Origin of the sequence: Streptomyces dysideae (assembly GCF_001514305.1) — a bacterium.
Taxonomy (GTDB): Bacteria; Actinomycetota; Actinomycetes; order Streptomycetales; family Streptomycetaceae; genus Streptomyces; species Streptomyces dysideae.
In genome coordinates, this window is the sequence record NZ_KQ949082.1 from 252,122 (window position 1) to 294,239 (window position 42,118).

The following is a 42,118-nucleotide window of genomic DNA, read 5'->3' on the forward strand; positions in this document are numbered from 1 at the left end:
GGCTGAGCATGAGTCCTGGCAACAGGACTCACTCCCGCTCAGTCCCTAGGAACGGTCGGAGAGCACCGGGAGCAGGGGCAGCCCGCCGCCGGAGTCCGGCCGGTCGCCGAACCCGGGGTCGTAGACGGCGGCGCTGACGGTGTAGGCGTCCTCGACCAGCCAGCTGTGAAAGGACCACTCCTGCCCGGTGCCCGGCGTGCCGTCGGGGCGCAGCATGCGGACCCGCTCGTCGCGCGGTCCGAAGCCGAACTCGGTGAACCGGAACCGCAGTCCCTGGCCGATCGCCTTGCTGTACGCCTCCTTGAGCGTCCACAGCCGCACCAGCTCGCGGTTGCGCCGCCGCAGGGGCACGCGCTCGAGCGCCTCGAGCTCGTGCGGGGTGCACACCCTGAGCTCGGTGCCCAGTTCCAGCATCCGGCGGTCGGCCTGCTCGGTGTCCACGCCGATCCGGCCGAACCGGGTCAGGCCCACCACCAGCAGCCCGTCGGTGTGGCTGAGGCTGACGTCCAGCTGGTCGATACCGCGCAGATACGGCCGCCCGCCCGGCTTGTACGCCAGCTCCAGCTCCCGGGGCAGGGTGCCGAGCACGGCACTCGCCGCGGACTTCAGCAGCAGCCGGGAGGCGACGAACCGGTCCCGGTTCCGGGACACGGGCATCCGCTCCAGCCGCCCGTGGTCCGGCCCGAGATCGGCGGCCAGCCGGACCGCGTCCAGGTCCGGCGGCAGCCAGTCGTCGACGTCCGCGTAGACCACGCAGGTCCCCCGCGCGGCCACCGCACGACGCACCGGCTGCCAGGAATGCCGGGGTCCGCGCTGCCGCAGCGGCCGCATTTCTGAGGTGTACATGCGGCGTCATACCTCCTTGTGAGCGCCCCGTAGGGGCGCGGGGCTGTATCAATCTGCGGCTCCGCCGCGTGGGCGCGACAAGCCCCCACCGGCCCGCGGTCGAAAACCTGCCCGCCTAGCGTCCAATCGCCGTCGCGTACAGGTCATAGCTCCGGGCATCATCAAACCGATGCAACAACTCGGCGAGCAGCCGATCCGCACCGGACGGATGGGAGCGAACCGCCGACTTGTCGAGCCGCCCGGCGATCCGGGTGAGCACCGTCGCCGCCCAGGCCGGGTCGGCCAGGAAGCCGCCGGGCGGACGGTGCAGCCAGACGCCGAGGCAGGCGGCCCCGGCGACGAGCAGGGCGTAGCGGTCGGCCAGTGCGTAGGCGCGGGGGCTCACGGGGCGGCCGGCGGGCCGTGCGGCGAGGTCGGCGCAGCTCTCACGCAGGGCACGCAGCTGTTCCACGAGGACCGCGCCCGCCTCCGTCAGCGGGCCTCGGAACTCGCCGGCCGCCTCGCCGTCGAGGCGCCGCGCCGACTCCTCGAGGGAGCCGAGCAGCGAGTCGCGGTCGGCGGCGAGCGTGTCGTCCGGGAGCCGGCCGGGCGGCAGTCCGGCGTCGAACGGCCGGAACAGCGGGTTGTGCTCTCCGCGTGCCCCGCGTTCCGCGCCGGCGTCGTGGGAGGCGAGCGCGGGCAGCCGCAGCAGCTGGGCGACGATCACGGCCCGGCTGGCCGAGGCGCCCGCGCTGCCGAGGCCGATCATCGGCAGGTCGCGGGCGGTCTTCTGGAAGATGCCGTAGCTGCCGCTGGTGGCGTACGCCTCGGCGCCGAGCACGATCGACAGGTCGTCCATCGTCTCGTTGAGGACGGTCGGCAGCAGGTACTTCGCGACGGCGCCCAGCGTCCGGCTCTCCCGGGGCAGCAGATGCGCCGCCCGGGTGGCGACCAGCGACAGGCAGTCGCACACCAGCAGGTCGGCGAAGGCGTTCACCAGCGCGGTACGGGTACGGGCGGAGTGCAGCGAGGCCGGGCTGCGGGAACGGTGCGAGCGGGCGAAGGCGATGGTGGTGCGCAGCGCGGTGTCGGCGCAGCCCAGCGCCATCGACAGGCCGACGCCGCGGGTGAGCGGGAAGACGTGCTCGGCGAGGCGCGCGCCGCCGCCCGCCGGTCCGATCAGCCGCCCGGCGTCCAGCCGGTGGCCGTCGAACACCAGGCCCTGGATGGTGCAGCCGCGCACGCCGACGGTCCGGCGCCGGGGCAGCAGCCCCAGGCCCCGGCCGTCGGGGTGCGCCGGTCCCGGCGCGAGGAAGGCGCTCAGGCCGTCCGGTGTCTCCGCGAACACCACCAGCGCACCGGCGCGGGCGGCGTTGTTGAGCGCCTCCTTGCTGCCGCTGAGCAGATGGACGTCGCCGTCCGGGACCGCGGTGAGCCGGTTGCGCAGGAAGTCGTTGCCCTGCGGCGGCTCGGGATAGACGCAGGCCATCCGGCCGCCGGCGAGCAGCAGTTCGGCGGTCTCCCGCTGCTGCCCCGGGGTGCCGTGCGCCCAGACGACGACGGCCGCCAGGTACGAGGTCAGTCCGTAGCCGAGGCCGAGTGCCGCGTCGCGTCGGAACACGGCGCGCAGCACTCGGCCGAGCGCGTCCAGGCGGTCGAGCCGGCCACCGAGTTCCCTGGGCACGAACTCGGCGTTCAGCCCGAAGGCGTCCAGCAGCCGCTCGGCGGCCGGCAGCAGCCGCTGCTGTGCGTCGGCGGCGAGAAACTGCTGTGCGCCCAGCGGGTTGCCCGGATCGTCGAGGTCTCCGAAGTCGTGCTCGAGCCGGGCGATGCGTTCCTGTACGGCGGCTTCCGAGGAGTCCACCGCGTTCGCCGCCGCGTTCGCGCCCATGGTCACGGCGTCCCTCCGTCCTCGTCCCGACCCCTGCGAGCGCCGGCTCGACCGGCACGGCTCAAGACGCGCTCAAGGTCTTGCGGCCAGAATCGGTCACGTCGCTTCCACCGGCTGCGCACGCCGGTCCGGCCGGGCGTGGATCGGGTGCGGTGTCGTACCGGTACTGGGCCCAGAGCGGGTTCTGGTCGGCGGGCAGCCACATGGCTCCGTAGGCCACCAGTGCGTTCCATACCGGCCGCAGCAGACGCTCGAGTACGACTCGGGCGACGGTGCTGCCGCTGCTTTCTGTTGCGGGCATGTCGTGCCGTCCCTTCTGACATCGGGAGAGGCCACGATCGCGGCAGGGGCTCGGTGGAGCCTCGAGGAACTCTCGCGCGTACGGCGCCGTGTCCGGCCTCGAGCGGGACTCGAGCGCGCTGTGGTCGGATGCGGGGAGGCGTGCACGCCGAGGACCAGGAGGAGGGCCGGCCGGTGTCCCAGCCCTATCGGAACCGAGAGCTGAGCGTTCTCGAGCGCTTCACGACCACGTCCGCGCCGGCGGTGTTCGAACGCGAACTCCTCGGGTACGCCCGCCACCGGGAGTCCCGCAAGGGCTTCGTCTCCCGGGTGACGGCGGCCCTGACCGACCGCCCCGGCGCGTACGTCCACCTGGACCGCTGGACGGGCCTGGACGACCTCCTGCGAGTGGTCCACCACAACCCGCCGCCCCCCGCGGCCCTCCCCTCCCCAACGGCCGAACTCCTGGTCAGCGTGGGCCGAATGCCCTTGCGCAACACTCCGTCCGACGCCGCCCGACTGATCTTCATCCGCGCGGCGGTGACGGGCGAACCCGAGCGCTTCGAGCTGGACTTCGGCTCCCTGGTGGGCCAGTGCGTGAGCGAGGAGGGCTTCGGCGGCAGCGACCTGCTGCGCTCGGTGGCCGACCCGTACGCCTACACGGGCCTCCTGTGGTGGCGGGACGCGACGACCTGCGACCGGGTACGCCAGAGCGAGGCCTACCAGGACCGCCGCACAAAACTGGCAGCCACGGCCCACATCACCGAGGACCCGGCCCGCCCCATCGGCTAGAAAACTGCTGAGATTCTCGGGTTCTGGCCCCGGCTCTGTGGGTGGGGCATGGGAATGCCCCACCCGTGCGCCACAGGGGCGTGCGCACGGACGGGGCAGCCGACACAGGGACGCCTGACACCCGGCCCGCGCCCGGCCTGGCATCGAGCGCCTCTCTGGCCCGAGGTCCTGGCCTCCCCGGCGCCCCCACACCCGGCACCGACCAGGACCCACCACCCCGCCCAACCCCCGCTCCAGCGCCAGTTGAGCGGTGACCGAGGCCCTGCGGTGACGCTCGGATCGCGCATCTGACCGAAAAGGTGCGACAGGAAGGGGGGATCCGGGTGCAGCGCTCTCTCGCGGTCCGGCCGTCGACCCGCGGAAACGGGATCCGGCTGTTCTGCTTCCACCACGCCGGCGGAGGCGCCATGACCTACGCCGGATGGCAGCAACGCGTCGGTCCGGACGTGGCCGTCCTGCCGGTGCGGCTGCCCGGCCGGGAGTCCCGGCGCAAGGAGGCCCGGATCACCGACGGGGCCGAGCTGGTGGCGGAGCTGGAGAGCGATCTCGGCCCGCTGCTGGACGAGCCGTACGCGTTCTACGGGCACAGCCTGGGGGCGCTGGCCGCCTACCGGTTCGCCCAGCACCGCGTCAGCGCCGGGCAGCGGCCGCCGGAGCTGCTGGCGGTCGGCGCGTGTTCCGCGCCGCAGCTTCCCGCACCGCTGCTGGACGCCCTGCTCAGACCCGAACTGCCCGACGAGGAGCTGATCCTGTCCCTCGGCGGCCTGGACAGCATTCCCGCACCGCTGCGCAGTCGGCTCGGCCGGCTCCGCGACATCCTCGCCACCCTGCGGGCCGACCTGACCCTCGCGCAGAGCCTGCGCGCCACGCCCGTGACCGCGCTGCCCTGCTCCCTCGACGCGTACGGGGGAGAGGCCGACCCGCTGGTCTCCGCCACCGAGGTCCGCGCCTGGGAGCACTGCACCACCGGCCGTTTCCGGTTCCGGCCCGTCCTCGGCACGCACTTCTTCGTCCGCGGCCGGGACCTGCCCCGCGCGGTGGGGGAGTCGCTGCGATCCGGGGCGGCGCGGCCCGACGCGGCGTCGTACCAGGCCGGCTGACCCACGTATCCCTAAGGAGATCCCGCGCATGGACATCAGCGTGCTCGGCCCGTTCCGGGCCACCCTGTCCGGGGTGCCCGTGCACCTCACCGCCGTCAAACCGCGCAAGGTCTTCGCGCTGCTCGCCCTGCAGGCGGGCCAGGTCGTCTCGGTGGCCTCGCTGGTCGAGGAGGTCTGGGGCGAGAGCCCACCGCGCAGTGTGCAGACCACGCTGCAGACGTACATCCTGCAGATCCGCAACGCCATCGCGGCCGCGTTCGGCGAGGACGGCGCCGGCGAAGGCGCCTGCCTGCCGAACGGCGCCAAGAGCGTGCTCGTCACCGAACCCGGCGGCTACCGGCTCGACGTCCACGGCGGGCTGCTGGACGCCCACGAGTTCGACGCGCTGTCCTCGGCCGGGCACCGGGCGCTGGACCGGGGCGACTGGGCCGGCGCCTCCTCGTACTTCGGCCGGGCGCTGTCCCTGTGGCACGGGCGTGCGCTCGCCGACGTCCAGTGCGGGCCGCTGCTCGAGGTGGAGGCGACCCGGCTCGACGAGTCGCGGATGAGCGTCCTTCAGCGGCGGATCGAGGCAGACCTGAGGCTGGGCCGCCACCATGAGCTCATCGGTGAGCTCTCCGGGCTCGCCGCCCGGCATCCCCTGCACGAGGCGATGCACGAGCAGCTGATGCTCGCGCTGTACCGGGTCGGGCGCCGCAGCGACGCGCTGGCCGTCTACCGGCAGTTGCGCCACTGCCTGAACCAGAGCCTCGGACTCGATCCCTCCCCCAGCGTCGAGCATCTGCACCGGGCGGTGCTCGACTCCTCGCCGCAGCTCGAACTGGACACCGCGGCGCGCTCCGCCGGCCCGCTGCTGGCGAGGGCCAACTGACCCAAGGAAGTGAGAGGAAGCATCGTGAGCGACATGACCCTGTCCGAACTCGGCGAGCTGCTGCTCGAATGCGTCGGTGCCCCGGAGGAGGGCATGGCCCTCGAAGGCGAGGAGGCCCTCGACACGCCGTTCCTGGAGTTCGGCTACGACTCACTGGCCCTGCTCCAGGTGACGAGCGTGATCAACCGGAAGTACGGCATCGTGCTGGACGACGACGCCGTCGCGGAGGCCGAGACCCCGCGGATGCTGCTGCAGATGATCAGCGTCGCGCCGCGCGCCGGGGCGGTCCGGTGACGGCTTCGGCCGTGCGGCAGCGCGTGGTGGTGACCGGCGGGACCAAGGGCATCGGCCGGGCGACGGCACTCGCCTTCGCCCGGGCCGGCGCCCGGCTCGTCGTCTCCTACGGCCATGACGGCGAGGCGGCGAAGAGCCTGGCGGCCGAGCTGGACGCGCTGGGCGCCGAGGCCGAGACCGTGCAGGCCGACCTGACCACCCGGCAGGGTGCCGAGACGCTCGCGCGGGCGGTCGTCGACCGGTTCGGCGCGGGCGGTCTGGACGTCCTGGTCAACAACCTCGGCGTCGACGGGCACATGCCGTTCGCCGAGCTGACCGACACCGAGTGGCGCCGGGTGACCGACCACAACACCACGTCCGCCTATCTGGTGACCCAGTCGCTGCTCGGGGCGCTGGCCGACGGGGCGTCGGTGGTCAACGTCGGCGCGTCCGTGGCGCTGCGGGGGCGGCCGTTCGGCGTGCACTACAGCGCGTCCAAGGCCGCGTTGATCGGGTTCACCCGGGCGTTGGCCAAGGAACTCGGACCGCGTGGCGTCCGGGTCAACCTGGTCGCTCCCGGCGTGACCGAGACCGAGCCGGGGGGCGGGCCGCCGCCCCCGGTGGCGGCGAAGCTCGCCGCGCTCACCGCGCTGGGCCGGCTGGGCCGGCCGGAGGACGTGGCGGGGGCGGTGCTGTTCCTCTCGGGGGAGTCGGCCGCGTACGTCACCGGGACAACCATCGAAGTCGACGGAGGAATCTGATGCCCTACGCAGCGATCACCTACCGGGTCAAGCCCGGTCACGAGGACGAGATAGCCCAGATCTTCGCTGACTTCCAGCGGGTCGACACCCCGGACTTCGCGGGCGAGGGCGGGGCGTCGGCCGGGCGGCTGCTCGGTACGGCGGTGTTCGTCAAGGACGACGTCGTGGTGCGGGTCATCCACTACGAGGGTGACTTCGCGGCGATCGGGCGGCACATGGCGGCGCAGCAGGGCGTGCACAGTGCGGAGGCCCGGCTGGCTCCGTTCCTCGCCGAGCCGCGGGACACCAGTTCGCCGCAGGCGTTCGCCGCGTACTTCCGCAACGCCACCATGCGCCGGGTCGCGCAGCTGACCGTGGACACCCACCCCGCGGAGGCCGCGGCGTCATGACCGAGGTGCTGGGTGCCGCGGCCCTGGTCGGCAGCGGCGTCACCGCCGGAGTGCTGTTCGCCGTCGCGCTGAGCGTGCTGCCCGCGCTCTTCGCGATGGAGACCGGTACGTATGTGTACGCGCATCAGCTGCTCGGCCGGAACTGGGACCCCACGATGCCGGTCATCGTGCTGAGCAGCACACTGCTGGACGTCGCGCTGGCGGTGGCCGTCCCCGGCACGGGACGCGTGCTCTTCGCCACGGCCGCAGTGCTGCTGCTGGCCGTGTCCGGCGTGTCCCACCTGTGCAACGTCCCGATCAACCGCCGGGTCAAGGCGATCACCGACCCGGCGGTCATCCCCACGGACTGGCAGGACCCCCGCCCCCTGTGGCGCCGCTTCCACTACCTCCGCACGGCCCTGGCCGTACTGGCCCTGGCGGTCAACGCGACGGCGGTAACGACGATGTGACCATCCATTTCCCCGACCCGAGGCCGCACGCCCTGACCTGCTCCGGGCTGCGGCCTCGGCACGTGGGGTCACCCCTCACCCGGTGAGGCCGCCGGGCGTGGGCCCGTTCGTTCCCGGACCAAGCCCGGGTGGTGTCCCGCGACGCCGTGAGCGGAGCCCCGTGTGGTGCGGTTGGGCAGGCGTAGGGCGCGGGTACGGGGGGATGGCCGTACCCGCGCCCTTGGGGTGGGTCATGCCGGGGTCGGGAGGTCCCGGGCCGAGATCTGGGCGATCGTGGTGAGCAGGCTGCGACGGAACGTGGCCGTGAAGCCCTCCACCGTGTCCGTGTCGCGCGGCTTCGTCAGGTACGGCTTCAGTTTCTGTTCCACCTCGCGTACGCCCGGCTGCATCGCCATGTGCCGGGCCACCGCCTCCAGATCGCCGGTGTACTCGATGACCCGGACCAGCGTGTCGCCGCGCAGGAACACCGCGGTGGACAGGATCGTGCCGGCCTGTTCACCCGTGTCGTCCGCCACGCGGCTGCTCTTCACGCGCCTGAAGTTGCCGAAGATCTCGGTGAGTTCCCTCTCGTAGCCAGGCTTGATGTCGTACGTGACCGCTGCGAACGGCATGTCGGTGGCCTCCAGTGCTCCGGGGTCGTGACGGTCGTCCGGGGCAGCACAGCCGTCCCGGCTCGGGGCCCGCTCGAAGTCCGCTCGCTGGAGGGGAGTTCGAGCGGGTCTCCAGACCGCGGTGCGACGTTCCCTCGCGACCACCGAACCGTTGGGAGGGACCACGTGCACCGCACCCTGATCGTCGCCAAGCTCCGGCCGGACAAGACCGACGACATCGCGAGGATCTTCGAGGAGTCCGACTCGAGCGACCTGCCGCACATGATCGGCGTCAGCCGCCGCACGCTCTTCACGTTCCACGGCCTGTACTTCCACCTCGTGGAGGCCGACGAGGACATCAACGCGAACCTCTACCGCGCCCGCAGCCACCCCCTCTACGACGACATCAACACCCGGCTCGCCCAGTGCGTGGAGCCCTACGACCCGGACTGGAAAGAGCCCAAGGACGCGATGGCCGACCCCTTCTACATCTGGACCAAGGACGGAGGGCGGATCCAGTGACCACCGCCATCACCCGCACCGTGAAGGTGGCCGCCGACGAGGTCGAGGCCAACACCAAGCGCGGCGGCGACATCCGCGTCACCCTCAGCCCCAAGACGGTCGGCTGCGCCTCGGGCTTCGGCGGCGTCATGACCCTGGAGCCGGGCGACTGGGTGACCGAGCACTACCACCCGTACTCCGAGGAGTTCATCCACGTCATCGACGGCACGCTGGAGATGACGCTGGACGGGCGGGACGTCGTGACGCTGGGCGCCGGCGACTCGCTGCTGGTGCCGATCGGGGTGCGGCACCGGCTCGTCAACACCGGTGACATCACCGCCCGTTGCGCCTTCCACCTGTCGCCGCTCGCGCCGCGCCCCGAGCTCGGCCACGTCGACACCGAGCAGGCGCAGCGTCCCGAGCAGGCCAACCCGGACGTCGGCGGTGCCCGGTGACCCGACGTGCCGTCATCACCGGTATCGGCGCCGTCGTACCGGGCGGCGTCGGCCGGGAGGCCTTCTGGCGGACGCTGTCCGAGGGCCGTACGGCGACCCGGCGGATCTCGCTGTTCGACCCGGCGGCGTTCCGCTCGCAGGTCGCCGCCGAGGTCGACTTCGATCCGGCCGCCAGTGGATTGACACCTCGCCAGGTCCGGCGGATGGACCGAGCCGCCCAGTTCGCCGTGGTCTCCGCCCGGGAGGCGGTGGCGGACAGCGGCCTCGACACCGCCGCCCTCGCCCCCGAGCGGATCGCCGTCTCCCTCGGCAGCGCCGTCGGCTGCACCATGGGCCTGGAGGAGGAGTACGTCACCCTCTCCGACAGCGGCCGGAAGTGGCTGGTCGACCACGAGTACGGCGTACCGCACCTGTACGGCTACATGGTGCCGTCCACCCTGGCCGTCGAGGTGGCCTGGGAGACCGGCGCCGAGGGACCGGTCGCGCTGGTCTCCACGGGCTGCACCTCGGGCCTGGACTCCGTCGGACACGCCGTGCAGCTCATCGAGGAGGGCTCGGCCGACGTGGTGATCACGGGTGCCACCGACGCACCCATCTCACCCATCACCTCCGCCTGTTTCGACGCGATCAAGGCGACCACCCCGAACAACGCCGACCCGGAGCACGCCTCGCGGCCCTTCGACGGGCAGCGCGACGGCTTCGTGCTCGGTGAGGGCGCCGCCGTGATGGTCGTGGAGGAGAGGGAAGCGGCGCTTGCCCGGGGGGCCCGGATCTACGCCGAGATCGCCGGGTTCGCCGGGCGCAGCAACGCGTACCACATGACCGGGCTGAAGCCGGACGGGCGGGAGATGGCCCAGGCCATCGGCGTCGCGCTGGACCAGGCCAGGCTCGACCCGACCGCCCTCGACTACATCAACGCGCACGGCTCCGGCACCAAGCAGAACGACCGCCACGAGACGGCCGCGTTCAAGCGCAGCCTGGGGCAGCACGCCTACGACATCCCGGTCAGCTCCATCAAGTCGATGATCGGGCACTCGCTGGGCGCGATCGGCTCCATCGAGGTGGCCGCCTGCGCCCTGGCCCTGGACCGCCAGGTCGTGCCGCCCACCGCGAACCTGAAGACCAAGGACCCGCTCTGCGACCTGGACTACGTACCGGTCACCGCCCGGGAGCACGCCATGGACGCGGTGCTCTCCGTCGGCAGCGGCTTCGGCGGTTTCCAGAGCGCGATGGTGCTCGCCCGGCCCGGCACCGCCGCGGCCGCCGCGGGAAGGGGGGACTGACCATGAGCGCACCGACCGCTCCCGTCATCACCGGACTGGGGATCTGCGCGCCCACCGGCATCGGTGTCGAGGCCCACTGGTCCTCGGTGCTGGCCGGAAAGTCGGGCATCGCCCGCATCGAGCGCTTCGACCCGGCCACGTACCCGGTGCGGCACGCCGGCCAGGTGCCCGGCTTCACCGCCGCCGAGAACGTGCCGAGCCGGCTGATCGCGCAGACCGACCACTGGACGCACCTCGCGCTGGCCGCCGGCGAGGCCGCGCTGGCCGACTCCGGCGCCGACCTCACCGCCGTACCCGAGTACGAGATGGCCGTCGTGACCTCCTCGTCCTCCGGCGGCACCGAGTTCGGGCAGAAGGAGATGACCGCGCTCTACCGGAACGAGCCCAGCTGGGTGGGCGCCTACCAGTCCATCGCCTGGTTCTACGCGGCCACCACCGGCCAGCTCTCCATCCGGCACAAGATGCGCGGCCCGTGCGGGGTGCTGGCCTGCGAGCAGGCCGGCGGACTCGACGCCATCGGCCAGGCCAGGCGGCTGGTCCGGCGCGGCTCCCGGCTGGTCGTCACCGGCGGCACCGACGCCTCGCTGTGCCCGTACGGCCTGACCGCCCAGCTCAGCACGGGCAGGCTGTCCACCGTCCAGGACCCGGAGCGGGCCTACCTGCCCTTCGACGCCGAGGCGTCCGGCCATCTGCCCGGCGAGGGCGGGGCGATCCTCGTCCTGGAGAGCGCCGAGGCGGCCGGGGAGCGCGGCGCCGGCACCGGCTACGGCCGGGTGCTGGGCTACGCCGCCGGCTTCGACCCGGCACCCGGCTCCGGCCGGCCGCGCGCCCTGCGCCGCACCGCGGAGCAGGCCCTCGCCGACGCCGGACTCGCACCCTCCGACATCGACGTCGTCTTCGCCGACGGCTCCGGCGTGCCGACCGACGACCGCGACGAGGCCGACGCCATCACCGCCGTCTTCGGGCCGGGCGGCGTCCCGGTCACCGCGCCGAAGACACTCACCGGGCGGCTCTACGGCGGCGGCGCCCCGCTCGACGTGGCCACCGCGCTGCTCGCCCTGCGCGAGGGCGTCATCCCGCACACCGCCCACATCCGCGACCTCGCCCCGGGCCTTGGCATCGACCTGGTCACCGGCGCCCCGCGGGAACTGCCGCTGCGCCACGCCCTGGTGCTGGCGCGCGGTCACGGCGGCTTCACGTCGGCCCTGGTGATGGGCCGCTGACCCCCAGTCCGTACGGCTATCGAGGAGTTCCCATGGCTGGACACACCGACAACCACATCGTCATCGACGCGCCCATGGACGTGGTCTGGGAGATCACCAACGACGTCCCCAACTGGCCCCACCTGTTCAGCGAGTACGCCTCGGCCGAGGTGCTGGAGCGGGACGGCGACACGGTCGTCTTCCGCCTCACCATGCACCCCGACGAGGACGGCAACGTCTGGAGCTGGGTCTCGAAGCGGACCGGCGACGCCACCACCCGCACGGTGCGCGCCGAGCGCGTGGAGACCGGCCCCTTCGAGTTCATGAACATCTACTGGGAGTACACCGAGGAGCCCGGCGGCGGAGTGCGCATGCGCTGGGTCCAGGACTTCCACATGAAGCCCCAGGCCCCCGCGACCGACGACGCGATGACCGAGCACCTCAACGTCAACACCAAGGTGCAGATGGCGCTCATCAAGGAGCGCGTCGAGGCCGCGGCCCGGGCCCTCGTCCGCTGAGGAGCACCGGTGCTGAACTATCTCGCCCCCCTGCTCCTGCTGTGCAACGGCCTGGCCGCCGGGGTCCTCTTCGGCACCCAGCTGGGCGGCTTCCCCTATCTCGCCTCGCTGCCCACCGACCGCTACGTGCACGCCCACGCGTTCTTCGGACAGCGCTACGACCCGGCGATGCCGATCTGTCTGGTCGGCACCGTCGCCCTGGACGCGGTGCTCGCGGTGGGCGCGTCCGAGCCCGCGGCCCGGACGCTGTTCGCGGTGGCCGGGGTGCTCGCCGCGGCCACCGCGCTGATCTCGGTCACCAAGAACGCCCCGGTCAACCGGTGGATGCGGACCATCGACCCGGACAACCTGCCGGACGACTTCCGGGACCCCCGACACACGTGGGGCACCTGGAACCGCCGGCGCAGCCTGCTCACCGTCGCGGCGCTCGTCGCCAACTGCGCCGCGCTCGGCTTCCTGCTCTGACCCGCCTCTTTCACGACTCACGGAGGAACCCCATGGATCTCGGCCTCAAGGGCAAGAAGGCCCTGGTCACCGGCGGCACCCGAGGTGTCGGCCGGGGCGTCGTGCTGGCGCTCGCCCGCGCCGGTGTCGACGTCGTCACCTGCTACCAGCGCGACAGCGAGTACGTCGCCTCCCTGGAGCGGGAGCTGAAGGAGACCGGCGGCGACCACCATGTGCTGCGCGCCGACCTCTCCCAGCCCGAGGAGATCGCCGCGCTGCTCGCCAAGGTGCGCGAACTGCACGGCGACCGCCTCGACCTGCTGGTCAACAACGCCGGCGCGATCAGCCACATCCCGTACGCCGAGCTGCCGCTGGAGGAGTGGCAGCGCATCCTCGCCACCAACGTCACCGGCGCCCACCTCGTCATCCAGCACGCCCTGCCGCTGCTCGGCGCGGGCTCCTCGGTGGTGTCCATCGGCTCCCGCGCCGTCGACGCCGGCATCCCGCTGCGCGCCCACTACACCACCACCAAGGCCGCGCTGGTCGGCCTGAACCGGTCGCTCGCCAAGGAGTTCGGCCCCCAGGGCATCCGCTTCAACGTCGTCGCGCTCGGCGTCATCGAGACCGAGAACTTCCACGCCATGCCCGAGGAGCAGCGAAAGCTGATGTCCGAGCGCTACGGCGCCAAGACCGCCCTCGGCCGGCTCGGCACCCCCGACGAGGTGGCCGGCGCCATCCTCTGGCTGGCCAGCGACCTGTCCCGCTATGTCACCGGCAACACCATCGGCGTCGACGGGGGGATCTCCTGATGGGCTTCCGCGTGCTGCTGCGCATGGAGATCGAGCCGGGCCGGGAGGCCGACTTCGAGAAGGCGTGGCTGGCAGGGACCGACGCGGTCACCGGGCACCCGGCCAACCTGGGCCAGTCGCTGGCCCGGGAGCAGGGGCCCGGCAGCACCTACGTCATCGTCAGCGACTGGGTGGACGAGCCGCGGTTCCGCGAGTTCGAGGAGAGCCCGGCCCACCTCGAACACCGGGCCACCCTCCACCCGTTCCGCAAGGGCGGCACCTTCCACGTCATGGAGGTGCTGCACCGCATCGAGGGCAGGGCGGCCGACGGTGCCCGGTGAGGGCGGCGGCGAGGTCCGGGTCGTGGTGTACCAGGCCGCGTACGACGAGGAGCAGCTCGCCGCGGTCCGGGACGCCTACCACCGGGTGAGCGAGCGGCTCGCGGGGGTGCCCGGCATGCTCGGCAACGAGCTGCTGCGCAGCCCCCACGACCCGACCGCGCTCGCCGTGATGAGCCGCTGGGTGTCGCTGGACGCCTTCCGGGTCTGGGAGGCCGGCGCGGACCACCGCGCGGACACGGCCCCGCTCCGGCCCTTCCGCGACACCCGCACCCCGGCCGCGTTCGCCGTCTACGAAGTGGACGCCGCGTACTGAGTCCTGACTCCTGAGTACTTGGTTCACCGCACGCCCCGAGAAGCACGCCCTGAGATCACAGAGAAGAGAACTCACCATGGCAAAGCGCCAGTTGGCGTTCATCGGCCTCGGCAACATGGGCGGCGGCATGGCCCGGCGGCTGCTGGACACCGGGCACACGCTGACCGTCTACAACCGGACCGCACGCAAGGCCGCCCCCTTCGTCGAGGCGGGCGCCCGGCTCGCCGACGCCCCGGAGCGCGCGGCGGCGGGCCATCAGATCGTCCTGCTCAGCCTCAGCGACGAGCAGGCCGTCGAGGAGATCCTGTTCGGCCGGGTGGTCCCGGTGCTGGCACCCGGCGCCGTCGTCGTGGACACCTCCACCGTGTCCCCGGGCTACGCCCGCGAGGCCGCCGCCCGGCTGGCGGACAAGGGCCTGCGCCGGGTCGAGGCCTGCGTCGTCGGCAACCCGCTCCAGGCCCGCAAGGGCGAGCTGCGGGTGTTCGTCTCCGGCGACCCGGAGGACCTCTACGAGACCCGCCCGGTCCTCGAGGCCATCGGCAGCGAGGTCGTCCACGTGGGCGCCCCCGGCACCGCCGCCGCCATGAAGCTGATCCTCAACCTGCTGCTCGGCGCCCAGGTCGCCGCGCTCGCCGAGTCCGTCGCCTACGGCACCGCGGCCGGCCTGGACCGCGACCAGCTGATCGGCGTGGTCTCGGCGAGCGGCTTCAGCTCCATGGTGATGCGGTTCCGCGCCGACCTGATGCTCAAGCGCACCTACGAACCGGCGTTCTTCCGCTCCGAACTGATGGAGAAGGACATCCGGATCGCGATGGCGGCGGCCGCCGAACACCACACCCCGATGCCCGTCCTGGGCGCGGTGCGGGAGCGGTTCGCCGAGGTGCTGGCCGCCGGCGACGGGGACAAGGACGCGTCCGTGCTCGTCGAGCACCAACCGCGGCAACAACACCGGCAGGGAGGCTGACACTGTGCTGAGTACCACCCGGAGCACGCTCCGGAACACCGATGTCCTGGTGGTCGGCGGGGGGCTCGCAGGACTGTCCACCGCCGTCTTCCTCGCCCAGCAGGGCGTGGACTGCCTGCTGATCGAGCGGCGGACCGAACTCTCCGGACACCCGCGCTCCCGCGGGGTCCATCCGCGGGCCATGGAGCTGATGCGGTCCGCCGGCGTCGAGGACGAGCTGCGCTCCATGCCCTCGGCCCGGCTGCTCGCGGACAACTCCGGAGTGATCGCCGCGCAGTCGCTGGCCGGCCCCGAACTGGGAGTGCTCGACGAGAAGTACGTCATGGACGTCACCGCCGACGTGGGCCCGCTGTCGCCGACCGGCTGGTGTCTGTGCCACCAGGGTGAGCTGGAGGACGTACTGCGGGGCCGCGCCGAACGGCTCGGTGTCGCCCTGCGGTTCAGTACCGAGCTGCTCTCCTTCGAGCAGGACGGTCCGGCCGGCGAGGAGGTCACCGCGCACGTCAGGGACGGCGTCACCGGCACCGAGCGCACTCTCAAGGCCCGTTACCTGGTCGCGGCCGACGGCGCGCACAGCGGGATCCGCCAGGCGCTCGGCGTCCCCTTCGCCGGAGAGGTGCTCGGCCACTACGCCAACGTGCACTTCGCCGCCGACCTCACCGAACAGCTCGCCGGCCGCCGGTTCCTGCTCTGTTACACGTTCAACGAGCAGGTGCGCGGCGCCCTGATGCCGCTGGACAACGCCTCCGACTGGTTGCTGCACGTCGCGTACGACCCGGCCGAGACGGACCTGGAGTCGTTCACCGAGGAACGGTGCGCCGAACTGGTGCGGGCCGCCACCGGGGTGGCCGGCCTCAGCCCCCGGATCCGGTCCGTCTCCCCCTGGGAAGGCGCGGCCCGGACCGCGGCACGGTTCCGCGACGGACGGGTGTTCCTGGTCGGCGACGCCGCGCACGTGATGCCGCCCAGCGGCGGCTTCGGCTCCAGCACCGGCATCCAGGACGCGCACAACCTGGCCTGGAAACTCTCCGCCGTCCTCGACGGCTGGGCCGGTGAGACGCTGCTCGACAGCTACGACGAGGAGCGCCGGCCGATCTGCGAGGCCACCGTCGAGCAGGCCGCGCTCCGCTCCGGGGACCGGCCCCGGCTCCTCGACGAACCGGGGGAGCGGCCGCCCGTCCACCCGGGCATCGTCGAGGACGCCCTGGTGTGGCTGTCCTGGCGGTACCGCTCCTCGGCGGTGGCCTCCTGGGACGAGGGAGTACTGCCCGGGTACGGCGTCTGGTCCGCCGAGAACGACGGGCGGCCGGGCAGCAGGGCCCCGCATCTGCGACTGCGCAAGGGCGGCGCCGAACTGTCCGCGCTGGACCTGTTCGGCACCCGGCCGGTGCTGCTCACCGGCCCCGACAACCGCGCCTGGCGGGAGGCGGCCCGGGCGCTCTCGCACGAACTGGGGGTGCCGCTCGCGCTGTACGGCGTCGGCGCGGAGCTGACCGACGTCGACGACCGGTGGCCGGAGCTGTACGGGGTGACGGCGCAGGGAGCGGTGCTGGTACGGCCGGACGGCGTGGTCGCCTGGCGGTGCGCCGAGGCGCCGGTGTTCGCCCGCAACACGCTGCGGGCGGTGCTGACGCGGCTGTTCGGACGGGACGGAGCGGGAAGGGACGGGGAACGGTGACGTACAGGGTGATCCTTCGGATGGAGATCTTCCCGGAGCTGGCCGGGGACTTCGAGCGGACCTGGCGGGAGGTGGGCGAGGCCATCTCCCGGGAGCCGGACAACCTCGGCCAGACCCTGGTCCGGGACACCGAGGAGGAAGGCGTGTACTGGGTCCTGACCGACTGGACGGACGAACCCCGCTTCCGCGCCTTCGAGGTGAGCGCACGGCACGTGGTCCACCGCCTGAAGCTCAAGCCGTACCGCAGGGGCGGGGCGATGCACGTCACGGAAGTGGTCCACCGGATAGCCCCGGCGACCGAGCCCGCGGTCCCCGTCACCTGACGCCGGGGGCCGCGCCGGAGGGCGCCGGCCGCGAGGGGGGTTCCCTCCGCGGCCGGCGCCCTTTCGCGTGGCCGGGCGTCAGTGCGGCAGGCGCTCCCGGACCACCGTGCGGCGGCGGCCGGGGTGTGCGGCACCGGCGGCGCGGCCGGGGCGGGGGAGGACGAAGCGGAGCAGGGCCAGCGCCAGCAGGTACATGGCGAGTTGGCAGGCGAGGGCCCAGGCGACGGCCGTGACGGAACCGGCCGCGCCGTTCGCGACGCCGTAGAACACCGTGCCCACAAGGGCCACACCGAAGGCGTTGCCGATCTGGCCGAACGTGGAGAACACCCCGCTCGCCGACCCGATGCCGCCCCGGGACATCGCGGACAGGGTGATGTTGTACAGCGGTGGACTCAGCAGGCCCATGCCGACGCCGCACAGCACGAGGCCGGGCAGGACGTGCAGCGGACGCAGCCCGCCCCCCTGCGCGACCGTCAGCCACAGCAGCACACCCGTGCCGGTGGCCATCAGCAGCGCACCGTACTCCAGCATGGGACGCCCCAGCCGCCCGGTCAGCGGCACCGACGCCCCCGAAGCGAGCGCCGCGGACACGGCGAACGGCAGCAGCGTGAACCCCGTCTCCCGCGCGGTGAACCCGAGCCCGTCCTGGAGATGGACGACGTACACCAGGAAGAAGGAGGCGACCCCGCCCAGCACCAGGAAGTTCACCGCGGCCCCCGCCGGGAAGGCACGGTCGCGGAACAGGTCCGGCGCGAGCAGCGGGACGCGTCCGGTGCGCTCCGCCCGGCGCTGCAGCGGGGCGAGCAGGGCGAGCACGGCGACGCCGGCGAGCGCGAGCGGCATCAGCAGCAGCGGGCGGCCCGTCTCGCGGCCCTGCACCAGTGGGACCAGGAGCAGCAGCAGACCGGAGGTGGCCACGGCGACGCCGGCGAGGTCGAGGCGTGGCGCCCGCGCGGACCGCTCGGCGGGCAGCCAGCACACGGCCATCAGCAGGGCGAGCGCGCCGACGGGCAGATTGACCAGGAACACCGCCCGCCAGCCGAGGCCGAACAGGTCGGCGTGGGCGAGCAGTCCGCCGAGCACGGGGCCGCTGCAGGTGGCCGCGGCGATCACGGCCGCCTGCACACCGAACGCCGCGCCGCGCCGTTGCTCGGGGAACAACAGGATGATCACCGGGGCGATCTGCGGGGCGAGCAGGGCCGCCGACAGGCCCTGGAGCACCCGGGCGGCGACCAGCACACCGGTGCTCGGGGCGGCGGCGCACAGCGCCGAGGCCAGAGTGAACGCCACGATGCCCGCCAGCACCAGGGGCCGCCGTCCGTAGGCGTCGCCCAGCCGGCCCGCGGTGACCAGCAGCAGCGCGAAGGCCAGGCTGTAGCCGGCCAGCAGCCACTGCACGGCCGCGTCGGACGCGCCGAGCCCGTCCTGGATCGACGGTGCCGCGATGCTCACCACGGTCACGTCGAAGGTGTGCAGGAATCCCGCGAGCAGGACCGCCCCCAGCGCGAGCCAGGAGCTCCGCGGCACGGTCGGTTGAGTGGTCACGTACGCCTCCTCATAGGTCCACAACGACGCGGCCACTGTCCGCAGGAACCACGGAGGACAACTCGAGGATCGTTCGCGTCACCCACCGGCCGGCAGAGCCGTGGCGAGAAGTCCACCGACGCTCAAGCGGCCGGACGGATCCTGCCGGTGACCTTCAGACGTAGTCAGACGTAGGACGAGAGGTGACGCCGTGTCCGGGCTCGTTGGCTGGATCGACTTCGATAGGGACCTGCGCAGGCATCGGCCGGTCGTCACGGCGATGGCGGCCACCCTGGCGCAGCGCGGACCGGACGGGGAGGCGGTGTGGACCGGCGAGCACGCCGCGCTCGGGGTCCGGCTGCTGCGTGTCGACGGGGTGACGGAGGAGCAGCCGTACGTGCTGCCGGCCGGCGGGCACGACATCGTCGCCTGTGTCACCGGCTGGCCCACCGGCACCGAGGCGGTGCGCGCCGATCTCGCCGCGGCCGGCACCAGGGTGAGCGCGGCCGAGGGGCCGGCCGCCCTGGTGGCGTACGCCTACCGGGAGTGGGGCGCCGACTTCCTGCCGCGGCTCAACGGCGCCTGGGCGGTGGCGATCTGGGACGGCCGCGCCGAGGAGATGGTCCTCGCCCGCGACCATCTCGGGGGCCAGCCGCTGTACTGGACCCGTACCTCCACCGGCATGGTGTTCGGCTCCGAGCGCAAGGTGCTGCTCGCCCACCCCGAGGTGGACCCGGTCGTCGACGCGGCCGGGCTGCGCGAGGCGGTCTCCCAGGCGCTGCCGCACGGCGGCGTCTTCTCCGGCTTCGACCGGGTCGGCGCCGCCGAGATCGCCCGCTGGGGACGCGACGGCCGCCTCAGGCGCACCAAGTACTGGGGCATCAGCACCCAGCCGCACACCGACGACTACGACACGACCGTCGCGAAGGTCCGCGAGATCCTGGCGCGCAGCGTCGAGGAGAACCTCACCGAGGACCCCTCTCAGCTGCTGGTGATGCTCTCCGGCGGCGCCGACTCGTCCGCCGTGGCGGGCCTGGCGGCCGACTCGATGGCCCGCTCGCAGAGCGGCAGCCTGCGCGCCTTCACCATCGAGTTCCGCAGCAGCGAGTTCCAGGCAGACGTCATGCGCAGCACGCACGACACCCCGTTCGCCAACGAGGTCGCCGCCCACATCGGCGCCGACCACACCGTGGTCGAGCTGGAGACCGAGGACATCCTCGACCCGATCGTGCGGATCGGGATGCTCAAGTCGAAGGACTTCCCCACCCGCCAGTACGACATGGACACCGCCCAGTACCTGACGGTGCAGCGCGCGGCGCAGGAGGGCTGCCGGGTGGTGTTCGCCGGGTACGGCGGCGACAAGTACTTCCAGGGCGCCACCTGGTTCACGCACAGGGACCTGGTGCTGTCCGGCACCTTCCCCTGGGTCGCGCTCGCCCAGAAGCACGGCGCGGCCAACGGCTTCGGCACCGGCCTGTTCAGCGCCGACGCGCTCGCGGCGCTCGACTTCCAGACCTACTACCGGGACGTGTACGCGACCGGGGTCGCCGAGGTCGAGTACCTGCCCGAGGAGGACGAGTGGCAGCGCCACATGCGGCGCGTCGCCTACCTCATGAACACGCGCTTCGGCATCGACGCGGGCTCCTACTCCGCGGCCGGCCTCCAGCTGCGTACCCCGATCAACCACCCCGAGCTGGTGCAGTACGCGTACAACATCCCGAACGAGATGCACAACCGGCGCGGCATCGAGAAGGGCGTCCTGCGCGCGGCCGTCGCCGACCTGCTGCCCGAGTCGGTGCTGAACCGGCACCGCAGTGCCTCCCCGGTCTCCCACCACCCCGACTACCCGGCCGGCCTGCAGCGGGCGATGAAGGCGGTGCTCGCCGACCCGGCCGCGCCGGTGCGGCAGATCATGGACCTGGAGGCGGCCGGCGCGGTCGCGGCGAGCCCGGAGCGGCTCGCCAAGGACCGGATGGCCCGCGCCGACGTCGAGCTGATGCTCCAGCTGAACCTGTGGCTGGACCACTACCGCGTGCGGCTCGCGCTGTGACCGGCACGGTGTCGCGCGACCGGCGCCTGGCCCGGCATCTGGACGAGGCCGGCCTCGACGCGCTGGTCGCCACCTCGGCGGAGAACGTCCTCTGGCTGACCGGGATCGCCAGCGTCGGCGGGCAGAACCACCCGTACAGCAGCCGCGCCCTGGCCGTGGTGACCCGGGACCGTCCCGACGCCCCTTACTTCGCGAGCTCGCGCGGCGACGTGGACCAGTTCCTGGACGCCACCACCGCGCTCAGCGGCGTCGTCGGCTACGGCACCTTCCACCGGGAGCTGCCCGAGGGCCTCGAACTCACCGCGCGCGAGGAGCGGTTCAAGCAGATCGGGGTGGACGACCCGCCCGCGCCGGACGCCCTGGGCGCCCTGGTGCGGATCCTCACCGGCGCCGGCCTGGCGAACGCCCGGATCGGCGTCGACGAGACCGCCGCGCCGCCCGGCTTCCTGGAACGCCTCGGCGAGGCCCTGCCCGGCTGCGCGGTACGCCCGGCCGCCGCCCTGCTCCAGCAGGTGCGCAAGGTCAAGACCGAGGCGGAGGTACGCCGGATCGCCGAGGCCGCCGCCATCGCGGAGTCCGGGGTCCGGGCCGCGCTGGGTATCGCCGCCGAGGGCGTCACCGAGCGGGACATGGTGCGGGAGTTCGAGACCGCCGTCGCCCGGGCCGGCGGGCGCCCCCGCTTCACCCTGATCAAGTTCGGCCGCGAAGGCGTGCTCGGCCAGACCCGCCCGTCCGACACCCCGCTGCGCCGCGGCGACTCCATCTGGTTCGACGCCGGCTGCACCCACCGGGGCTACTGGTCCGACATCGCGCGCACCGCCAGCTTCGGCCAGCCCGCGCCCCGGCTGGCCGCGGTGTACGCCGCGATGCTGGCCGGCGAGCAGGCCGCCCTGGACGCCGCCAAACCCGGCATGACGGGCGGCGAGCTGTTCGACCGCACCGTCGAGGCGGTCCGGGGCGCCGGCGTGCCGCACTACCGCAGGCACCACGTCGGCCACGGCATCGGCGCGGAGATCTACGAACCCGTCCTGATCACACCCGGCAACCCGGACGTCATCGAGGACGGAACCGTCGTCAATTCCGAAACCCCGTACTACGAGTTCGGCCTGGGCGGCGTCCATGTGGAGGACCCCTTTGTCGTCGCGTCCGGCGGCAACCGGCTCCTGACCACACTGGACCGCTCACTCATCGTCATCGACTAGGAAGGCACATGACTCTTTCGCGACGCCGCTTCCTCGGCACCGCCGTCACCGTCACCTCCACCGGCCTGCTGTTACCCCTCGCGACCGGCTGCGACAGCGGCGGCGGCAGCGACGAGGGGCTCATACAGTCCGGAGACGTGCCGCTGCCGGCCCGCTTCAGCCTCGCCTTCAAACGGCCGCCGGTCATCAAGCCGGCCTCGTCGGACGGCACCACGGACTACTTCGACGTACGGGCGTACACCACCAGGGCGGAGATCCTGCCCGGTGTGCAGACCGAGATCTTCAGCTACAACGGCACCTTCCCCGGCCCCACCTTCAGCGTCCGCAAGGGCCGCACGGCGGTCGTCCGGACCCGCAACGACCTGCCCGTGCCCCTCGTCACGCATCTGCACGGCGGCAAGACGCCCGAGGCGAGCGACGGTTACCCCACCGACCTGCTGCTGCCCACCTCGGGCTGGACGGCGGCGGCGCACCAGCACGGCTCCGGCCTGACGATGGAGGGCGTGACCGCCGAGGGCACCAGGAGCTACACGTATCCGAACGCGCAGCGGGCCGCCACGCTCTGGTACCACGACCACCGGATGGACTTCACCGGCCCGCAGGTCTGGCGCGGGCTGGCCGGCCTCTACCTGGTGCACGACGACGAGGAGGACGCGCTGCCGCTGCCCAAGGGCGACCGCGACGTCCCCGTGATGATCATGGACCGGGCCTTCAACTCGGACGGTTCGCTGGCCTATCCGTCCATCGACCCGACCCTGAAGACCACCCCCGGCGTCACCGGCGACGCGCACAACGGCATGACCGGTGACGTCATCCTGGTCAACGGGGTGCCCTGGCCGAAGCTGGAGGTGCAGGGCGCCCGTTACCGGCTGCGGCTGGTCAACGGCTCCAACGCCCGCCGCTACCGCGTCAAGCTGGACCCGGAGCCGGACGCCGGCGAGCCCTTCACCCTGATCGGCAGCGACGGCGGACTGCTCGCCCGGCCGCAGCTGATGGACTCCCTCTACATGGTGCCGGGCGAACGCTTCGACGTGGTCGTCGACTTCGGCGCGTACGCCCCCGGGACGAAGGTCACCCTGAAGAACAGCCTGGGCGACGGATCGACCGCCGAACTCATGCAGTTCGTCGTCGGCGCCAAGGCCGCCGACGACACGAGCATCCCGTCGACCCTCTCCACGGTCGAACGGCTCGACCCGGCCAAGGCCGTGCGCACCCGCTCCTTCACCCTGGCGCGGGCCCGGGAGGACGGGCACTACGTCTACAAGATCAACGGCAACCCGTTCAGCACCGACCGGATCTGGGCCGACGTGAAACGCGGCGAGACCGAGATCTGGGAGTTCACCTCCACCACCCACCACCCCATCCACCTGCACCTGTCGCCCTTCCAGGTGTACAAGCGCGGCGGTTCCACCACGGTCAACCCCGAGGACGTCGGCTGGAAGGACACGGCGCGGATGATGCCCAACGAGAAGCTCAGCCTGCTCGTCCGCTTCGACGACCACACCGGCAAGTTCGTCTTCCACTGCCACAACCTCGAGCACGAGGACATGGCGATGATGGCCAACTTCCGAGTGTCGTAAGGGATTCCGCGAGGGTTTCCGCTCCAACGCAAGGGGCCGCCGTTCCCCGGAACGGCGGCCCCTTCCCGCGCTGTCAGACCACCTCAGACCACCAGCGTGCGGCGCAGGGCCTCCCGCAGGGCGGCGGCACCGTCCGCCGGGACACCGGCCGACCGCCAGGCGACGAACCCGTCGGGCCGCACCAGCACGGCGCCCTCGGGGCTCACCCCGTACCGCTTCTGCCAGCCCGCCTCCGACAGGTCGGTCAGCTCCGTCCCGAAGACGGCCGTGCGCAGCCGCACACCGGTGAGCCGCGCCGCCTGAGCAGCGGCCTGGTGCCACCCCTGGCCGGCTTCGCTGCAGAGCAGCACCAGCGACGAGCCGTAGAGGTCCAACAGTGAACCTTCCCTTTCCTCGCCACGGATCCGCACGGGCAGATGCGGCGCGCGCGTGCCGGGCTCGCCGGTGAGGTCCGCCGGCTCCTGGAACAGCGGCAGCCGCACGTCCGGTCCGGCCGCCGTCGGATAGGCGTGCCCGAGCATCACCGTCAGCACGTCCAGGGTGGCCCGGCGCTGTTCCTCGCCGGCCCGGCCGGAGCGGACCAGCAGCCGCAGCTGGGCCTGCTCGACGGTCGCCTCCGCGACCGGCCTGCGCTCCGCGTCGTAGGTGTCGAGCAGCCCCTCGCCGGCCTCGCCGCGCAGCACCGCGGCCAGCTTCCACGCCAGGTTGTGCGCGTCGTGGACGCCGGTGTTGGCGCCGTAGCCGCCGATCGGCGGGATGACGTGCGCGGCGTCCCCGATCAGGAACGCCGAGCCGTCCCGGAACCGTTCGGCCGTCAGGGCGGCCAGCTCCCACGGCAGTACGCCGATGATCTCCACCTCGGCGTCCGGGTCACCGATCGCCGAGCGCACCAGCCGTACACAGCGGTCGGTGCTGAAGTCCTGCGGCAGCTCGCCCTGTTCGGGCCGGTACTGAAGGATGAGGGTGCCGCGCCGCAGCGTGTCGTCATGGCCCAGCACCGCGCCGCTCAGCTCGTCGTTCTCGATCTGGCAGATGGAGAACCGGCGCCCGGCCAGCGGCCCCGCCAGCTCCGCGCGGAACAGGATGCTCACCTGGTGCTGGAGCGTGCCGCGGCCGACCCGGCGGATCCCCAGGGTCTCCCGCACCGGGCTGCGGCCGCCGTCCGCGGCCACCAGCCAGCGGGCCCGCACGCGCCGTTCCTCGCCCGTGTCCCGGTCCTTCACCGTGCCGACGACCGGCCCGCCGGGACCCTCGGGCCGTTCGAAGGAGGTCAGTTCGGTCCCGTACCGCAGCACCGCCCCGGCCCGGGACGCGGCCTCGCGGACGATCGGCTCCATACGGTCCTGACCCAGCGAGATCTGCCGGGACGGCGTCAGCGCGCTCAGGTCGCCCGGCTCGGGCAGCATGGCCGCCTTCAGCTCGCGGCCCGCCAGCGACTCCACGGTCGCCTGGCGCCGGTGGTCCGCATAGCCCGCGGCGGCATCGAGCACCTGCTCCTCCACCCCGACGGACCGGAACAGCTCCAGCGTCCGGGGATACCACCCCCACGCCCGGGGGTGGACCGAGGTCGACGCGTGCCGTTCCACCAGCACGCACCGCACCCCGTGGTGCCGCAGGAACAGGGCACAGGCCAGTCCGGTGATCCCGCCCCCCACGACCAGAACGTCCGTCAGTTCCTCGGGCCGCTCCTGAAGTTCCTCGGGCTCCTTGCCCACAGCCACTCTCCCTTCGGGTAACGATGGCCGGACCCGGTCTGCGCGGATCCCGTCCGTACGCATCGTCCGCACCGCTGCTGGAGAGGCCGTCCAGGGAAACTTGAGGTCGCCCGGCCAGCCTGGGGCTCCACCATCGGAAGGAGCCCCACACCGTGTCCGGAATCGCAGGATGGATCGACCACGAGAGGGATCTGCGGCGCGAGCGGCCCACACTGCTCGCCATGATCGCCGCCCTGGCCCAGCGCGGCCCCGACGGCGAGCGGCTGTGGCTCGCCGAGAACGCCGCCGTCGGCGCCCGCTGGTCCGACGCGGACGGCACCGGCGCCCCGCGGCAGCCGTGGGTACTCCAGGAGGACGGGCGCACGGTCCTCGCCGCCGCCGTCACCGGCGTGCTGTACGACACCGACGTACTGCGCGGCGAACTCGGCATCACCGGTCCCGCCACCCAGGCCGAACTCGCCGGACGCGCCTGGCTGCGCTGGGGCGAGCGGTTCGCCGAGCACCTCGACGGGGCCTTCGCCGTCGCCGTCTGGTCGGAGCGCGACCGCGAGCTGGTGCTGGCCCGCGACCGGCTCGGCAACCAGCCGCTCTACTACTACCCGCTGCCCTCGGGCGTGCTGTTCGGCTCCGAACGCAAGGCGGTCCTCGCCCACCCGGCCGTCGAGCCGGTCATCGACGCCGACGGTCTTCGCGAGCTGTTCTCCTACGCCGGCACCGCGGGGCACGGCATCCTCAAGGGCTTCCACCAGGTGCCGCCCGGCCACGTGCTCCGCTTCACGCGCGAGGGCCGGAAGACGTACCGCTACTGGGAGCTGACCGCCGAGGAGCACACAGACGACCAGGCCGAGACCATCGCCCGGATCCGCGAACTGCTGGGCGCGTCCGTGCGCCGCACCCTGGGCACCGGTGCCGTCCCCGGCATCCTGCTGTCCGGCGGTATCGACTCCAGCGCGGTCACGGCACTGGCCCACCAGGCGCTGGCCGAGCGCGGCGGCGGTGAGACGGTGCGCACCTTCACGGTCTCCTTCGGCGCGGCGGAGGAGTTCAAGCAGGACGAGATCTGGGGCAGCCCCGACGCCCCGTTCGTACAGTCCGTCGTCAGGCATCTCGGCACCGAGCACACCGACCTGGTGCTGGACACCTCCGACATCATCGACCCGGCGGTGCGGTCCGCGGTGCTGCGCGCCAAGGACGTGCCCAGTCCGCTCGGCAACATGAACACCTCGCTGTACCTGCTGTGCCGGGCGGTGCGCGAGCACGTCGGCTCGGTGCTGCTCGGCGAGATCGCGGACGCGGTCTTCGGCGGCTTCGCCTGGGTGCACAACAAGGAACTCGTCGAGGCCCCGACCCTGCCCTGGGTCGCCATGGCCCGCTTCGGCGGCGGCAGGCACGGCCTCGGCGGCGACCTGCTCGCCCCCGACCTGCTCGGCAAGCTCGACCTCAACGGCTACTGCGCCGACGCGTACACGACCAGCATGGCGCAGGTGCCGCGGCTGGCCGGGGAGAGCGGACAGACCCTGCGCATGCGGGAGATCACCTACTTCCACCTCACCCGCTGGCTGGAGACCCTGCTCAGCCACGACGAGTCGCTCGGCTCCGCGGTCGGCCTCGGCACCCGTATGCCGTTCTGCGACTGGCGCCTCGTCAACTACGCCTACAACGTCCCCTGGTCGCTCAAGAGCTTCGACGGCCGCGAGAAGTCCCTGCTCCGCGCCGCCGTCGCCGACCTGCTCCCCGACGACGTCGTCAACCGAGCCAAGAGCCCCTACCCCGTCACCCAGGACCCGGCCTACGGCCGCGCCCTGTGCGAACGCATGGCCACCCTCCTCGCCGACCCCACGGCCCCCGCCGCCCCCCTCGCCGACACGTCCGGCATCCAGTCCCTCATCGACGACCCGTCGGTCCTGGACAGCGGCATGCGAGCCTGGGTGGCCCGAGCCAACGTGGAAATGCTCCTCGGCCTGAACGACTGGCTGCGGGGCTATGGCGTTCGGGTGGAACTGTGAGGCGGCCGAGCGCGTCCCGCGAGCCCGGGACGGAGGCCGCGACCTCGACGACCGCGTCCGGCGAGGGCCGGGCGGGAGCCGAGGGCGGGGCGGGTGCACCCGGCCGGAGCCCGGCGGGAGTTGCGAGCGCTGACACGTCGGGCACGGGTCTGGCGGGTGTCGCGAGTGTGGCTGATGCGCCCGGCGAGGGTTGGGCCGGAGCCGCGAAGGCCGAAGGCTCGTCCGGCCAGGGTCGGGCGGGAGTTGCCGGCGCGGCGGGTGCACCCGGCCGGAGCCCGGCGGGAGTTGTGGGGACGGCCGACGGGCCTGGTGAGAGCCGGGCCGTGCGGGGTGCCCGTGTCCCCGGCAGGGGGCGCGCGGGTGTCCTCGGGAGGGACGCCGGGGTCGGTGGGCGGGTTGTACGTGTTGCCGCGGGGGGCGCCGCGCTGGCGCATATCTTCGCCGCCAAGGTTCCTGAGCGTGGTGGCGGTGAGCTGCTCGTGGCCGGTGGTACGGGGCTTGGGCTGGTCGTTGCGTATACCGCGGTGGTCGCGGTGCTTCGGCCGGTGCTCGGTCGGGGTGCCGGGCGAGGGCTGTCCGGGTGGCCCGGTGGGGCGCTGCTGCTGTTGCCGATGCTGCTCTATCCGATCGGCGTGCTGCCCGACGGGGCGGCGCTGGGCGTCGCGCTCTACGTGGAGTTCTCCGTGCTGGCCGCCGGGCTCAGCGGGTACGGCGGCCTGGAGCTGGCCGCCCTGCCCGCGCTGCTGCTCGGCCGACGGCCGGTGCTGTACGGCCCGTTCAACGCCGTCGACCTCGCCGAGCGGGGCATCCGACGGCGACGGCACCGCGCTCCCGAGCGGATCGCCGGTGTGCTCGCCGTGGCCGGCCTCGCCTGGTTCTGGGTGGTGCCGCCGCTCGCCGCCGTACGCGGCGGATTCGGCGAAGCCGTCGACGCGCTGACCGTCCTCGACCCGGTGGCCGCCGGCGCACTGCTGGCCGCCGCCGCCCTGCTCGCCGTACCGGCACCCGGACCGGCCCGGCTACGCCGGCTGCGCGCCGCGGCGTTCCTGCTGCTCGGCCTCGGCGCGACCGTCGGCGCCCTGCCCGACGTGCTGTGGCCGGCCATCATCCTGACCGGCCTGGCCGTCGGAGCCGTACGGCTCGCGGCCGCTCCGGCCCGTCCACGCGTCGAGACGTCTTCCACCGCCCATTGAGACCGTCTGCGGAGCATTCCCCCATGGCAGAGAACATCGCTGACAGCACACCGGGCACGCCGACGGCCGCCTCCGGCGGCCACCGCGCCGCGCTCGCGATCTGGGCGCCGCAGTTCCGGCTCCGCCTGACCACCCCCCGGCTGGAGCTGCGCGTCCCCGACGAGAACGACCTGCGCGCCCTGGCGGAACTCGTCGCCGACCAGGGCATCCACGCGCCCGGCGCCGCCCCCTTCCAGGGCGGCTGGAGCAACGCGCTGCCGCAGGTGGTGGCGGGCCGGGTCCTCCAGTACCTGTGGAAGGGGCTCGCCCTGAGCCGCCCCGGCTACTGGAACCTCGGCCTCGCCGTCTTCCTGGACGGCCGCCCCGTCGGCGTCCAGGGCCTGCAGGCGAGGGAGTTCCCCAAACGGGGCGAGGTCGCCACCGAGAGCTGGCTGGCCCGCGGCCACCAGGGCCGGGGCATCGGCACCGAGATGCGCACCGCCGCCCTCCGCCTCGCCTTCGCGGGGCTGGGCGCCCGGTACGCCACCTCCGCCGTGTTCGAGGACGGCGCCGCCGCCCTCGCCGTCAACAAGAAGCTCGGCTACCAGCCGGACGGCATCGAGGTGCACGACCGGCAGGGCGAGCCGACGGTGCTCACCCGCTGGCGCATGACCCGCGCCCAGTGGGAACTGAGCCCCGCCGCCGAGGCCACCGCCGAGATCCACGGACTCGACGCCTGCCGCGCCCTGTTCGGCAGCCGTCCGCACGACACCCCCTCCGCACGACAGGAGCCGGCGTGATCCACGACTCCATCACCGACTGTGTCGGCGGTACCCCGCTGGTCCGGCTCGGCCGACTCTTCCCTCAGCCGGGCATCGAGGTCCTCGCCAAGCTCGAGATGCTCAACCCGGGCGGCAGCGTCAAGGACCGCTCCGCGCGCTACATCGTGGAGCGCGGCATCAGCGACGGCATGATCCGTCCCGGCACCCACATCGTCGAGAGCACCTCGGGGAACTTCGGCGTGGCGCTCGCCATGGTCGCGGTCCGCTACGGCCTGCGCTTCACCGCCGTCGTCGACCCCAACGCCTCCCGCACCAACCTCCGGATCCTCCGCCAGTTCGGCGCCGGCATCGAGATGGTCCGCGACCCCGACTCCGCCGGCGGCTATCTGCACACCCGGCTGGCCCGCGTGCAGGACCTGCTGGCCGAGGACCCGGACGCGGTGTGGATCAACCAGTACGCCAACCACCTCAACTGGGAGACCCACGCGGTCACCACCGCCCGCGAGGTCATCGACGACTGCCCCGAGCGGCCCGTCGACGTCCTGGTGGCCGCCGTCAGCACCACCGGCACCCTGCACGGACTCGCCCGCGGACTGCGCCGTGTGTGGCCCGCACTGCACGTGGTGGCCGTGGACGCCGTCGGCTCGGTCATCTTCGGTACCCCGCCGGGCCCGCGGATGCTGCCCGGCGTCGGCTCCAGCCGGGTGCCGGAGCTGTTCACCCCCGCCGAGATCGACCGCGTGGTGCACATCGACGACGCCGCCGCCATCCGCGGCTGCCACCGGCTGCTGCGCCAGGAGGCGATCTTCGCCGGCGGCTCCTCCGGCTCGGTGGTGGCCGCCGTGGAGGAGATCCTGCCCCAACTCCCGCGCCCCAGCCGCGTCCTGACCCTGCTGGCGGACCGGGGCGAACGCTACCTCGACCTCGTCTACACCGACGAGATGGCCATCGAACACGGCGAACTCGCCTACTCCAGCCACCCCTGAACGACCACCCGGCACGGGCCGCGGCCGTCCCCGGCACCAGGGACGGCCGCGCCCCGCCGGGCGAGCCCCCTCACAGGGCACAGGCCACCGGCGGGCTCCGGGTCCGGGCTCAAGCGAGCCTCCACCGCCGCCCGAGCGGCCCTCGACCGCTCTCGGCTGGAGTGGAAAGGCCGTCCATCCACCCGCAAACGACCGCAAGCCATCACAAGACACACGGCTGTCCAGCCGACCGAGGGGAACCATCGTGGACGACGTGCTCGTACTCGCACGGCTCCAGTTCGCCATCACCGCCATCGCCCACTACCTGTTCGTCGCCCTGACGCTCGGGCTGGTCACCTACCTGGTGGTGATGCAGACCCGCTGGGCCGTCACCGGCAAGGAGACCCACCGCCGGCAGACCCGCTTCTGGGGCCAGCTCTACGTCATCAACTACGCCCTGGGCATCGGCACGGGCATCGTGATGGAGTTCCAGTTCGGCCTCGTCTGGAGCGGGCTGACGCACTTCACCGGCAACGTCTTCGGTGCCCCGCTGGCCATCGAGACACTCGTCGCGTTCTTCGCGGAGTCCACCCTGCTCGGCCTGTGGATCTTCGGCTGGAACCGCATGGGCCGGGTGCTGCACACCGTGATCCTGTGGCTGGTGGCGCTCACCGCGTACTCCTCGGTCTTCTTCGTCCTCACCGCCAACGGCTTCCTGAACCACCCCGTGGGCTACGAGATGAAGGACGGAAAGGCCGTCCTCACCGACTTCACGGCCCTGCTCACCAACACCAACGCCCTGTCCGCGGCCGCGCACATCCTGGCCGGCTCGGTCGTCACCGGGTCCTTCTTCGTCATCGCCGTCAGCGCCTGGCACCTGCGCCGACGCACCGGCCACGAGGAGTTCTTCTGGTCCTCGATGAAGCTGGCCCTGCCGCTCACCCCGGTGTTCGTCCTGCTGACGGCCGCGCTGGGCGGCACGCAGATCGGCTACTCCGTGAAGCAGACCCCCACCAAGTACGGCGAGCGGTCGGACCGGGCGCAGGCGATGGTGGAGACCTTCACCCAGAAGTTCGGCCCCGGGAACTACTTCCCGCCCGGGTTCAGCCAGACCGCCGAGTTCGTCATGATCATCCCGGCGCTGTTCATGATGCTGATCGCGGTGCTCTGCGTGCTCTTCATGATCAAGCGCAACCTGATCCGCCGCAGGGTCCTGCTGTGGCTGCTCACCGCCACCCTGGTCCTGCCGTACGTCTCGAACATCTCCGGCTGGGTCTTCCGCGAGGTGGGCCGCCAGCCGTGGGCGGTCTACGGCGTACTGAAGACCGAGGACGCGATCACCCCGGGCCTCTCCTACGGCACGGTACTGACCTCGCTGCTCGTCTTCGGCACCCTCGTCGCCACGCTGCTCGTCGTGGACTGGGCGCTGCTGTTCCGGTTCGCGCGGCGCGGCCCCGACGCGGCGCAGCTGGGCCGTATGCCGGGTGAGGGCGCGCAGGACACATCCGGCCCGGACACAGGGGAGGACGGCGTCGCGGCAAGTCTCCCGCACCAGACCTCAGCCTCCGCCTCCGCCTCCTCCACCCCCTCGTCCTCGTCCTCCGCCCCCACCTTCTGACGGCGCACCGGGAGTTCATCGTGTGGCACAACATCTGGTACGCGCTGCTCGGGCTGTTCCTGGCGGGCTACCTCGCTCTGGACGGCATCACCCTCGGCACCGGGATCATCGGCCGGTGGCTGGCTCGCGACGACGCCGAGCGGCACACCGTCGCCGCGGCCACCGGGCCGTTCTTCCTCGGCAACGAGGTCTGGCTGGTCGCCGCGGCCGGCATCACCCTGGGCGGCTTCCCCGGCCTGGAGTCCAGCGTCATCAGCGGGATGTACCCGCTGATCGTGTTCGCCGTCGGGGCGCTGCTGGTGCGGGAGGCCGCGATGCAGTTCCGTCGCCGGGTGCCCGGCGCGCGCTGGCGGCGCCGCTGGGACGCCGTGGTCCAGTGCGCCTGTCTGGTGCTCGCGCTGATGTGGGGCGCCCTGGGCGGCGCGCTGATCGGCGCGGTGCCGGTCAAGGGCGGTCATCTCGACGTCGACGCGGGCGTGTTGCTGCGTCCGGTACCGGTGCTGTCCGCGCTGACGGCGGTCGCCGTGTTCGCCCTGCACGCGCTGGTGTTCCTCGCGGTGCGCACGGAAGGGGGCGTCGCCGTACGGGCCGCGGAGCTGTCCCGCCGACTGGCACCGGTGGCGGCCGGCCTCGCCGCCGTCACGGCGCTGGCGGCGATCGCCGACGGCACGGCACGCGACGGCCTGCTCAACCCCCTGCCCACCGCCCTTCTCTTCCTGACCGCGGCGGCGGCCCTGCTGCTGGCCCCCCGCCTGACGACCACGTCCGGCTGGCGGGCCCCTGCGGTCTCCGGCTTCGCCGCCCTGGCACCGGTCCTGCTGATCGGCGCGGCCCACTTCCCCCAGACGGTGGTCAGCAGCGTGGGCCCCCGAGAGCACATCTCCGTCTCCGAGGCCGCCGCCGACCCGTCGACCCTGAGTGTCGTAGGCCCCGTGGTGCTGCTGGTCCTCCCGGTGCTGCTGGCCTTCCAGGCGATGCAGTGGTGGGCCTTCCGCGCGAAGGCGGACGAGCGGTCGCCGGCGTACTTCTGATGGAGGGGTGGCGGGCTGTTGTGGCCGGGGCTGGTGAGCGGGGTGCCCGTGACCGACGCGACGAGACAGACGGGGCTGCGCGCCCCGCCGTGGGTGGCCGGCGGGGTGTGGGCGCCGGGGCTGGGCATCGGGAAGCGGGCGGTCGGCGAGGTGCGGTGGGTGGAGCCGGGGGGCGGGAGGCGGACGGGCGGCGGAGTGGTGGTGGCGCCGGGCGGCGTGGGGCGGACGGGCGGCTCGGGGACCGGGCCGTACGGCGTCGGCTGCTGGCGCTGACTCCGCGTATCCGCGCCGCGGGGCTACTGGTGTCGGCCGGTGTTCTGATCGGCGCGGCCGGCACCGTCGGGCAGGCCCTGGCGCTGGCCCGGTTGCTCGGGGAGGCCTTCTCCGGGCACGGGCCGACCGGCACCGCCGTGGCGTGGGTCGCCGTGGCCGTCGGTATGCGGGGGATCGCCGGCTGGGTGCAGGCGACCGCCGCGCAGCGGGCCGCGGCCGAGACCAAGCTCGAGCTGCGGACCCGGCTGCTCGGCTCCGCCGCCCACCGCACCGCGTACGACGCCGAGGACCGCCGCGCAGGAGAGGTCAGTACCCTGCTCACCCGGGGCCTGGACGCCCTCGACCCCTACCTCGTCGGCTACCTGCCACAGCTGCTCGTCGCTGGGATCGTGCCGCCCGCGGTGCTCGCCGCGATGCTGGCCCACGACCCGCTCAGCGCGGTCATCCTGCTGGTGACCCTGCCGCTCGTGCCCGTCTTCGGCGCGCTGGTCGGACTGCACACACGGGACGCCACGGCCCGCCAGTGGGCGGCCCTCGCCGGCCTCGGCGGCCACTTCCTCGACGCCCTGCGCGGCCTGCCGACCCTGCGCACCTTCGGCCGTGCCGAGGCCCAGGAGAAGATCGTCGCGGACGTCGCGGACGCGCACCGCAGGGCCACCATGCGCACCCTGCGCATCACCTTCCTGTCCACCCTGGTGCTGGACACCGTGGCCACCCTGTCCATCGCCCTCGTCGCCGTCCCCGTCGGCCTGCGTCTGCTCGGCGGCTCCCTCGACCTGACCACCGCGCTGACGGTACTGCTGCTCGCGCCGGAGGCGTATCTGCCGCTGCGTGCGCTGGGCAGCCGCTTTCACGCCGGGACGGAGGGGGTGGCGACGGCTCGGGAGGCGTTGACGCTGCTGGACGGGGATGTTGGGGCTGGGGTGGCGGATCGTTCGGGGGTGGCGGTGCGTCCTGGGGTGGCGGTGCGTCCTGGGGTGGCGGCGTGTCCTGGGGTGGCGGCGTGTCCTGGGGTGGCGGCTGGTCCTGGGGTGGCGGCGTGTCCTGGGGTGGCGGCGTGTCCTGGGGTGGCGGATCGTCCTGAGGCGGCGGCCGGTTCCGGGCCGGCGACGTGTTCCGGGCCGGCCATTGCGCCCGGCGTGGCCGCTGGCCCTGGCGTGGCGACCTGCCCCGGGATGGTGACTGGCCCCGGGATCGCCACCGGGCCCGGGACGGTGGCTCGTCCCGACGCGCCGCCGCCCGCTCCCGGGGGACCCGGTCCGACCCCGCGTCACCAGGACGACACCGGCGGCACCCCCGGTCACCCCCTCCGCATCCGCTTCGAGGACGTCACCGTACGGCTCCCCGGGCGCCCCCGCCCCGTCCTCTGCGGAGCGTCATTCACCGTCGAACCGGGGGAGCGGGTCGCACTGACCGGCCCCAGCGGCGCGGGGAAGTCCACGCTGCTCGCCCTGCTGCTCGGTCTCGTCCGGCCCGACGAGGGGCGGATCCTCGTAGGCGGGCGGGACCTCGGCTCGCTCGACCCGGACACATGGCGGCGGCACCTCGGCTGGGTGCCGCAGCGGCCGTACCTCTTCGACCGCAGCGTCGCCGACAACATCCGGCTGGGCGAACCCGGCGCCACCGACGAGGAGGTCGTGCGCGCCGCGCGTGCGGCCGCGGCCCACGACTTCGTCACCGCGCTGCCCGACGGCTACGCGACCCGCCTCGGCGCCCGCGGTACCGGACTCTCCGCCGGCCAGCGTCAACGCATCGCCCTCGCCCGAGCCTTCCTGCGCGACGCGCCCCTCGTCCTCCTCGACGAACCCACGGCAGGGCTCGACGCCGACAGCGAGATGGCGGTACTGACAGCGAGCGAACGGCTGATGACCGGCCGGACGGTCCTGGTGGTCGCGCACCGCGAACGCCTCCGGCAGGGCGCGGACCGCCGGCTCGAGGTGTGCGACGGGACGGTGCGCGAAGGGGAGGCGGCCCGGTGAGCTCCAGGCCCGGCGCGGACCGTCGCGTCGCGGGAACGGCGCGTCAAGTGCGGGGTGGTCCGGTGTTGTTCGAGTACGGCCCTGGTCGTCGGCTCGGCGGATGTGACGGGACAGCGCGTGAAGTGCGAGGCGGGCCGGTGACGGCTGGGTCCGGCGCTGACCGTCGGCTCGGCGGATGCAAGGGAACGGTGAGCGAAAGGCAACGTGCCCCCATGGCGTCAGAGCCCGGCGTCGACCGCCCGCCCCACGCATGCAGAGCGATCCCGCACGAATGCGAGGTGTCCCGATGAGGGCGTTGTTCTCCGTGCTGCGTACCGCAGGCCCGCTGCGCCGGCTGCTGCCCGCCGCCTGCCTGGCGCTCGCCGCCGACCTGGCCGGCGTGGCGCTGATGACCCTCGCCGCCTGGCTCATCGCCCGCGCCGCGCAACAGCCCCCGATGGGCGCGCTGTCCGTGGCCATCGTCGCGGTGCGGGCGCTGGCCGTGACCCGCGGCCTCTTCCGGTACGGGGAACGGCTGGCCGGCCATGACGCGGCGCTGCGTGCGGTGGCGCGGCTGCGCAGCCAGGTCTTCGGCGCGCTGGCTCGCCGCCCGGCCCACGAGGACGCCCGCACGGTCCGGGACGCGGACACCGCCTCCCGGCTGGTGGCCGACGTCGACCTGGTCCAGGACGCGCTGCTGCGGGTGGCGCTGCCGGCGCTGTCCGCGCTCGCGGTGTCTGCGGCGGCGGTCGTCTGCGCGGCGCTGGTCTCCCCGGCGGCCGCGCTCGTCCTGGCCGTCGGCCTGACGGTCGGAGGACTGCTGCTGCCCGCACTGACGGCTGCCGCGTCGGCCCGGGCGGCACGGCGCGGTGCCACCCTGCGCGCGGAACTCGCCGTACGCACCGTCGACCTGCTCGACGGCGCGGCGGATCTGCGGGTGTTCGGCGCGGCGGAGCGCGAGACCGAGAGGGCCGTCGGCACGGCCCGCCGACTGCGCGCCCACGACCGCAGCGGGGCCCTGCTGTCGGCGCTCTCCGCGGCGGCCCTGACCGTGGTGCAGGGCGCGACGGCCGTGACGATCGCGGTCGTCTGCGCACACACCGCCCCCGGCGTCTGGCCGGTGGTCCTGCCCCTGCTGGCCGTGGCCTCGTTCGAGGTCCTGGCCCCACTGCCGACGGCAGCCCAACACCTCACGGCCCTGCCCGCGAGTGCCCACCGTGTGGCCGCACTGCTGCACGCCCCCAGGGAGACGACCGCGAGCACAGGGCCGTTCCCTGACGGCGCAAGTCCTGCCGAGTCGGCGACGGCGAGGGTGGGGAGGCCGACCGATGGCGCCGCGGCGATGCTGCCCGGTCAGGCGCCCCCAGTCCGGCGCAGGCTCCCCACCGGCACCGGCACCGGCACCGGCACCGGCACCGAGGTGCCGTCGTCCGCCTCGGGGCCTGTGAGCGCGGGGCCGGTCCCGGGCGACGCGAGCCCCGTGGTCCAGGCAGCGCTCCCCACCGGCACCGGCCCCCAGGTGCCGTCGTCCGCCCCGGGGCCCGTGAGCGCGGGGCCGGTCCCCAGCGACGCGAGGCCGGTGGCCCAGACAGCCGTGGGCCCGCGCAGTCTCCCCACCGGCGCCCGAGCCACGACGCCGTCGCCCGCCCCAGCAACCCCGATCACCGGCAATCCCCCCAACGCCACCACTTCCACCATCCCCGCACAGCTCACCAGCCTGGCCTCCACCACCCTGCCACCCCCCACCGCACCGGCACTCCCCGCAGCACCACCCCCCACCGCCCCCAAGACCGCACCCCCCACCACCCACCTCTCCCTCCACGACCTACACGTACGCCACCACCCCAACGCCCCCTTCGCGCTGCGCGGAGTGGACCTGGAGCTGCCTCCAGGACGACGTGTGGCCGTCGTAGGGCCGAGCGGCGCGGGAAAGTCGACGCTGCTCGCGGCCATCGCCCGGTTCGTGCCGCCGGACAGGGGCGAGATCCTGCTGGGCGGCGAGGACCTGGCGCGGATCCCCGAGGCGGCCCTGCGGCGGACGGTCAGCGGCGCCCTCCAGGACGCGCACGTCTTCCACACCTCCGTACGGAACAACCTGCTGCCCGCCCGCCCCGGCGCCGCCGACGCCCCACTGCACGACGCGCTGCGCTGCGCCGGTCTGCTGGACTGGGTGCTCTCGCTTCCCGCCCGGCTCGACACCGTCGTCGGATCCGACGGCGGCCGGCTGTCCGGCGGGCAGCGCCGACGGCTGGTCCTCGCCCGCGCGCTGCTGGCCGCGCCGCCCCTGCTGCTGCTCGACGAGCCGACCGAGGGCCTGGACCCGGGGACCGCCGACGCGGTGCTGGCCGACGTACTCGCCTCCACCCGGGGCAGTTCCCTGATCCTCGTCACCCATCGCACCGAGGGCCTCGAGGCCGTGGACGAGGTGCTGGTGATGGACGGCGGCCGGATCGTCCGACGCGGCACCCCGAGGGACGTCCTGACGGGCACAGGCACAGGCACGGGAGCGGGAGCGGAACGGCACGGCCCATGTCGCTCCACCCACCCCACCCCTCAGGGCAACGGCCTCGTCAGCACATAGACCGTCCGCAGCACCACCGCCGCCGACAACACCAACAGGTGGTACCCGAACACCCCGTACAGAGTCAGCCCCTCCGTGACCTCCGGCCCGCCCTCGAGCCCGAGCAACTGCACGCCCAGCACCCCGAAGAAGATCCCCAGGCCGGCCAGCAGGACCCGGCTGAGCAGGTCGCCGATCACGCGGCGGTCGCGCGGGTCGGCGAGGAGCCGTACGTTCACACCGAGCCGGCCCTCCTCCAGCGCCCCGCTGATCCGGTCGAGGCGCCGGGGCAGCCGGCGCAACACCGGCAGTAGGGTGAGGACCTCGTCGCGCGCGGCGTCCCGTACCGTCTCGGGCTCCAGCTGCCGTGTGAACCGGGCCGACGCGTACGTCCGGGATGCGGCGAGGATGTCGAACCCGGCCGACACCCGGCCCAGCGTGCCCTCCAGGGTGGCCAGGGCCCGGAACACCGCCGCGATCTCCGGCGGAACGGCCAGCCGGAAGTCGGCCACCAGCCGGAACAGGTCGGTGAACATCTGCACGTCGGGAGCCGAACCACGCCCGAGGTGACGGCCGCTGAACTGGCCGAGCGCCCGCTGCAGCCGCTGCTCGTCCACGTCCTCGGGCCGGTCGGTCACCTCCAGCAGGGCGTCGCGCAGTGCGGCCGGGTCCCCGCGGTCCACGGCGAGGAACAGCCCGATCATGGCGGCCCGTAGCCCGCCGTCCAGGCGTCCCACCGAGCCGAAGTCGAGCAGCGCCGGGCTCCCGTCGGGCAGCAGCAGGATGTTCCCGGGGTGCGGATCGGCGTGGAAGACACCGTCGTACATGATCTGGTCGAGCAGCGTGGTGAGCAGCGTCCGGGCCAGTTTCGCGCCGTGCTCGGGGCTGTCCGGCCGTGCCTGTCCGAGCGGCACACCGTCGAGGCGGCCCATCACCAGGACCCGTTCGGTGTTCAGCTCCTCGTGCAGGAGGGGGAGCGTGACGCTGTCGTCGTGGCGCACCTCGGCGGCCCGGCGCACGGCGGTCAGGTTGCGTGCCTCGACCCGGAAGTCCAGTTCCTCGCGCAGGGCCACCGCGAAACCACGGGCCAGCTCGGTGAGGCCGAGGGCGCGGCCCCAATCGGTGCGGTTCTCCAGGGTGCGCGCCAGCCGTTCGACGATGTCCAGGTCACGGTCCACGGCCTCGCGGATGCCGGGACGCTGCACCTTGACGACGACGCGTGTGCCGTCGCGCAGCACGGCGCCGTGCGCCTGGGCGACGGAGGCCGCGGCGAGCGGTTCGCGGTCGAACTCGGCGAACACCTCCTCGGGCGGCGCGCTGAGGCTCTCCAGCAGTACGGCCTCGACCTGCGGCCAGGGCGCGGGCGGCACCCGGTCCTGAAGCCGGCTGAGCTCGACGACGTACGGCTCGGGCAGTAGATCGCGACGGGTGGACATCAGCTGGCCCAGCTTCACGAAGGTGGTGCCGCCCGCCTGCAGGGCCTCGCGCAGTTCCTGGGCGAGCTGCTCGTGCCGGGTGCCGCCGCCGCTCCGGGCGCGGCCGGTGAGATACGGGCCGAGGCCGTGCCGTCCGACGATGGCCACGATCTCGGAGTAGCGGCGGGCGCGGGACAGCCGGGCCCGCGCCGCCTGGAGCCGCCCCACCAGACGCATCCGGCGGGCCGGCACCACCACATCGAGCACGACGAGGCAGACCATCGCGGTCAGCAGCCCGACCCCGAGCATCAGCGGGAGCAGTACGGGACCGCGTCCGGGACTCTGCAGCTGAGGGCCGATCAGCGTCCCGGACACCGAGACGCCGACCACCGCGGCGATCACCACACGCAGCAGGCCGGCGTCCGAGCCGAGGAGCCGGCGCCCGAGCAGCGCCGGAAGAACGATGACGGCGAAAGCTCCACTAACTCCTATAAGCCACATATAGGGCAGGGTAGTGAACCTCCCTACAAGAAAAGGGAGTTACGGTCGAGAACGCCTCGAGTCCCGGTGGAGTCCCGCCGGAGCGCCGCCGGTCCCACCGCATCCGGCGGAGGGCGAGCCGGGCGCGAGTGAAGTCCGAGGGGGACGGGGTTCTCTGAGGACGTGAGGGGAACGGCTCCGGGCGGTGAGGGCCCCGGAGGCCGGACCGACTCCCGGGCCACGTCGCGACCGCGACTCCTGCAGGTCGCCGACGTCCCCCGACGGGTCCGCCCCGTCCCCTCCACCCGCGGCGCCCGGTACTTCCCCCGGCCGGGCGCCGCGCGAACTTCCGTCCGGCTCCTGGCCCGAGGCGTCCTCGAGCGGTCGTCGAAGACCTCCGGCCACATTCCCCCTGCGCCCGTCTGACATCCGTACGGAGGAACCATGGCCGCCCCGACCCAACCGCCCGCCACCACAGCCGCCCCCGGCGCGGCAGATCGCCGGCACCCCGGCCTGCTGGGCCGGCCGCGCTGGTTCACGACCCTCTTCGGCACCGACGTGTGGGAGCGCTTCAGCTTCTACGGCATGACCGCGATCCTCGTCCTGTACACGACCGAGGACACCGACCGCGGCGGCCTCGGCATGTCCACCGGTGACGCCTCGCTTCTCTACGGCCTGTACATGGCGTCCGTCTTCCTGGCGTCCGTCCCCGGCGGCTGGATCGGCGACCGCGTCCTCGGCGCCCGCCGCGCCGTGCTGCACGGCGGGATCCTGATCGCCCTCGGCCACCTGTGCATGGCGGTGCCCCTGGCCGGTTCCCTCTACCCCGGCCTGCTGCTCATCGCCTGCGGCACCGGACTGCTCAAGCCCAACATGGCGAACCTGCTGAGCGCGTTCTACGACCGTGAGGACCGCGCCGGACGCGACGCGGGCTTCGCCGTCTTCTACATGAGCGTCCAGGTCAGCGCCCTGCTCGCGCCGATCGTGGTGGGCGCGCTCGGCGAGGGAGTCAACTGGCACCTCGGCTTCGGCGCCGCCGCCATCGGCATGGCAGCCGGACTGCTCCAATACGTCCGCGGCGCCCGGCACTTCGGCGACACGGGCGGGGCCCCCGAACGCTCCGCCACCCCCGCCGAACGCACCCGCGTGCTGCGCCTCACCCTCGCCGCCACCGCCCTGACCGTCCTGGTCTACGGCACCGACGCCGCCCTCGGCACCTTCCGGATCGCCCACCTCATGGCACTGATCGGCCTGCTGTGCGTGACGGCGCCGGTGATCTGCTTCTGGCGGCTGCTGCGCAACCCGGTGCTGACCGCCGTAGAACGGGTCCGGGTGCGTACGTACATCTGGCTGTTCCTCGCGTCGGCCGTCTTCTGGGCCCTGTTCCTCCAGGGCGGCTCGGCGTTCGCGCTGTTCGCCAAACACGCCACCGACCGCGAGGTCCTCGGCCGGACCGTGCCCGCCAGCTGGTTCCAGGCGGCGATACCGCTGTTCGTCCTGGCACTGGCGCCGCTGCTCGCCCGCTGGTGGACGCGCGCGGGCGACCGTATGCCGACCGCGGCCAAGTACGCCTCCGGCATGGCCGCCACAGCCGCCGCCTACCTCGTCATGGCGTGGGCGGCGACCCGGGCGACCGACGGCGCACAGGTGTCACCGCTGTGGCTGCTGCTGGCGTTCCTGCTCCTGGCGGCCGGGGAGGTCTCCTTCGCGCCGGTCGGGATGAGCGCGACCACGGCCATCGCCCCGGCCACCTTCATCAGCCAGATGGTGGCCCTGTTCTGGCTGGCCGGCGCCCTCGGCGGCGGCATCGGCGGCAACGCCCTGAAGGTCTCCGGCGACCGCGTCCCCGGCCCCGGCTACTTCCTGGCACTGGGCCTCGCGGCCCTCGCCACCGGCGCGGCCCTACTGACCTGGCGCCGCGCCCTGACCCGCCGCCTGGGCGTCTGACACAGCAGAAACGCCCTCCCACAGGGAGGGCGGGGAGTGGGCGCCCCCGGCAGGACTCGAACCTGCGGCCAAGCGCTTAGAAGGCGCCTGGTGGCACGAGTGCCACGCCTCTCTGACCGGCCTCTTCTCCTGTGCTGCGCGCCTTATCGACCGGCCTTCGACACGCATTCGGCACGGCTCGGACTACTCGTACACAGTCGCCGCTTGTAGAGCTCGTGCGAAGAACGTCCAGTCACCGCCGGCGGGCAACTCCCGGGCGGTGTTGCTGTACCAGCCGTCCGCGTCGTCGATCCAGGCCGCCAAGGCCTCCAGGAAGCTCGGAAGGGCCGCGTTCTCCCATGAGCTTCCGTCCTCGGTGTGACGGCGACGCAAGGAACGAACGAAGGCTGCCAGGTCTTCTCTGCTGTCGACGTGATCAGGAGAGGTGGTCATGGCTGGGGACCCTACTTGGCACATCAGTGTGAGTCGCCCAGTGCGCTGAGCTATTGCTCTGTCAGGCAAGGTTCGCCCCCTGGTGACGATCCAGCGTAGGCGCTCGTCGGCGGCGTGGACTACAGACGTATCAGCCCAGATGTCGGTCGAAGAACCGCAGCGAGTCGTCCATCTCGAACCGCGGCAGATCTCCGTGCTTGCCGGGGTGGGCGTGCAGTGCCTTCTCGGCTGAACCGATGGCATCGAACAACGCCAGGCTCTGTGCACGGGGCATCCGCTCATCGTCCCACTGGACCAGAAATTGCACCGGCACGGTCATCTGCGCGGCGGTCCCGGCCAGCGCGGGCGCCCCTTGCAGGCCCAGCACCGCGGCGCGGA

39 protein-coding genes, 1 tRNA gene and 2 pseudogenes are annotated in these 42,118 nt (G+C 73.1%); 32 read left to right on the forward strand and 10 right to left on the reverse strand.

Annotated elements, in window-relative coordinates:
- Nucleotides 1-45 precede the first annotated feature (45 nt).
- The 3 genes from AQJ91_RS16075 to AQJ91_RS16085 all read right to left on the reverse strand — a co-directional run bounded on the left by AQJ91_RS16075 (nt 46) and on the right by AQJ91_RS16085 (nt 3,017).
- Nucleotides 46-846, reverse strand: coding sequence for a 4'-phosphopantetheinyl transferase family protein (locus tag AQJ91_RS16075; RefSeq protein ID WP_234382364.1), 801 nt, complete (start codon nt 844-846; stop codon nt 46-48).
- A 115-nt stretch (nt 847-961) separates the two neighbouring features.
- Nucleotides 962-2,716, reverse strand: a complete 1,755-nt coding sequence (locus AQJ91_RS16080) for an acyl-CoA dehydrogenase family protein (protein WP_067021654.1) — start codon at nt 2,714-2,716, stop codon at nt 962-964.
- A gap of 61 nt (nt 2,717-2,777) precedes the next feature.
- On the reverse strand, nt 2,778-3,017 hold the full coding sequence (locus tag AQJ91_RS16085) for a hypothetical protein (protein ID WP_067021545.1): 240 nt from the start codon (nt 3,015-3,017) through the stop codon (nt 2,778-2,780).
- Between the two features lie 140 nt (nt 3,018-3,157).
- On the opposite strand from AQJ91_RS16085, the gene AQJ91_RS16090 reads away from it, so the two are divergent.
- The 7 genes from AQJ91_RS16090 to AQJ91_RS16120 all read left to right on the forward strand — a co-directional run bounded on the left by AQJ91_RS16090 (nt 3,158) and on the right by AQJ91_RS16120 (nt 7,630).
- Complete coding sequence (locus tag AQJ91_RS16090; RefSeq protein ID WP_067021547.1) at nt 3,158-3,787, forward strand: antibiotic biosynthesis monooxygenase; 630 nt, start codon at nt 3,158-3,160, stop codon at nt 3,785-3,787.
- 323 nt (nt 3,788-4,110) lie between these two features.
- Nucleotides 4,111-4,887, forward strand: a complete 777-nt coding sequence (locus AQJ91_RS16095) for a thioesterase II family protein (RefSeq protein ID WP_067021548.1) — start codon at nt 4,111-4,113, stop codon at nt 4,885-4,887.
- 28 nt (nt 4,888-4,915) lie between these two features.
- Nucleotides 4,916-5,758 carry an AfsR/SARP family transcriptional regulator gene (locus AQJ91_RS16100; RefSeq protein WP_067021549.1) on the forward strand — a complete coding sequence of 281 codons (843 nt, stop codon included), beginning with the start codon at nt 4,916-4,918 and terminating at the stop codon, nt 5,756-5,758.
- A gap of 24 nt (nt 5,759-5,782) precedes the next feature.
- Nucleotides 5,783-6,052, forward strand: coding sequence for an acyl carrier protein (locus tag AQJ91_RS16105; protein ID WP_079084964.1), 270 nt, complete (start codon nt 5,783-5,785; stop codon nt 6,050-6,052).
- A complete protein-coding gene (locus AQJ91_RS16110) occupies nt 6,049-6,792 on the forward strand; it encodes an SDR family NAD(P)-dependent oxidoreductase (RefSeq protein WP_067021554.1) in 744 nt (247 codons plus the stop codon). Before AQJ91_RS16105 ends, AQJ91_RS16110 begins: the two co-directional genes overlap by 4 nt.
- Nucleotides 6,792-7,181, forward strand: a complete 390-nt coding sequence (locus tag AQJ91_RS16115) for a SchA/CurD-like domain-containing protein (RefSeq protein ID WP_067021556.1) — start codon at nt 6,792-6,794, stop codon at nt 7,179-7,181. The genes AQJ91_RS16110 and AQJ91_RS16115 overlap by 1 nt, the downstream gene beginning before the upstream one ends.
- Nucleotides 7,178-7,630, forward strand: coding sequence for an anthrone oxygenase family protein (locus AQJ91_RS16120; RefSeq protein WP_067021559.1), 453 nt, complete (start codon nt 7,178-7,180; stop codon nt 7,628-7,630). Before AQJ91_RS16115 ends, AQJ91_RS16120 begins: the two co-directional genes overlap by 4 nt.
- Nucleotides 7,631-7,860: 230 nt before the next feature.
- On the opposite strand, the gene AQJ91_RS16125 is transcribed toward AQJ91_RS16120, so the two are convergent.
- On the reverse strand, nt 7,861-8,241 hold the full coding sequence (locus tag AQJ91_RS16125) for a SchA/CurD-like domain-containing protein (RefSeq protein WP_067021561.1): 381 nt from the start codon (nt 8,239-8,241) through the stop codon (nt 7,861-7,863).
- Between the two features lie 165 nt (nt 8,242-8,406).
- Between AQJ91_RS16125 and AQJ91_RS16130 the strand changes: the two genes are divergently transcribed.
- The 12 genes and pseudogenes from AQJ91_RS16130 (at nt 8,407) to AQJ91_RS16185 (ending at nt 17,030) form a co-directional block, all read left to right on the forward strand.
- Nucleotides 8,407-8,742, forward strand: a complete 336-nt coding sequence (locus tag AQJ91_RS16130) for a TcmI family type II polyketide cyclase (RefSeq protein WP_067021563.1) — start codon at nt 8,407-8,409, stop codon at nt 8,740-8,742.
- Nucleotides 8,739-9,176 (forward strand): cupin domain-containing protein, encoded by a 438-nt coding sequence (locus AQJ91_RS16135; protein ID WP_067021565.1) that lies wholly within the window; start codon nt 8,739-8,741, stop codon nt 9,174-9,176. Before AQJ91_RS16130 ends, AQJ91_RS16135 begins: the two co-directional genes overlap by 4 nt.
- On the forward strand, nt 9,173-10,459 hold the full coding sequence (locus AQJ91_RS16140; protein WP_067021570.1) for a beta-ketoacyl-[acyl-carrier-protein] synthase family protein: 1,287 nt from the start codon (nt 9,173-9,175) through the stop codon (nt 10,457-10,459). Before AQJ91_RS16135 ends, AQJ91_RS16140 begins: the two co-directional genes overlap by 4 nt.
- Before the next feature lie 2 nt (nt 10,460-10,461).
- Nucleotides 10,462-11,682, forward strand: coding sequence for a ketosynthase chain-length factor (locus AQJ91_RS16145; RefSeq protein ID WP_067021572.1), 1,221 nt, complete (start codon nt 10,462-10,464; stop codon nt 11,680-11,682).
- A 32-nt stretch (nt 11,683-11,714) separates the two neighbouring features.
- A complete protein-coding gene (locus AQJ91_RS16150; RefSeq protein WP_067021574.1) occupies nt 11,715-12,179 on the forward strand; it encodes an SRPBCC family protein in 465 nt (154 codons plus the stop codon).
- Between the two features lie 9 nt (nt 12,180-12,188).
- A complete protein-coding gene (locus AQJ91_RS16155) occupies nt 12,189-12,644 on the forward strand; it encodes an anthrone oxygenase family protein (RefSeq protein WP_067021576.1) in 456 nt (151 codons plus the stop codon).
- A 32-nt stretch (nt 12,645-12,676) separates the two neighbouring features.
- Nucleotides 12,677-13,432: an SDR family NAD(P)-dependent oxidoreductase gene (locus tag AQJ91_RS16160; RefSeq protein WP_067021578.1), complete on the forward strand. Its 756-nt coding sequence runs from the start codon at nt 12,677-12,679 to the stop codon at nt 13,430-13,432.
- Nucleotides 13,432-13,752 (forward strand): antibiotic biosynthesis monooxygenase family protein, encoded by a 321-nt coding sequence (locus AQJ91_RS16165; protein WP_067021580.1) that lies wholly within the window; start codon nt 13,432-13,434, stop codon nt 13,750-13,752. Before AQJ91_RS16160 ends, AQJ91_RS16165 begins: the two co-directional genes overlap by 1 nt.
- Nucleotides 13,742-14,065, forward strand: coding sequence for an antibiotic biosynthesis monooxygenase family protein (locus AQJ91_RS16170; RefSeq protein ID WP_067021582.1), 324 nt, complete (start codon nt 13,742-13,744; stop codon nt 14,063-14,065). Before AQJ91_RS16165 ends, AQJ91_RS16170 begins: the two co-directional genes overlap by 11 nt.
- 76 nt (nt 14,066-14,141) lie before the next feature.
- Nucleotides 14,142-15,029: an NAD(P)-dependent oxidoreductase gene (locus AQJ91_RS16175; RefSeq protein ID WP_067021583.1), complete on the forward strand. Its 888-nt coding sequence runs from the start codon at nt 14,142-14,144 to the stop codon at nt 15,027-15,029.
- Nucleotides 15,019-16,707: pseudogene (locus AQJ91_RS16180) on the forward strand (FAD-dependent oxidoreductase); the annotation flags it as partial. The gene AQJ91_RS16175 and the pseudogene AQJ91_RS16180, both read left to right, overlap by 11 nt.
- Nucleotides 16,704-17,030, forward strand: a complete 327-nt coding sequence (locus AQJ91_RS16185) for an antibiotic biosynthesis monooxygenase family protein (protein WP_199847940.1) — start codon at nt 16,704-16,706, stop codon at nt 17,028-17,030. The pseudogene AQJ91_RS16180 and the gene AQJ91_RS16185, both read left to right, overlap by 4 nt.
- 78 nt (nt 17,031-17,108) lie before the next feature.
- Here the strand turns inward: AQJ91_RS16185 and AQJ91_RS16190 are convergent, their stop codons facing one another.
- Nucleotides 17,109-18,575, reverse strand: coding sequence for an MFS transporter (locus tag AQJ91_RS16190; protein WP_067021658.1), 1,467 nt, complete (start codon nt 18,573-18,575; stop codon nt 17,109-17,111).
- Nucleotides 18,576-18,765: 190 nt separating this feature from the next.
- Here AQJ91_RS16190 and AQJ91_RS16195 point away from each other — a divergent pair, with 190 nt between their 5' ends.
- From AQJ91_RS16195 to AQJ91_RS16205, 3 genes are read left to right on the forward strand one after another with little or no spacing between them, the layout of a single operon-like run.
- Nucleotides 18,766-20,604 carry an asparagine synthetase B family protein gene (locus tag AQJ91_RS16195; RefSeq protein ID WP_067021585.1) on the forward strand — a complete coding sequence of 613 codons (1,839 nt, stop codon included), beginning with the start codon at nt 18,766-18,768 and terminating at the stop codon, nt 20,602-20,604.
- Entirely contained in the window at nt 20,601-21,806 is a 1,206-nt protein-coding gene (locus tag AQJ91_RS16200) for a M24 family metallopeptidase (RefSeq protein WP_079084967.1), read from the forward strand. Before AQJ91_RS16195 ends, AQJ91_RS16200 begins: the two co-directional genes overlap by 4 nt.
- An 8-nt stretch (nt 21,807-21,814) precedes the next feature.
- Complete coding sequence (locus tag AQJ91_RS16205) at nt 21,815-23,386, forward strand: multicopper oxidase family protein (RefSeq protein WP_067021586.1); 1,572 nt, start codon at nt 21,815-21,817, stop codon at nt 23,384-23,386.
- 83 nt (nt 23,387-23,469) lie between these two features.
- Here the strand turns inward: AQJ91_RS16205 and AQJ91_RS16210 are convergent, their stop codons facing one another.
- Entirely contained in the window at nt 23,470-25,101 is a 1,632-nt protein-coding gene (locus AQJ91_RS16210; RefSeq protein WP_159054579.1) for an FAD-dependent oxidoreductase, read from the reverse strand.
- Between the two features lie 152 nt (nt 25,102-25,253).
- On the opposite strand from AQJ91_RS16210, the gene asnB reads away from it, so the two are divergent.
- The 9 genes from asnB to AQJ91_RS16250 all read left to right on the forward strand — a co-directional run bounded on the left by asnB (nt 25,254) and on the right by AQJ91_RS16250 (nt 37,487).
- Entirely contained in the window at nt 25,254-27,107 is a 1,854-nt protein-coding gene (gene asnB / locus AQJ91_RS16215; protein ID WP_067021588.1) for an asparagine synthase (glutamine-hydrolyzing), read from the forward strand.
- Nucleotides 27,108-27,586: 479 nt separating this feature from the next.
- Nucleotides 27,587-28,300 carry a DUF6410 domain-containing protein gene (locus AQJ91_RS16220; RefSeq protein WP_159054580.1) on the forward strand — a complete coding sequence of 238 codons (714 nt, stop codon included), beginning with the start codon at nt 27,587-27,589 and terminating at the stop codon, nt 28,298-28,300.
- A 23-nt stretch (nt 28,301-28,323) separates the two neighbouring features.
- Nucleotides 28,324-29,079 (forward strand): GNAT family N-acetyltransferase, encoded by a 756-nt coding sequence (locus AQJ91_RS16225; protein ID WP_079084971.1) that lies wholly within the window; start codon nt 28,324-28,326, stop codon nt 29,077-29,079.
- Nucleotides 29,076-30,047, forward strand: a complete 972-nt coding sequence (gene sbnA, locus AQJ91_RS16230; RefSeq protein ID WP_067021592.1) for a 2,3-diaminopropionate biosynthesis protein SbnA — start codon at nt 29,076-29,078, stop codon at nt 30,045-30,047. Before AQJ91_RS16225 ends, sbnA begins: the two co-directional genes overlap by 4 nt.
- 244 nt (nt 30,048-30,291) lie before the next feature.
- The gene (locus AQJ91_RS16235; RefSeq protein ID WP_067021594.1) at nt 30,292-31,644 is read left to right on the forward strand and encodes a cytochrome ubiquinol oxidase subunit I; all 1,353 of its coding nucleotides are present in this window, start codon (nt 30,292-30,294) and stop codon (nt 31,642-31,644) included.
- Between the two features lie 20 nt (nt 31,645-31,664).
- On the forward strand, nt 31,665-32,675 hold the full coding sequence (locus AQJ91_RS16240) for a cytochrome d ubiquinol oxidase subunit II (protein WP_159054581.1): 1,011 nt from the start codon (nt 31,665-31,667) through the stop codon (nt 32,673-32,675).
- Between the two features lie 48 nt (nt 32,676-32,723).
- Entirely contained in the window at nt 32,724-32,948 is a 225-nt protein-coding gene (locus tag AQJ91_RS55600) for a hypothetical protein (RefSeq protein WP_159054582.1), read from the forward strand.
- Nucleotides 32,949-32,977: 29 nt separating this feature from the next.
- A complete protein-coding gene (locus AQJ91_RS57780) occupies nt 32,978-34,927 on the forward strand; it encodes an ABC transporter ATP-binding protein/permease (RefSeq protein WP_324618004.1) in 1,950 nt (649 codons plus the stop codon).
- Nucleotides 34,928-35,213: 286 nt separating this feature from the next.
- Nucleotides 35,214-37,487, forward strand: a complete 2,274-nt coding sequence (locus tag AQJ91_RS16250; protein WP_159054583.1) for an ATP-binding cassette domain-containing protein — start codon at nt 35,214-35,216, stop codon at nt 37,485-37,487.
- Here AQJ91_RS16250 and AQJ91_RS16255 read toward each other — a convergent pair.
- Nucleotides 37,460-39,382 carry an ABC1 kinase family protein gene (locus AQJ91_RS16255; RefSeq protein WP_067021598.1) on the reverse strand — a complete coding sequence of 641 codons (1,923 nt, stop codon included), beginning with the start codon at nt 39,380-39,382 and terminating at the stop codon, nt 37,460-37,462. The two genes, AQJ91_RS16250 and AQJ91_RS16255, sit on opposite strands and share 28 nt — an antisense overlap.
- Nucleotides 39,383-39,805: 423 nt before the next feature.
- Here AQJ91_RS16255 and AQJ91_RS16260 point away from each other — a divergent pair, with 423 nt between their 5' ends.
- Entirely contained in the window at nt 39,806-41,308 is a 1,503-nt protein-coding gene (locus AQJ91_RS16260) for a peptide MFS transporter (protein WP_079084976.1), read from the forward strand.
- A 44-nt stretch (nt 41,309-41,352) separates the two neighbouring features.
- On the opposite strand, the gene AQJ91_RS53590 is transcribed toward AQJ91_RS16260, so the two are convergent.
- From AQJ91_RS53590 to AQJ91_RS16270, 3 genes and pseudogenes are all read right to left on the reverse strand, one after another.
- Nucleotides 41,353-41,418 (reverse strand) — tRNA-Arg (locus tag AQJ91_RS53590).
- A 73-nt stretch (nt 41,419-41,491) separates the two neighbouring features.
- Complete coding sequence (locus AQJ91_RS16265; protein WP_079084978.1) at nt 41,492-41,740, reverse strand: DUF7660 family protein; 249 nt, start codon at nt 41,738-41,740, stop codon at nt 41,492-41,494.
- Nucleotides 41,741-41,870: 130 nt separating this feature from the next.
- A pseudogene (locus AQJ91_RS16270) lies at nt 41,871-42,118 on the reverse strand (alpha/beta hydrolase); the annotation flags it as partial.

Bases quoted from the DNA above. Each gene is read 5' to 3' on its own strand.
- AQJ91_RS16075 (WP_234382364.1), bottom strand. From the start codon at position 846: ATGTACACCTCAGAAATGCGGCCGCTGCGGCAGCGCGGACCCCGGCAT.
- AQJ91_RS16080 (WP_067021654.1), bottom strand. From the start codon at position 2,716: ATGGGCGCGAACGCGGCGGCGAACGCGGTGGACTCCTCGGAAGCCGCC.
- AQJ91_RS16085 (WP_067021545.1), bottom strand. From the start codon at position 3,017: ATGCCCGCAACAGAAAGCAGCGGCAGCACCGTCGCCCGAGTCGTACTC.
- AQJ91_RS16100 (WP_067021549.1), top strand. From the start codon at position 4,916: ATGGACATCAGCGTGCTCGGCCCGTTCCGGGCCACCCTGTCCGGGGTG.
- AQJ91_RS16115 (WP_067021556.1), top strand. From the start codon at position 6,792: ATGCCCTACGCAGCGATCACCTACCGGGTCAAGCCCGGTCACGAGGAC.
- AQJ91_RS16120 (WP_067021559.1), top strand. From the start codon at position 7,178: ATGACCGAGGTGCTGGGTGCCGCGGCCCTGGTCGGCAGCGGCGTCACC.
- AQJ91_RS16125 (WP_067021561.1), bottom strand. From the start codon at position 8,241: ATGCCGTTCGCAGCGGTCACGTACGACATCAAGCCTGGCTACGAGAGG.
- AQJ91_RS16145 (WP_067021572.1), top strand. From the start codon at position 10,462: ATGAGCGCACCGACCGCTCCCGTCATCACCGGACTGGGGATCTGCGCG.
- AQJ91_RS16150 (WP_067021574.1), top strand. From the start codon at position 11,715: ATGGCTGGACACACCGACAACCACATCGTCATCGACGCGCCCATGGAC.
- AQJ91_RS16160 (WP_067021578.1), top strand. From the start codon at position 12,677: ATGGATCTCGGCCTCAAGGGCAAGAAGGCCCTGGTCACCGGCGGCACC.
- AQJ91_RS16165 (WP_067021580.1), top strand. From the start codon at position 13,432: ATGGGCTTCCGCGTGCTGCTGCGCATGGAGATCGAGCCGGGCCGGGAG.
- AQJ91_RS16175 (WP_067021583.1), top strand. From the start codon at position 14,142: ATGGCAAAGCGCCAGTTGGCGTTCATCGGCCTCGGCAACATGGGCGGC.
- AQJ91_RS16205 (WP_067021586.1), top strand. From the start codon at position 21,815: ATGACTCTTTCGCGACGCCGCTTCCTCGGCACCGCCGTCACCGTCACC.
- AQJ91_RS16225 (WP_079084971.1), top strand. From the start codon at position 28,324: ATGGCAGAGAACATCGCTGACAGCACACCGGGCACGCCGACGGCCGCC.
- AQJ91_RS16250 (WP_159054583.1), top strand. From the start codon at position 35,214: ATGAGGGCGTTGTTCTCCGTGCTGCGTACCGCAGGCCCGCTGCGCCGG.
- AQJ91_RS16255 (WP_067021598.1), bottom strand. From the start codon at position 39,382: ATGTGGCTTATAGGAGTTAGTGGAGCTTTCGCCGTCATCGTTCTTCCG.
- AQJ91_RS16260 (WP_079084976.1), top strand. From the start codon at position 39,806: ATGGCCGCCCCGACCCAACCGCCCGCCACCACAGCCGCCCCCGGCGCG.
- AQJ91_RS16265 (WP_079084978.1), bottom strand. From the start codon at position 41,740: ATGACCACCTCTCCTGATCACGTCGACAGCAGAGAAGACCTGGCAGCC.